This window comes from Carnobacteriaceae bacterium zg-84 (assembly GCA_013874835.1).
GTDB lineage: Bacteria > Bacillota > Bacilli > Lactobacillales > Aerococcaceae > WM01.
Genome location: CP059430.1, coordinates 1 through 57,671, shown reverse-complemented (window position 1 = coordinate 57,671; position 57,671 = coordinate 1). Strand labels below are relative to the sequence as shown.

Below are 57,671 nucleotides of genomic sequence, written 5' to 3'. Positions count from 1 at the left end.
ACTTTTAATTGCTTTTCCACTATATGTTACAACATACCCACCAGCTTCAGCAATAGACACGAAAAACCCTAAAAAAATACACATTTTATATTTTTCTACTCTTTATTTGTGAATATGTTCTGTAAAATAAATACATAACATATCCTGTAGATACCAATGTAACAAAATGATTTAATAAATAATCATCTCTTATAAATTCTATGTTTCCAAACAGTATATTTCTAATGAAAACAAAGTAAATAAATATTAAAAAAATGATTGTATTATAGTAACATTTCGTTTTTAATCTAATTTGTCTATAAAATACACTATCGTATAACAAAGATGTCACAATAAATGCAAACAAAAAGTAAAGCGGTAAAACAATCCCCGCATCCATTCGATATGTTTGCATTAGCCACATATATAGAGGACGAAATGTATAATACAGATAATTTGAAAAAAATGATACATATAACTCTTTCGCAACAAATAAAGAGATAATAAACACACCTAAACAAAATATAATTTTTTTAACATTCATTGTTTCTCCTCCCTTACTTCTTTTATTCAAAAATTGATATATGAAAATGATAGATATTCTTGATACATTTTAGATACACTGACATTACATTGCTATATGTTTTTACAAAAATTACCATATATTTATCCGGCTTTATTTTTGTTTTCATTTATCCTTAAATAATATATACAATATTTCCGATCCCTCCTTTTTTCACATTGCTTCATTTAAACAAATAGCAATTTATAACAATTATAGAATACAACAATAGTTATCTTTTGTGTAAAAATGTCGCAAAAGTGACATTGCTATAGCACTTTTGCGACATTTTGGATCTAGATATTTCATTTGAGGAACAACATCATTTAACACAAACAACAAATAGTTAAAAAATAATTTTCCGTCAAATTGTGTTGACGGAAAATCAAAATATCTCATATTTTCATGAATTGTCTTTTCAAACTCTATTTTCATCATATATAAAATAATATATCATCTCGACAATATATTTTTATATTACCGAAGTGCTTTGCTGCCAATATCTTGTCTATAAAAAGTTTGCGGAATTGGGTTTTCTGATAAATATGTATAAACCTCTTGCTGTGCTTCTTTGACAGTTTGAGCCGTTGCGGATACTAAGAAAATACGACCTCCACTTGATACATATTCTCCGTTTTTCTCGGTAACACCAGCAGCAAATAATTCCATTGATGTATGTTGAGGAACTGTTAGAGTTCCTAATGGTAAGTCTTTTACATAAGCACTTGGATAACCGTTTGCTGCCACAACAACACCTAGTGTTATACCTGATTGACGCCATTCAATAGTTGGCTCTTTATCTTCTAAAATATCGGTAATAATCTCTACAAAATCACTTTTTAAACGTTGCAAAACGACTTGTGTTTCAGGATCTCCAAAGCGTGCATTAAATTCGATAACTTTTATTCCGTTTTTTGTCATCATCAATCCTGCATATAAAACACCTGTATATGAAGCTCCCTCTAATACTAACCCATCAATAATAGGTTGTACGACATGCATCATCACATCATCAATAACCGTTTGGTCAAATTGTGGCACCGGAGAGTATGCCCCCATACCTCCTGTATTGGCACCTTTATCATTATCATAAGCACGTTTATGGTCTTGTGAGATACCCGCAAACCAAGCTTTTCGACCTTTGACAAAACTAAATACGGAAAATTCTTCTCCTTCTAAATACTCTTCAATGACAACTCTAGCAACATCATTGTCATTTGTATATGAGCCGTCGATGAGCATTAAGGATAGAGCATCTAGCGCTTCTTGCTCTGTCATCGCAACCACGACACCTTTTCCAGCTGCCAATCCGTCTGCTTTAATAACAATCGGCACTCCTTTTTCAAGGCAATAGGTTTTTGCTTTTTCAAAATCTGTAAAGGTTTGCGATTGTGCTGTTGGCACATTGTATTTTTTCATCAATTCTTTCGCAAAGTCTTTAGAATATTCAATCTTTGCAGCACGTTGACTTGGGGAAAAAACCAATAACCCCTCTTGTTCAAACGCATCACTGACACCATGAAACAGCGGTAATTCCGGCCCAATAAATGTCCATGAAATTTCATGCTCTTTTGCGAATTGAACCAGTGCTTGTTTATCTGTTTCTGAAATATCTACACAAACAATGCCGTCTTGTGCCATTCTTGGATTTCCTTTTGCACAATATACCGTTTTTACTTTTGGTGAACGAACAATCGCTTTTGCAATTGCGTGCTCTCTACCACCACTACCAATCACTAATATATTCATGAGTTTTCCCTCTACATCTTAATGTCTAAAATGTCTTATATCTGTTTTTAACATCGCTATATGATGCTCATTTGCCACATTCACAGAATCATCATCTTTAATACTACCACCCGGTTGTATAATGGCACAGATACCATACTCCGACGCCAACGTTACTGTATCAGACATAGGGAAAAAGGCATCACTCGCCATAACCGCTTTAGACAAATCCATACCACTTTGTTTGGCTTGCTCTAAAGCAATTTTTGCTGCACCAACACGGTTCATTTGCCCCGCACCAATACCTAATGTTTGTTTAGCATCTGAAATAACAATCGCATTTGATTTCACATGTTTCACAACTTTCCACGCCAATAACAACGCTTTTTCTTCCTCCAAGGTTGGTTTTCTTTTTGTCATGACGCTAAATGTTTCTGGCTCATCAAGATGATTGTCTTGTTCTTGAACCAATAAACCACCTAAAACAGACACGTACTCTAATTCATTCGTATGCATTTCCTCAAAAGGTAGTGCTAATAAACGAATATTTTTCTTTTGTGTTAAAATCTCAAGTGCTTCTTCATCATAAACAGGAGCAATAATAATTTCTAAAAAGATTGTATGTAATTGCTCAGCAACACGTTTTGTGACTGGTCGATTTAACACAACAATACCACCAAATATAGAAACCGGATCTGCTTGATAACAGCGTTCAAATGCTTCTTCAATCGTTTCTCCAACACCAACACCACAAGGATTCATATGTTTCAACGCAACAGCAACAGGTTCGTTAAACTCTCTAGCAATGCGAATAGCAGCATCTGCATCTTTAATATTATTATAAGACAATTCTTTTCCATGTAATTGTGTTGCATTTGCTATGGAAAAACGCTGTGGAAGAACTGTTTCATAAAACAAAGCTTTTTGTTGACTATTTTCACCATAGCGTAATGTTTGTTTTAAATCATACGTTATTGTTAATGTTTCAGGTGTATCTTGTCCAACTTGTTTTGTCATATAATCAGCGATTAACGCATCATAACTCGCCGTGTGTCTAAAAACTTTTGCCGCCAATGTTTGTCGTGTTTCAAAACGTGTATTCCCGTATTCTTTCCATTCGCTTAAAACAGTATCATAATCTGCTGGATCTACTAAAACTGTCACATCTACATGATTTTTTGCAGCTGAACGTAACATACTAGGTCCGCCTATATCAATATTTTCAATAGCATCCGCATAGTGTACATTAGGTTTTAAAATTGTTTGTTTAAATGGATATAGATTTACCACAACAATATCAATATACGAAATACGATGCTCTTCTAAAGCATTTGTATGCTCTTGACTATCACGTCGCGCCAATAATCCTCCATGAATGACTGGGTGTAATGTTTTAACACGTCCGTCTAACATTTCAGGAAAACCCGTAACCTCTTCAATCCCAATCGTCTTAATTCCTTCTTCTTCAAGAACTTTTTTTGTTCCTCCTGTTGAGATAATCTCAATACCTAATGATACAAGTGCTTTGGCAAACGGGACAACTCCTGTTTTATCTGATACACTAATCAATGCTCTTGTCATACGTTTCTCCTTTCATCATTTCTTTTATTTTGATAATACATTTGTATCGCTTTAGGATACAGACGATGCTCTACCGCGTGGATACGTTCCTCTAAACTTTCCAATGTATCCGTTTCAAAAACAGGGACACGTTCTTGTAAGATAATCTCTCCTGTATCAATTCCCTCATCGACAAGATGTACCGTCACACCAGTTTGTGAGACACCAGCACTAAACGCATCTAAAATACCTTGCTTCCCTTTAAATTCAGGCAAGTAAGCTGGATGAATATTCAAAATATGTTGTGAATATTCATCCAATAATGTTTGTCCAATGATTTTCATATACCCTGCTAAGATAATATAATCAATATGATATAATGCTAGTATGTCTAAAATAGCTTTTTCATAAGCTTCTTTGGAATCATACTCACTTAATGCAATATGATAATATGGAACAGAAACCTGTTTAGCACGTTCTAATACATACGCATCTTTTTTATCACAAATGACACAACTAATATGTGCTTTTAATATTCCTTCCTGTATAGCTTGGTACAAAGCAGAAAAATTAGAACCATTACCACTTGCAAAAACAGCTAAATTCATAAAATAACCTCTTGTGATGATAATGTTTGTGAATAGTTCTCTTTAGAAACAACATCGCCTATGACATACGCTGGTGTGTCAAAAGTTCCCAAAAGATGTAGAACATCTTGCACGCTTTCTTTAGGGACAGCAACAACCATACCGATACCTAAATTAAATGTATTTAGCATCGTTTCTTGAGTGTATTTCCCTAAACGTTGCATAAGAGTAAAAATCGGTAATGTTTGAAAAGAATTCATGTGAATACGTGCGGTCATTGCATCTGGGAGCATGCGTGGAATATTTTCAAGAAATCCTCCACCTGTAATATGTGCCACTCCGTGTACAAATCCTTTTTGATGCAAGGCAAGAATTTCTTTCACGTAAATGCGTGTAGGTTCCAATAAAACATCGCCCAATGTTTTCTCACCCAACTCATCAAAATGACTTTCATACGTATATTGATTATCTTTGAAAAAAAGTTTTCTAACAAGCGAATAGCCATTGGAATGAATACCACTAGAACCTAAGCCAATTAGTACATCACCTATTTGTACATTCTCTTTATGAATTAACTGCTCTTTTTCTGCGACACCCACCGTAAATCCTGCTAAATCAAAATCTTCTGGATCATACATATCTGGCATTTCTGCTGTTTCACCACCAATTAAAGCAGCCCCTGCTATTTGACAACCTGTGGCAACACCCGACACAATTTGTTCGATAATCTCTGGTTTATTTTTACCAACGGCAATATAGTCTAAGAAAAATAGTGGTTCTGCTCCTTGAGCAACAATATCATTTACACACATCGCCACACAGTCTATTCCGATTGTATCATATTTTTTTTGCTGAATCGCTAACAATAACTTTGTTCCTACGCCATCTGTTCCAGAAATGAGAACAGGATTTTTATACTGTAAACTTCCTAAATCAAATAGCCCTCCAAAACCACCTAAAGCACCCATAATACCACTGCGGTTTGTTTTTTGAACATGCTTTTTAATTCGTTCGACAACTTCGTATCCGGCATGCACATCGACACCGGCTTCTTTATATGCATTCGACATGATGTATTCCTCTACTTTCTTTTTTCCAAAAAGGCTTGCTGAATGGGTGTTAATTTGCGATAAAACTCTTCTTCATAATCATATAAACCTGCACAGTAATCACCATTAAAACAATCCATACATAAGCCTCCGTATAAATCATCTACCTTTAATCCAATGGATTCAATCAATCCCTCTTCACTTAAAAAGCCTAATGAATCTGCACCAATAAACACACGCATTTCTTCAAGTGTTTGATTGGCAGCAATTAATTCACTTGATGTTGAAATATCAATACCGTAATAACTCGGGAAAAGTAATGGTGGTGCAGCAATACGTACATGCACTTCTTTAGCACCTGCTTCTTTTAATAATCGTACAATACGTTGGCTAGTTGTTCCTCTAACAATCGAATCATCAACCATGACCACCGATTTCCCCCCTACGATACTTTTTACAGCAGATAATTTTAATCGTACACCTTGTTCTCTTAGTTCTTGTGTTGGTTGAATAAATGTACGCGCTATGTATTGGCTTTTAACTAATCCCATTTCGTATGGCAAACCACTTTCTTCTGCATATCCACTTGCCGCAGATAAAGAAGAATTTGGTACTCCAATCACAATATCCGCTTGTGGTGTTGGCCACTCGTGCGCAAGACGTCTACCTGTTCTTTTTCTAGCTGCATGTACATTGATACCTGCTATATTAGAATCGGGTCTTGAAAAATAGACATATTCCATTGCCGCAATAGCATGACGATTTTTTTCAATATATGATTCGACACGTAATCCGTCCTTTGTAATAATCACTATTTCTCCCGCATAAATATCTCGGACAAATTCTCCTCCCAAAATATCAATAGCACATGTTTCGCTTGCCAGGACATATGCCCCATTCTTTAACTTACCAACAACTAAAGGACGTAAACCATTTTCATCAACAGCTCCATACAAAGCGTCTTTTGTCAAAAGTAAATACGTGAATCCACCTTTAATACGACATAAACTTTCTTTTAACTGTGCTTCGAATGTTGCTTGCTTGCTACGGCGAATTAAATGAATTAACACTTCTGTATCAGACGTTGAATAAAAAACAGCCCCCTCTTGTTCTAGTTCTTTTCGCAATGTTTTACTGTTGATAAGATTACCATTGTGACATACACCAACTTCCATATCATAAAAGCGATGTAAAAACGGTTGAATATTACGTAAACTACTTCCTCCTGATGTAGCATAGCGTACATGCCCGATTGCTTTATCTCCATACATATCTAAATTTTGCTTATCTTTAAATACTTCAGCTAGTAGGCCTAATCCTCTATACCCAACCATTTTGTCATCATTCGATACAACAATACCTGCTCCTTCTTGCCCGCGATGCTGTAAACTGTGCAATCCAAAATAGGTCACTTCACTCGCTCGTGAATGTCCAAACACACCAAAAACACCACATTCTTCATTTAGATGACTACTCATGAGTTAATCTCCTTAACACTTCTTCGTACGCTTCCATAACACCACCTAAATCTCGGCGAAATCTGTCCTTATCAAACTTTTCTTGTGTTCCAACTTCCCATAATCGACATGTATCTGGAGAAATTTCATCTGCCAAAATAATTTGATTATTTTTTGTCTTTCCAAACTCAATTTTAAAATCAACCAATGTTAAATTAGCTTTTAAGAAAAATTCTTGCAAAAGCATATTGATACGTAAAGCTTGGAATTTGATAAAAGCTAATTCATCTTCTGTCACAATATGCAACGCCACGGCATGATCATCGTTTATAAGTGGATCTCCTAACGCATCATTTTTATAACTTAACTCAAATACGGGTTTTGCCAGTACTTGACCTTCAGGTAGACCGTATTTTTTCGCCATAGATCCTGCAACAATATTCCGAATAATGACTTCTAGAGGAATAATCGTCACATGTTGACAAATCTGATCCGTATCATTCACTTTTTCAATGAAATGTGTACGTACACCTGCATTCTCTAAATAATTAAAAATCAACGATGTAATCGTATTGTTTAAAACGCCTTTTTTCTCAAATTCTTCTTTTTTTATACCATTAAAAGCTGTTGCACTATTTTTATAATGAACATAAACTTTATCTGGTTCTTCACAAGAATACAGTTGTTTTGCTTTGCCCTCATACAATAAATTCATCATTTTTTCTCCTTTTTATATTTGAAGTATTGAACACCGTTTGTAAAAATATCTTGTCTACCTTTCAGTGTGTTTGTTTTATACAGTCCTTCACCATAACGTTCACTATGTCCCATTTTTCCTAAAACAAGGCCATTTTCACTCATCATTCCCTCTATCGCCAGTACTGAGCCATTTGGATTAAATTGTCCATGTTCACTTGCCAAACCATTAAAATCACAATATTGAAAAGCTACCAAATGTTTATACGCAGGAAGCATTGTACCAACTAATTTACCCTCTCCATGACTAAACATCACTTCGTGCATTTCATCTAATGTAAATCCTTGTGTCCATGGAGAATTCAGATTTGCAACACGCGTCCATGCAGATGTTGAAATATGATGATAACTATCATTACGATATAAGGTTAAATCGTCTTGAGTCACATCTCGAATTTCTCCATAAGGTATTAGCCCCGATTTAATTAAGGCTTGAAATCCATTACAAATACCTAAAATCAATCGTTTTTTTGCTAAATGTTGATGAATGGCTTCTTTTACTTTGGCATTTTTCAATACATTAACAATAAATTTTGCACTGCCGTCAGGTTCATCACCACTTGAAAATCCACCTGGAAACATAATAATATGCGATTCTTGAATGGCTTTAACAAAGGCATCAATAGATTGTTCAATATCATGCTCTTTCTTATTTCGTATCACAACTGTTTGTGTCATTGCACCCGCATCTTTGAATGCTTTTTCTGTGTCATACTCACAATTTGTCCCAGGAAAAACAGGAATCACCACTTTAACATCATCGACATACTCATCATAATAAATAGGCTCTTTTGGCAAAACAGAGATTTGTTCACAATGCCCTTTATCTTCATTTTGATAAAGTGGATAAATCGGATTTAATGTCTGTGTATAGGCTTTATATACTTCTTCAAACGAGAATGTTTCTCCATTGATAGAAATATCTTCACTAACATAGCCAAGTAAAGTAAATGGTAAATCTACGGTTGATTCCACCACCAATGACGCAGGCGTAAAATCTAAAATAGTATCGTGATTTACGGTAAATCCAACTCTATTGCCTAATGCCATTTTGATTAAAGAAGCTGCAACGCTGCCTTCTTCTTGTACGTACACAGATACGATGTGTTTATTTCGTATCGCTGTTTTGACATATTCATAATGCTCTATTGCTTTTTCTATATTTGGATAACCCCGTTCATCTTTTTCTACTGGTACATAATATAATTTATTTCCAATATTTTTTAACTCAGGTGTTATGATATGCTCTGTTTTGACTGGAGCACAAGCAAATGAAATTAGCGTTTCAACAACATTTAAATCATTAAACGTACCAGACATACTATCTTTCCCGCCAATACTTGCTCGTCCAATTTTATGTTGTGCTACAATACTACCTAATAAACTTTGTGTCACTTTGCCCCATTTTTCTGGAGAAGTTCCTAATTTTTCAAAATACTCTTGGAAAGAAAAATACAAACTTTCTTTATCTCCACCAACAGCATATATTTTTGCCACACTTTCTAAAACAGCATACATAGACGATAAAAACGGTGAATAGTGAGAAATTTTTGGAATAAGCCCATAGGTCAAAATTGTTCCTGTATCCCCAGTTGCATGTAGCACTGGTAAAGCTTGAACACTCGCTTGAACAGGAGTTAGTTGATGTTTCCCCGCAAAAGGCATCAAAACGGTTGTTGCTCCAATAGAAGCATCAAATCGTTGGGCTATCCCTTTTTGACAGGTCACATTTAAGTCACTTAATTCTTCTAAAACAGCTTCTTTAGAAAATGACTTATGGTTGAAAGGATTGTTCCCTTTATTATCAATCAACAGTGCATTTGCATGCTGTCTTACACCACTTGTTGCTAAAAAATCAGCACTCATATCCACGACTTTTTCAGCCCCATAATACATTTCCAAACGACGTTTATCAGTAATGGTTGCCACATGTGCATATTCAATATTCTCTTCTTCACATGCTTTCGTAAATACTTCATAATCACTTGGAGAGATAACGACCGCCATCCGCTCTTGAGATTCACTCGTTGCCAATTCTGTTGCATTTAATCCTTGATATTTAACAAGTACTTTATCTAATTGTATATGTATGCCCTCCGACAATTCTCCAATAGCAACACATACACCACCTGCACCAAAGTCATTGCATTTTTTAATCAATTTTGTCACATGAGGTTGTCTAAACAAACGCTGTAATTTACGTTCTTCAATAGCATTTCCTTTTTGCACTTGACTAGACGCTGTTTCTAAAGACTGGTTGGTATGCACCACACTTGATCCACTCGCACCTTGAATACCGTCACGTCCCGTTCTTCCCCCAATCAATAAAACCAAATCATCTTTCTTAGGTGTTTCTCGCTTAAAATCACCAACTTTAACAGCACCAACAACAGCACCAACTTCCATGTGTTTGGCAATATAAGAATCATCATACAACTCTCTTACAAATGTCGTTGCCAATCCAATTTGATTACCATAAGAAGAATTACCATGCGCTGTCCCTTTTGAAATATCAATTTGAGGTAATTTATGTGGTAAAGTTTCTTCTCGTTTTTGTAGAATATTGCCACTACCCGACACACGCATTGCTTGATACACATAACTTCTACCAGAAAGCGGATCACGAATAGCACCGCCAATACATGTACTAGCACCCCCAAAAGGTTCAATCTCACTCGGATGATTATGCGTTTCATTTTTAAACTGCACTAACCACTGCTCTGTGCGTCCATTGACTATATTCTCTGTGAAAAAAGAGCATGCATTGATTTCTTCACTTACTTCGATTTTTTTATCTTTTAACACCCGTACATGATACTTTCCGATAATGCTTGCCATATCCATTAGCGTTACTGGTTTACTGACCTGTAATGACTTTCTCATAGCCAAATAAGTATCGTACGCTTCTTGCATTTCTTTTTTAAACAGTGCCGATTGAATAGACACATCATCTAACACTGTTTCAAAGGTTGTGTGACGGCAATGGTCACTCCAATAGCAATCCAACACATAAATTTCTGTTTCTGTTGGATCTCTATGCTCCGTTCTAAAATAGGATTGGATAAACACTAAATCCTCAATCGACATCGCCAAAGACATCTCTCGTTTTATCTCTTCTAATTGTGCGGTATCAAATACATTAAATCCTGTCATATCCCTTAATGGTTTTGGCGTTGCATCAATCGAAAAAGACAGACAAGACATATCTTTGACACGGGCTTCAATCGGATTGACTAAAAATTGTTCAACTTTTAACAAATCATTCTCAGATAAACACTTATCAAACACAATAACCCTACCACTTCTAACAACAGCCTGTGATTGATTATCCAATAATGCAATACACTGCATCGCACTATCTGCTCTTTGATCGTATTGAGCAGGCAATGTTTCGTAAGCAAAATAATATCCCTCTTTTAATGTAAGTGTTTCGTACACATCATCAATCATCACTTCTGAAAAAACAGATTTCTTTGCCAATGAATATGTTGTTTCCTCAATATTGTATATATCATATACATGATATATTGTCGCTTGTGCCAATTCAAAACCATACATGTTATTCAGTTGTTGACATAACATAAATGATTCTTGATTATAACTTTCTTTTTTCTTTACAAAAATCCGTCTATCCATATACCCTCCCTAAAATACGAACTATTTATAAAACAACTTCTAATTATGTTCGTTTTTATCGTAACACATTATCGTTTTTTGTCAACTTTTCTAACAAAAACATTGATATAACAATAAAAACAGCGCATACTACTATTTTAGCTTTTAAACAAGGATATTTTATTTTTTTAACGAACATAAACTTTATAAAAAAAGACAATAAAAGAAAAATGAAGACTTTTTCCCTTAAAAAAAGATTGACTTTCGTTTTTATGACACACAAAAAAGCTAAAAGTATCCATACGAATACTTTTAGCTTTTTTCTTATTCCCGTATATAATCAACTATATAATACATACTACGATGTCTACCACCCGTATATATTTTTTTATTTACTTCTAAAATAACGGTTGCTACTTTCTTAGTTTTATCAAAACTACTCATCATTGGTATTGTTATTCTATCCCCTTCTGTGATCCACTTACTTAGGTCCGCTGGTACTGGGAATCCTGCGCCACCAACACCTCCGAGTTGAGTGTAGACAAATTTTTTATCTTGTTTTAAATACACCGCACCTTTAGATTCTCCTAACAGTGCAACTAACTCATCTTCAGTCTTTCCAATAGCAGAATCATCAATTTCACGAAAATCTTGTTTATCTCTGCTATAAATATCGCGAATATTTGCTAAAACATCTTCTTCTTGGAAAACAGCTACATTATATTCATTATAAATATCTACGATATTGGCTAAATCAGCCATATAATACGCATTTCCCTCTACATTTTTTATCAATTTCCCTCCAATAAAACCTGGCGGTATCGTATTTTGCTTTCCATTATTAAAACGATTTATCTGAATAGAAATCATATCACTGGCTAACCGTATCGCTTCTTCAACGGCGTCAGGACTCGTGTCATATTTTCTTCCACTTGAAACAGAAGTCCATTCTAAATTATCTAAAAAGATTTCTTTTTTTGCATTATACTTGTCAAAAAACTCTTTCTTAGAGATAACTTTTCCCTCTGTATCTTCTTTCTTCTCTGAAAAGAACACAGCAAAACGCTCTTCCATTAAAGAAGTCAAATCATTTGCTATTTTTATATCTGTCATACTCGACACATTTACCTGTTGATTATCTAAGAAATAATACTGATTATGCTTACTCAAAATCGTTCCATCATCATACAGTGAATAAGCCATTCTCTCAGGTCTACCCGCTTTAAATGCCTCACTGAATAAACGCACAACACTATTGTCTTTTATCGTGTATAAATCAGCCAACTCTCTAATTTGTCCTTTTATTAATAACTCTTTCACATTATCATGATTGATATCATAAAAAGCATAGTACATATCTTTCTTACCCGCTTCAACAGACAAATTGACATCCTCTGGAATATCCGTATTTTTTGCGTCTAGAGCTTCTTTATACTTTTCAATTATCGGACGATACAAACTTTCATAGTCCACCACAACTTTTTCCGTTACACTTACTTCGGCTTGCTTACTATTACTACTACAACCTACCAAACACCCCAAAACGATAGTTATCATCCATTTTTTTATTCCCATATTTCTAACTCCTTAATCTCTCTCAATGTTTCCTCAACATCCTCACTCAGCACCGTCACATGCCCCATTTTTCGATTGACTTTACTCTCCAACTTTCCATAATCATGGAAATGCCAATTCGGTTTTTCTTTTTTTAGTGCAAAAACAGCATCAACATGCTGACCTAACACATTGATCATGACAACTGAAGAGTACAATTTGATTACTGGCATAGGTAATTGTAAAACCGCTTGAATAGATACATCAAATTGGGACATATTGCACGCCTCAATCGAATAATGTCCCGAATTATGTGGACGTGGTGCCAATTCATTCACATAACATTGATTATCTGCTGTTACAAAAAACTCGATGCCTAGCGTTCCAACTAATTGCAAAGCATCTGCTATTCTCTCTGCAATTTCTTGTACACGCTCCAAGACATCATCGGGTAATCTTGCCGGAACAATTGTTGTATGTAAAATATTATGAATATGATGATTTTCACTGACTGGAAAAACAGACGTTTGACCTTTTAGATTCCGACTAATCATAATAGATACTTCTTTCTCAAAAGGCACAAATGCCTCTAATACACAAATCGTTTGACTTACTAGCGTTTCTGCTTTTTGTATATCTTCATCCGAGATGAGTACAACTTGTCCTTTTCCATCATATCCAAATCGTGTGGTCTTTAAAACACACGGATACCCTATGTTTGCTATCGCTTGTTGTAAATCTTCTTTAGACAAAACTGCTTCATACTGCCCAACCGGAAACCCATGTGTCTTTAAAAACTCTTTCTCTAATAATCTATCTTGTGAAATACGTAGCGTTTTAATCCCTTGAGGAAATTTATCCGCAGGAATAGTATCTATAATCGCTTGACAATCGACGTTCTCAAATTCATACGTAATGACATCACAACAATTTGATAACTCGCACAAAGCCTTTGTATCATTATAATGAGATACGATATGCCAATCACTCACTTGAGAAGCAGGACAATCTTCTTGAGGATCTAAAATAGCCACCCTATATCCTTGCCTTTTAGCAGACTGTGCCATCATTTTCCCTAACTGACCCCCGCCAATAATACCAATCGTTACATTTATGTTCGGATTACCTTTTATCATCGTCTACCCTCTCTTATTGATACAAGATATAATCACTTTCTAGTACTTGTTGTCGCATATTTTCTCTATACACTGCCATTTTTTCCGCCAATACGTCATCAAATGCACTTAATATTTGCACTGTATATAAGCCGGCATTGATAGCCCCCGCTTTCCCAATAGACATTGTACCGACAGGAACACCTCCTGGCATTTGTACAATAGATAATAATGAATCAATACCATTTAATGTACTTGACTTGATAGGAACGGCAACAACAGGTAATGTTGTTTTTGAGGCAATCATTCCCGGTAAATGTGCAGCGCCTCCAGCCCCTGCAACAATGACTTTAATACCTGTTTTTCGTGCATCCTGTGCAAATTGAAACATTAAATCTGGGGTGCGGTGTGCAGAAATGACTTGTTTATGATAGGATACTCCAAATTTATCTAATATCTCACAAACATGTTTCATCGTTTCCCAATCCGATTGACTTCCCATAACAACAGCGACTTGTACCATATTGATTTATCTCCTTTCATACTTTATTACACTATATCATATAAAATTTATTTTTACGAACAATTTTACAAAAAAACCATGTCCCATTCAGAAAACAATACATCGTGTTGATAGTTTCACCTACCCACACGATGTATTCATTCTTTTAAAATAACCTCATAAGTGTCATAATCAAACCTACAAGAACAGAAACAGCCAATACAGCAGCGGTTATGACAGATAGTTTTTCAAACGATGACTTCTTTTCTTCTTTTTTCTTTGGTACATAACGTGCCTTAGAAATTTTTTCATCAATACTATCTTTTAATATATCTTTCTCTTCTCTCATCATACTCACCTCTTAACGCAATAACTGATGATACGATTGCACCCCAACTTGATGTGCTGCATATTTTTGCTTTTCTAGTAATGTATCAAATAATTGTCGATTAGAAAAAACATCCGATAATTTTTGACTCATATTTTTCCATTGCTCACTTGGATAATTATTGTCCGGTGAAACAAAATGACTATGTTTTGTATTCGTAAAACTAAACAATAGTAACTGATAATCAAACGCTCTTCTTGTCGCATATAAAATTTCATTGGCATGATTTATATCTAAATAAACATCACAGTTTTGGAATAATTTATCTACTATACGCATTGTTACATTTTGATATAGGCGTACATTCGTATATTTTGATAAATTTGTTAGACGATTTGACATTTCTGTAAGAGCAGCAACATGAAATGTGATATGCGGTAGCTCTTGAATAAAATCTTCCAGATGCTCCACTTGATCAGAATTCGTTAAAACAAGAGCATTTGGTTGATAATGATTATCACGTTTATATGTATAAATATATCCACTTAAAGACACTTTTGTTTTTTGCGCATCTGTTAATAATGGTTGCATTTTTTCATAAACAGAACGATCTGGAACAGCAACTTTAAATTCTCGATTATCATTAAACATCGTTTGCATATTCCCCGGAATGCTATCGTGTATAGGCTCTTGCCAAAAAAGAACACCTTTTTTTAATGTTTGTAGCCCATAAAGCACAAGGAATGATAGTGCCAGTGTATTGTAAATCACACATTCACAATCAAAGCCTGCTTCGTTTAAATAAAATCGAATAAATTCAATTTTGGATTTAAACGTATAAATTTTTTCACGATAAGAAAGCAATATATTTCCTGTTTTATGATTTTCTACAATCACTTCTGTACCATTAACATGATAGTAAGTCGTCACAATAGGTTCTTGCTTTGTATTATAAGTTGTTCGAGCATACTGTCTACCGTATTGATTATAATAGTCTACACAACGTACGATATTAGCTTTATCTAACCATTCAACCGTTCTAACAAGACGTTTATGTGTTGGTTCTGCATAAAAAATATTCGCCCTTTTTTCATCATAACAATAAATTTCCCCCGATGTATTCGTTCCTTTTATTTCCCAAAATTTAGGCGTTTTTACTTGATTAAAATAAAGAGCTTTTGCTTGTTTATTTTCTTGACCTAAAAAATACATATATGGTGAATGTATCCCTTCAGGTAAGAAACCATTATCATCTATAACAACTGTCGGATGCGTATATCCGGCCAACGTCAAAGACTGATGTAAATCTTTGGTTAACTGATTATAATGATCAAACAGATTTATCATGTAGCACCTCCTCTAAGACACATTGCCATTTATACTCGATTTCTTTATCTAAAAACTGACTCGCTTTACGATAAGAAGCCTCTTGAAATGCTGTCAACTGACCTGTTGTGAATAACTCAATTATTTTTTTAGAAAATTGCTCAATAATATAGTCTTCATTATCTTCCTCGTGTCGTTTAATCAAATACCCATTCACACCATTGTCAACAAATGTTGGGTTGCCGTACGGTACATCAAATCCAATAATTGGTAATCCCGATCCGACCGCTTCCATAAGCGTTAACCCAAATCCCTCACTTGTTGAACCTGCGATATACGCTTGGTAATCTGCATAAACATCCGTTAAATGATGATGCCCCATTAACCGAATATACGCTTGTGCTCCACGCTCTTCGATCATTGATTTTAATTTTGATTCTTCTCCACCTTTACCATAAATATCAAAGGATAAATCGGGCAAATATTTTTTCGCATGGATAACTGCTTTAATTAACCAATCAATATGCTTTTCTCCCGCCAATCGAGAAGCTGTCATCAATGCATAGGGACGTCGTTCTCCCTTAGGATACATGAGTTGTTTTAAACTTCCCACTGGGATAGTCACCACTTTTGGAGAAAATGATGTGTATTTTTCAAATTGCTCTGTTAATGTTTTTGTTTGTGTATCCGTAGAAGTAATAAACAAATCAATACTACCCGCATTTGAAAATTGATATTCATAATAATTATTCCATAAAATATAAGACTCATCAATCATTGTGGGACTATAATGCTCTGCATGTACGACCGTTGCTACTTTTGCTTGCCCTTTATGTCGTAAGACACTTTGTGCAATTCCTGTTGCTCTATCAATAATCACTAAATCATCACTTGTTAAGTGCAATGACTGTATAAAATACGAAATCAATTCTTCTTTTGAAAAACAAATATAATCTGGAAATTTAAAAATACTCTTATGATTTTCTTCAATGATTTCATCAAAAGCAGTTGTACCGTCCTCGTTGAAAAATCGTCTTTGGTATAAATACGCTCTATTATCTTTAGGTGCATAATACTCTGAAAATACTCTTGTATAAGAATAATAATCTTTACGAATGAGATTCCCTTTTGATACAAATTCAGCACGATTAACCAGTTGTTTGTTGTGCTGTGTCACATACACCGTCACAAAAAAATCAAGTGCATCAAAAAAATACCGAACCGACAGCCCGTCTTCTTCGACACGAGATGGCTTTATCTCAAATTGTGCTAAAAAATCTTGAATGGTGTACGTTGTTGGTGCTATTTTTATATTTGTAAAATATTGATATAACCAAATCACTTCTGAATCTTCTATACCAATATTTTTTGTCAAATGTTCAATATTTTCAGACTGAATCATATCCGTAAATACGAATTTTGCAGGCTGTTTTATTTTTCTTAAAACAGTTGCACGATATGCCTGAGCGTATTCAACACCACTACTCGCCCAACCAATCCCTAAATTTATATTATATATCATAGTAACACTCCATTTTTCTTGTACTAAGGGAAATACACAATAACATCATCATCTTCTTGTCTAACATAACTTAACGCCAAATAGCGCATCATATTGTCTTTTATAGCTTCTTGCATCAATCGATACGTTAGTAACGCTTCATGATGATACTCGTAAATCGGATTTTTCTGTGCTGACCGACGCCCTGCAACAGCTGTTTTCAACAACTGCAAATTATCTATTTGATCAATCCAACATTCATCAACCGCTTTTAAAATAGCTATTTTTTGGAATATAAAAAATTTATGATCATCTTTTAAAACAGCTCTCTTTCTAGCGATTTCTGTTAAAAAAGATTTTATTAGAAAGTTTCCCAAATCATCTTTAGACGTCACTTTATCCAATACATCTGTATCCGTAAAGCGATAATTGATATTATCAAGAATAAATCTCATAATATCTTCCTTAGTATATGTTTCGTATTGCTGTAAAAACCGTTGTACCACTTCTTGTGCTATTTCTTTCAAATTCACAGCCAATTTATCATCTTTTAAAAGAAGTTCATCTCTTGCACGATACAAAATTTGACGCTGTATTTGAATACTTTCATCAAATTGTTGTGTTGTTTCTCGAGATGCTCTCCCTTTACTATCACTTGAGAGTTGAGCCTCATTCACTAAACGAATAAATTTAAATCCTTTTAATGCTTTAGGCATTTTAACAGGTAATTTTTGTTCGCCCTCTAGGTAATATTTTTCAACCCATTTCGGTCCATATTTTACAACCACATCATCTTCTAGTGATACAAAAAATTTCGTAACACCTGGATCCCCCTGTCTACCCGAACGACCTCTCAGCTGTAAATCCGTACGCTTGCTACTCATTCTCTCTGTACCAATAACGGCTAATCCACCAAGCTGTGCAACACCTTCTCCAAGTTTAATATCCGTTCCTCGACCTGCCATTGCCGTTGCAACAGTCACTGCACCTATTTGTCCAGCTTCTTTAATCATCAAGGCTTCTTTAGCGGCATTATACGCATTCAACACACTATGAGGAATCCCCTCTCTTAAAAGTAATTCAGAATACAATTCTGACATATCCACCGAACCAACAGCTACTAAGACGGGCTGACCAGTCGCATGAATTTTCTTTACATAATCTAATGACGCATATAATTTATCTGGTAAATTCCGATAAACAGAATCAGGTAAATCTTTCCGAATTGACTTACGATTTGTTGGAATAACAACAACAGACATACCATACGTTTCAATAAATTCTGATTCATCCACTTTTGCTGTCCCACTCATACCCGCTAATTTATCAAACATTTTAAATAAATTTTGGAATGTAATAGATGCCATCGTTTTTGTATCAGCACTCAATTCAACCCTCTCTTTTGCTTCAAGTGCTTGATGTTGTCCTGAACCTAATTTCATACCATGTAATAATCTTCCGGTTGTCTTATCTAATAATGTAACTTTGCCTTTCCAAACAGCATAATCTTCATCTCTTTCCAATAACGTATTGGCACGTAGTGCCAATACAATATTCCGAACAAGTTGGAAATTTTCTTTCGTATATATGTTTTTTAAACCAAAAAATTTTTCTGCTTCTTGTATTCCTTTTCTAGTTAACCAAACATTACTTCTATCTTCATCACATTTATAATCTTCATTTTCCACTAATGTTAAAATAAATTCATTAGTCATTGTATATAAATTTGACTGTACTTTCGGTGAACCAGAAATAACAAGTGGCGTTTGTGCACTATCAAGTAAAACAGCATCAATTTCATCAATAATCGCATAAGAAAGTGGACACATATATTTTTTATTCTTTGAATCCACTAAATTATCACCTAAATAATCAAAACCTAGTGACCCATTCGTTGTATAAATAATATCCGCTTTATAAAACGCTTGTTTTTCTGTTGCTTTAACCATTTCGTCATCATCTTTTGATACAGGTGTAGAAACACTCAAACCCATAAACTCATAAACAGGTCCCATTTCCTCTTTATCACGCAAAGCCAAATAACCGTTATTTGTCACAAGCATTACAGGTTTACCAGCCAACGCATTTAAATATAGCGGCATTGTTGCTGTTAATGTTTTCCCCTCTCCTGTTTTCATTTCAGCAATATTTCCTTGATGTAAGACAATGCCCCCCATCACTTGCACGTCATAAGGAAACATCCCTAAAATACGCTTATCCGCTTCACGAATGGCTGCAAAAGCCTCCGGCAAAAGATCATCTAATGTTTCTCCATTTACCAAACGCTCTTTAAACAAAACGGTTTGATGCTGTAATTGTTCGTTACTTAAAGACGCCATATAATCAGCAAATTGATTAACTTGCTTTAAAATACGTTTGATCCTATTTAGCCTCAGTCTGTTTAAACTAAAAAGTCCATTCGGATTTTTCATCTATACCACCTTTTCTTTTGTTTAAAAGTGAAGATATGCTAGTTGACTTTTATAATCAACAAATGGTTGTACAAATACATCCGATACCATACTTCCTTTTCCATATAAAGTCACATTACGTTTTTGTAAATGCGTATCTATCCAATCTTTTTCCAATACTTTTTGTATACCATACTCTCGATACTTTTTCATATAATCATCCACAGTATAAAAATCACGTGTGACAAAAGCTTGACTATCTAAAAAAATAGATGTCGCATAATATAAAGCTGCAAGATTACTTACAGGACCGTATCCTGCAAAATAAATCAACTGACTATTCAAATCCATCTTAGCACAATCAATTAAAAACGATACTTCTTTTATCACTTTATCGTCTAAATAAAAATGTCCTTGATCTTTGTCATTTTCAATACATAATACATTTTTTATACCTTTCAAATCATGACTTTGAATATGATGCAATCCATTTATTCTAGGCTCAGTAAATAGAACCATTAAATACGGTTCATTTTTATCAATATTTAATAACCTATCTTTATTTTGAGATACTTCACTAATCGTTAAATAATGAAATTCAAGACGGACGCAACCAGCACTCATCAATTCAACTGTATAATACTGTGTCCCTAATGGGCAAACAAACTCTAAACTTGTACTCAAATCTTTTAGCATGACAAAAGATAAGCACTCATCAAAGCGATCAAAAAAATTCAAACGTACGTACAATGTGTTAGAAGGCGTTGTATTTATATTCGCTTGTAATTTATACGTTTTAGAAGCTAATAAAATAGGTAATTGTAATGCTTGTCTATCTGCTTGATAATGTGTTTTTGACTTCCACGTTTGGATTCTTGTACCCGACGGCATCAGTTCATTTTCAAAAACAACATTATCAGGTGCTATATAATCAATACTAGAACCATATAAATATGTATTGGCAGTATAATTACTCCAATAAATATAGTGTGTTATACCTGTCATTTTCTACTCCTTTTAAAATCAAGTTTTAACACATCCTCATACTGATTTCGAAACCATTCTAGAATAGCATTTGTATTATCATTGTGTCGACCAGCAATACCTTTACTAATAATTCTTGCACGACTATCTTTCAAATGATTTAAAATATCATGATATGCATTCATATCGTAATCATCATTTTTCATATAAGACAAAACAAATGACGTCTTCTCAAAATCAGCCTCATCAAACACTTGCCAAAAACGTTGATTTAAAGCATCTATCGTCTGCTTACTATTTTTTCCTGTTATTTTTTGTAAAAGATCTAAAGAGGTTGGAAAGACACCTGGTCTATGCATTAACTCATTAAAAGCAACATCTCCCAAATTTACAAGAGGCTTTCCAACTAAAATGGTGTGAGGCAATAATTTTGCACCGTAGTACAAGGCACCAAAAGTTCCCATAGATAATCCTGATAATACAAGTTGATCGTTTGTAAAACCTAACCAATCTAAACTATCACGTATCACATTGACAATGCCTTTCTCAAATTCTTCGCTTCCTAAATAAAAGGCACCCCCTGTTAAACGAGAATCACTAATCAATAAAAAAGGTGCTCCTAACCGTTGCATCATTCTATACCCTTCAAATCCCTCAACGCCTTTAAAACCTGAAAAATACACATTTAAAGGTGGTGTTAAATCTCCCGGATGGAAATAGTAATGAAATTCCTCTCTCTTTGAATCTCTAAATGTTTGTCCTCCTACAAAAAAATCCCCCTCAAAAAAACGAGAATCTCTTTTGTGCAAAGCTCCGATATGAATAGTCCCACTTCCTCTCACTTGTAAAGAAAAACATAGATTAACAAATCCTTGTTCGTCTAAAGTGATAGGTGTTTCCATATCTTTTTGTGAATACACATAACGATTCATAATATCCGCCACAGAACCATATTTAATCGCGTGGATAACTAACTGTACCTCTAATTGCTTGTCTGCTTGATACTCCAACCAAAATGTAAAAGGCTTGTCCCCGTGTAAATAGTTGTATTTCCAAATCGCCACTTCTTGAAAATCATCAATATCTTTCACAGATAAAGATACATTATTATGTCCCGTATACCTTACTTTTCCTTTTACATTCGGACTAATCATTATCTGTTCTATGTGAAATTTATCCCCATAAGATTGACGTTCATAAAAGGCTTTAGAAATCAACTCGAGCTTTTCAGGCAAATGTCGTAATGAACATTTTTTAGCTAGTTTCCTCTTCATAAATAGCTTTTGTTCAACGGACAGTAAATACCCTTCTGACATATAAAACACTCGATACGGCTCAATAAAATCGTCTAAACAATCAATATTTTTCACATCTTTAATACACTCAATCACAATAGCTGAAAACCGTCTTACTGGTTTTTTCTCTAATTCAGCCTCTTGTTTAACATGAGTTATATATAAAAATACATTCTCTGGAGATATATGTATCCACTCAATATTTTCAGGTATATCCTGTATAGTTATCTTAGGATTCATTTGCCCAATAGACAGCACTCTTATTTGCTCACCCATTTTTTCTCCTTATCAATAATTTCCAATCCGATACAATTTTCCCACTCGTATAATTTGAAATACGCTGTACCGTATATACCAACGCTTCGTTCCACCGACGCAATCCGTCTAAATAATGATGAATCGCTTCGGATAAATCTTCAATAGTATTTAAAATAAACCCATTTTTTTCATGTTCGATATACATCGACCGATATAAATTGATTGTCGGTATCCCTGCACTAATACTTGCTATTTGTGTAAACACATCTGGATTATCGGATAAATCAATGACTAATCGCACTTTTTTTAAAAGTTTAATTAAATCATCTTCACGTTTTGATACATGTACCGATACTCTATCTTCTTTTTTTACATCAATCCCGATAAATGTATCCTGTTCTTCCACATCAAAAAAAGTCGGCTCAATATACTCTTCTATGATTTTTTTCGTTTTTTCTAATAATACTTGCTCAAGATGTGCATAATATGTACCAATAATGAGTACTACCTCTTTTTCTTCACGCATTATCTGCCCAATTCGAATAATTACTTGTTCAAAAATATCCGAAGAAACATCATCTGCTCGTAAATAAATATACGATAGATGCTCTCTTTGGCTTTCTCCTAATGACAATCTTGCATCAAAAGGTGGCAACACATAAATATGTTCATTCTGTATTTTTTCCTTTATTTGATGTTTTTGATTTTCTGTTGACACAACAATCATATCAGAACGATTTGCATCTAAAAGTAATTGTTCACTATTTAAATCATATCTATTTTCAAAAAAAGATAGCACAATAAACTGAGAAGATACTTGTTTTAAAATCAACTCATTATGTTGTATATCACTTGCAAGAACAATCGTTTCTTGTCGATTATGTAAATAGTCATGTATTTTCTCTGAAAGTAAATCAAACATAGACTCATACGCTGCTTTTTTAAACAAATGTGCATATGCTTCATTGACTTCAACATACCCTGTTTCCACATACTCACGTATTTGCCACTGCCCATACATATTAAGATATTCACGATATTCTTCAACATTATTTTTCATATAGACTATACAAGAAATAAATCCTCTATCATCCACAATATAACGTTTTTCTATTTGAGCATTATTGAAAAAATCAATCCATATAATATTCCCATCATAACCATATTCAATACGTGCTAAAGTTTGATTGTCCTGCCTTACAACGATTAAAAAAGGAGTATATACAAACTCTACGTGTTCAGGCCAAGGTAATTGTTTATAATCAAATACACTCAATTGTTCTTGTATAGTAATGCTTTGTATATCATCAAATACAGACCAATAAGGGACATGTAGCAACTCTTGTCTATATAAAAAATAACGTAAATGTGGCATATAATTTAGTAATATCAACTGCACATCTTCATTTGCATCAGAAAACATTCTCACTTGATTGATTGTATCGTCAAATTCAATTTTTTGTGGAACTAAATACCACGGCAATGTATTTAAAAACCAATCTTTCTTACTGTTATACCACGACGGAATAAAATAAAACATAGCGCTCCTTAAAATAATGAATGATAATTTTTCTTAATCGTTAATACGGATAATTGATCATAAATGGACAAAGTCAATCCAACTAATAACATGACAGAACCAGGTAAAGTCAAAATCTCACTAAAAGATTTATCAAATACCCCAATATACAATGGCACACCCGCAAATAAAGTAAGAGTAATAGCATTTACAAAACTCAATCTTAATATAATCTGATGCAAATACTCTTTAGTTTCTTTTCCTGGTCTAAGCCCAGAAATATAATCTCCTGAATTTCTTAATGTTTTGGCAATATCTTCTGGATCGATATTTAAAAACGAAAATCCAATCGTTAAAAAGAACAGCACAATACTATATATCGTGACGCCACTCACATTTGTTAAACGAAACATATCTATCAACTGTTGAAATAATATTTGTTCAGGAAATGTATAATTTAAAAGTTGGAATAAATATTGTGGTAACATCAAAATCGTGAACGTGTACATAATTGACATACCACCCGACGTATTCAATCGAATAGATAAATACGATTTATCTTGAAATGCATTATTGATCATTAAACGATTGACTTCAATCCGACGCTCTGCCCGATCAAGTGTAATTAAAATCAATATCACAAAAAATAAATAGATACATAGAAGAAGTTTATATATATCAAATGGTGTCCCATTAAAGAAATAGGTCACAAATCTTTTCGTTATGGTACGAACAATACCTACAATGATAATGATTGTAAAACCACCTATACCATACGCCGTATTCATACTAACAAGAAACATTAAAACAAAAACCCCTGTAACTAAAACACTACTCAATGTAATAATCTCTAAAAGAGAGTGCTCTTTTCCTCTCATATTCAAAAGAACAAACGTTAATGCTTGAATGACGGCTAATATAAAAATAAAACGCATTTGCCAACCATTTATTTTTTTTTGTGATTTCTTATCTAATTCTAAACGTTTAAATATACTCAATCCACGCCATAAAATCATCGTGGACATCCATGGAGCTAAACCTAGTGTAAAAATACTTAACTGCGTATAATCAGCACCAAGCATACTCCCAATAACAGACAACTCATTTAACTGCTTAATCACATAAACATCTTTACTCACTGTCAGATGTGTCCCTAATAAATAGATAAAAATAATACCTAGCGTAAACGATACTTTCCGTAAAATAACTCTGTTTTTTAAATATTTCATTATTGACATGATTAAACTCCTAACTCTAGTTATAAAACATTTTACCATACCCTCCCCCGTTTATAAAAACGTTATGTACAAAAAAACGTATTGATTCAACAAATCAATACGTTTTTTTCGTTATTTTTTTAAAATGGCAGCTTTTGCTGCTGCTAACTTAGCAATCAACACTCTATAAGGTGAACAAGACACATATTCTAACCCAATTTTTCCACATAAAATAACGGATTTCTCATCACCGCCATGTTCCCCACACACACCAATTTTAATATTCGGATTAACTTTTTTAGCTTTTTCTTTCGCCATTTTTATCAATGATAATACTCCACTTTCATCTAAATGAACAAATGGATCATGTGCCAAAATATGTTTTTGCTTATAAATATCAATAAATTTAGACGCGTCATCACGAGAATACCCATACGTCAACTGCGTTAAATCATTTGTTCCAAAACTAAAGAATGCTGCATGTTCAGCTAACTGATCCGCAATAAAACACGCTCTAGGAATTTCAATCATTGTCCCTATTTTGTATTGGAAACTTACACCAGATTCCTCTATTTGACTCTCTACTAGATGCTCAATCTGTGTTTTTAAGAATACCAGTTCCTCTACAACACTAACTAAAGGAATCATAATTTCAACATGAACATCAACCCCTTCTTTTTTCGCTTGAATAGCCGCAGAAGAAATCGCCTTAGCTTGCATCAAATACACCTCTGGATAAGTCACACCTAAACGACATCCTCTATGCCCCATCATCGGATTAAACTCTGATAAACTAGCTATTTTTGCCTCTAATTCTTCTCGAGAACATCCTAATTCTTTTGAAAGTGCCACAATTTGTTTTTCTTCATGTGGTAAAAATTCGTGCAATGGCGGATCAAGCAAACGGATATTGATTGATTTTCCATTTAACACATTGAACATTTGATAAAAATCATCCCGTTGAATAACTTCTAATTGATTTAAAAAGACTAAACGACTTTCTAAATCATTCGACAAAATCATTTTACGTACTAGACCAATACGATTTTCTTCAAAAAACATATGCTCTGTACGACATAAACCAACACCAGCTGCACCAAAGCTTAAACCAACTTGTGTATCATGAGCATTGTCTGCATTCACATATACCATTAATTCTCTAATCTCATCAACCCACGTCATCAATCTAGCAAAACTTTCTTGTTTTACAGCGCTGGCTTGTTTTATTTCCCCTAAATAAATACAACCTGTGCTTCCATCAACCGATAACATATCTCCCTCACGTAATATTGTGTCTTCTATACGAACTGTTTTTGCCTGTTCATCAATCACAAGATTTTGACAACCACATACACAACATTTTCCCATACCTCTTGCTACAACTGCCGCATGTGATGTCATACCACCCGTACTTGTAACAATCGCTTGAGAACTAACCATTCCTTCAATATCTTCAGGAGATGTTTCTTGTCTTAATAAAATGACATTTTTTTCTTTAGATGCTTTTACAGCTTCTTGAGCAGTAAAATAAATATGCCCTACCGCTGCTCCAGGAGAAGCAGCTAACCCTGTTGCTAAAAGTGTTGCTTCTTTTAAAGCCTTTTCATCAAATGTTGGATGTAATAACTTATTGATATCATCAGTTGTAATACGCAAAATAGCTTCTTCTTTTGTTAAAATCCCCTCATCCACTAACGTAACCGCAACCTCTACCGCTGCTTTTGCTGTTCGTTTTGCATTTCGAGTTTGTAACAAATACAAACGATTATTTTCCACTGTAAATTCAATATCTTGCATATCTTTATAGTGGTTTTCTAATTTTTCAACAACACGTACCAGTTCTTCATAAACCTGTGGCAACTCTTCTTTTAATGTTTCAATCGGTTGCGGCGTACGAATACCCGCCACAACATCCTCACCTTGTGCATCAATTAAATATTCACCAAATAAAACTTTTGTCCCATCTACAGGATTTCGACTAAAACAAACACCTGTTCCACTCGTATTCCCCATATTCCCAAATACCATTGCTTGCACATTAACCGCTGTTCCTAAAGAATCACTAATATTATTTAATTTACGATACACTTTTGCACGTTGATTATTCCATGACTTAAAAACAGCCTCTACTGTTAATAATAATTGTTCTTTAACATCTGTTGGAAAACGATTACCTGTTTCTTTAAAATAAATATCTTTAAAACGCTCAATAATACTTAACAATAAGTTAGCAGACAAATCACGATCATGAGCAATACAATTCTCTCTTTTTACTTCTGCTAATACTTGCTCAAAACGATATTTTTCAATTCCCATGACAACATCTGAAAACATTTGAATAAAACGTCTATAACTATCATATGCAAATTTTTTATCATTATTTTGTCTTGCAAGAGCTTCTGTTGTTTCATCATTTAATCCTAAATTCAACACCGTATCCATCATTCCTGGCATTGAAAAGACAGACCCACTTCTAACAGACACTAATAAAGGATTTTCTGTATCTCCTAAACGCTTACCAATCGTTTGTTCTAAGGTACTCAATGCTGTATCTATTTGATCTTTCACATCATCAGACAATGTTTTTTCTTGTACATAATAATCACGACATGCTTCTGTCGTAATTGTAAATCCGGGTGGTACATTAACACCTAAACTTGTCATTTCTGCTAAGTTAGCACCTTTACCTCCTAGTAAGGCATTCATCTCTTTATTTCCTTCTGAAAAATGATATACATATTTTTTCATAGTCTTCATCTCCTATATATTGATTGTTTTTAAACCATTTGTTCTAATCAAGTCAAGAATAATTTCTGCCGTTTCTTCAATAGCACGATTTTCAACGTTGATAATTGGACATTTTAATTTTTTCATAATCGTATGTGCATATTCGAGTTCTTCAAAAATACGTAATTCATCAGAATATTGATTATCGTACACAACACCTAATGTTTTTAACCGTTGTGTACGAATTGAATTGAGTTGTTCTATACTGGTTGTCAACCCTACAATCTTTCTACTATCTATTTCATACAATTCTTTCGGCAACGTAATTTCAGGAACAAGAGGTATATTCATAACTTTAATATTTTTATTGGCTAAATACATACTCAATGGCGTTTTAGACGTTCTCGACACACCGATCAATACTAAATCCGCTTCTTTTAATCCACTAACATCTTTCCCGTCATCATACTTCACTGTAAACTCGATCGCACGAATACGCTCAAAGTAATCTTCATTAGTTCGCCTAATAATCCCTGGTTTATTTTTAGCAGGACACTGAAATCTATTCTCTAAAACACTTAAAAATTCACTCAAAATATCTAACACATAAATATCATGTCGACTTGCATAATCTCTACTGAACTCTGCTAGTGCTTTATCTACTAATGTTTGCACCACAATATCTTTACCACTAGACATTTTATCGATGATTTGTATAATTTCCTCTTTTGTTGTCACAAATGGATTTCTCACCACTTCATACAGCACATCGTTTTCATCAAACTGCGATAAAGTAGCTTTAACAACATCTTTAGCCGTATTCCCTAAAGAATCAGAAATAATTTGAATCTTTAACATGATGACTCCTCCAATAAATCTAGCATTAAGCCAATGCTAATTGTTTTAGAAATTCTGCCGACTACAATATAATGTTCACCATCTTTTTGCACAACTGGTAAACAATCCACTTGATGTGTTATTAAACGTTTTAAACCATCCACAAAATATTCATCCTCTTGACAAAATACAACATTCGGTATACGTGTCATTGCTAAAGCAATAGGCACTGCTGATACATTATGATTTGAAATAGCCATTTTTAACATATCTTTTCTTGAAACAACACCAACTAAATGATTTTCCTCATTTACAATAAACACCGTACCAATATCATGAACATATAACTTTGTGACTACATCTGAAAAAGGCTCTGTATTCTTCGCCGTAATAGCTACTCCCATAACATCTTTCACTTTCACGTCATCAAATAGTTTCCTATTACTTACAGATGAAAAAGACTCATTACAATAATAACCAACATTAGGCTTTGCAGATAACACACCCACCATGACCAATACAGACAATTCATTTCTTAATGTTGATTTTCCAACAGCCAATCTCTGCGCTATCTCGTCACTAGTGATTGGCTCATACATTTTTACTAACTCTACAATTTTTTTTTGACGTGCATTTAACTGCATCTCTAACCACCTCTTTCAATTACAACAATATCCTAACATTTATTACACATTATTTCAAGTATTTTTTATAGTTATTACACATTATTTGAAAAAAGATATGTAAATTAGTCTATTTACACATCTTTTTTCAACTAAAATATTAAAAAAATATATATTAATAAAGTAAACTCTTCACTAAAATAATTTAACGAAAAACAAAAAGTGATGAACAAACAATTAAAATATCCGTTCATCACTTTATTATAAATTTTATTTTTTCAGAAAGAGTCAATGATTATGACATTTATAAATACTTATCAAAAACTCTCAAATAAAAAAACAAGAGTTTCCTCTTGCTAACACTCTTATAAAACCAAGTCGGGAAGACAGGATTCGAACCTGCGACCCCTTGGTCCCAAACCAAGTGCTCTACCAAGCTGAGCTACTTCCCGTTTCTCATGTCTAACATGAATGCACCCAACAGGAGTCGAACCTGTAACCGCTTGATTCGTAGTCAAGTACTCTATCCAATTGAGCTATGGGTGCTCACTTCTATGCCGAGGACCGGAATCGAACCGGTACGGTGATCACTCACCGCAGGATTTTAAGTCCTGTGCGTCTGCCAGTTCCGCCACCCCGGCATTTATTATGTACTCTCTCATACATAATAAGCGAAAGACGGGGTTCGAACCCGCGACCCCCACCTTGGCAAGGTGGTGTTCTACCACTGAACTACTTTCGCATCTCTTCTATGCCGGCTAAAGGACTTGAACCCTCGACCCTCTGATTACAAATCAGATGCTCTACCAACTGAGCTAAGCCGGCTTTTTCTCCCATGCGGATGAAGGGACTTGAACCCCCACGAATCTCTTCGCCAGAGCCTAAATCTGGTGCGTCTGCCAATTCCGCCACATCCGCTCTCTTTCTTCCCTTACTCTCTTGCAAGGTTAAGATGAGTGATACAGGGCTCGAACCTGTGACCCTCTGATTAAAAGTCAGATGCTCTACCAACTGAGCTAATCACTCTTATGGAGGTTAACGGGATCGAACCGCTGACCCCCTGCTTGTAAGGCAGGTGCTCTCCCAGCTGAGCTAAACCTCCATTTTCAAAAGCGTGGCAACGTCCTACTCTCACAGGGGCAATGCCCCAACTACCCTCGGCGCTAAGAAGCTTAACTTCTGTGTTCGACATGGTGACAGGTGTGTCCTTCTTGCCATCATTACCACACTTTCTCGCTTTTAGAAAAGTTCTTTCAAACCTCTCACAACTGAATACATATTCACTTACCCTTCCTCTTACCACATCTGCTCTTTTGGTTAAGTCCTCGACCGATTAGTACTAGTCCGCTCCATGCCTCACAGCACTTCCACTCCTAGCCTATCTACCTGTTCGTCTCTCAGGGGTCTTACTCTTCTCAGATGGGAAATCTCATCTCGAGGGGGGCTTCACGCTTAGATGCTTTCAGCGTTTATCCCGTCCACACATAGCTACCCAGCGATGCCCTTGGCAGAACAACTGGTACACCAGCGGTGTGTCCATCCCGGTCCTCTCGTACTAAGGACAGCTCCTCTCAAATTTCCTACGCCCGCGACGGATAGGGACCGAACTGTCTCACGACGTTCTGAACCCAGCTCGCGTGCCGCTTTAATGGGCGAACAGCCCAACCCTTGGGACCGACTTCAGCCCCAGGATGCGACGAGCCGACATCGAGGTGCCAAACCTCCCCGTCGATGTGAACTCTTGGGGGAGATAAGCCTGTTATCCCCAGGGTAGCTTTTATCCGTTGAGCGATGGCCCTTCCATACGGTACCACCGGATCACTAAGCCCGACTTTCGTCCCTGCTCGACCTGTCCGTCTCGCAGTCAAGCTCCCTTCTGCCTTTACACTCTTCGAATGATTTCCAACCATTCTGAGGGAACCTTTGGGCGCCTCCGTTACTCTTTAGGAGGCGACCGCCCCAGTCAAACTGCCCATCTGACACTGTCTCCAGTCACGTCTTCATGACTCGGGTTAGAGGGTTCATGTCACAAGGGTAGTATCCCACCAGCGCCTCCTTGGAAACTGACGTCCCCACCTCTTAGGCTCCTACCTATCCTGTACATGTCACACAAACACTCAATATCAAACTGCAGTAAAGCTCCATGGGGTCTTTCCGTCCTGTCGCGGGTAACCTGCATCTTCACAGGTACTATAATTTCACCGAGCCTCTCGTTGAGACAGTGCCCAAATCGTTACGCCTTTCGTGCGGGTCGGAACTTACCCGACAAGGAATTTCGCTACCTTAGGACCGTTATAGTTACGGCCGCCGTTTACTGGGGCTTCAATTCATACCTTCGCTTGCGCTAAGCACTCCTCTTAACCTTCCAGCACCGGGCAGGCGTCAGCCCCTATACGTCATCTTTCGATTTTGCAGAGACCTGTGTTTTTGATAAACAGTCGCTTGGGCCTATTCACTGCGGCTGATGCTTCCATCAGCACCCCTTCTCCCGAAGTTACGGGGTCATTTTGCCGAGTTCCTTAACGAGAGTTCGCTCGCTCACCTTAGGATTCTCTCCTCAACTACCTGTGTCGGTTTGCGGTACGGGTTGTCACAGCCTCGCTAGAAGCTTTTCTTGGCAGTGTGATTGATAAGATAGACTCTACTCGTTTCCTTTCAAGCCCCCATCACAACTCATTCTTATAAAGACAAGCATTTTACTCATCTTCAAACTCGTTGCTTAGATCTCACTATTCCATCAGTGGACTCTTTCAACCTCCTGCGTCCCTCCATCACTCAATCAGTTGTGACAAGTACAGGAATATCAACCTGTTATCCATCGACTACGCCTATCGGCCTCGCCTTAGGTCCCGACTAACCCTGGGAGGACGAGCCTTCCCCAGGAAACCTTAGTTATTCGGTGGACGGGATTCTCACCCGTCTTTCGCTACTCATACCGGCATTCTCACTTCTAAACGCTCCACCACTCCTTACGGTATGGCTTCTTCGCCCTTAGAACGCTCTCCTACCACTGACGCTCTTCACGTCAATCCACAGCTTCGGTGGTCTGTTTAGCCCCGGTACATTTTCGGCGCAGGATCACTCGACTAGTGAGCTATTACGCACTCTTTAAATGGTGGCTGCTTCTAAGCCAACATCCTAGTTGTTTAAGCAATCCCACATCCTTTTCCACTTAACAGACACTTTGGGACCTTAGCTGGTGGTCTGGGCTGTTTCCCTTTCGACTACGGATCTTATCACTCGCAGTCTGACTCCCGTTTATAAATCTCTGGCATTCGGAGTTTATCTGAATTCGGTAACCCGAGATGGGCCCCTAGTCCAAACAGTGCTCTACCTCCAGGATTCTCACAACGAGGCTAGCCCTAAAGCTATTTCGGAGAGAACCAGCTATCTCCAAGTTCGATTGGAATTTCTCCGCTACCCACACCTCATCCAAGCACTTTTCAACGTGCCCTGGTTCGGTCCTCCAGTGTGTCTTACCACACCTTCAACCTGGACATGGGTAGGTCACTTGGTTTCGGGTCTACGACAACGTACTATCTCGCCCTATTCAGACTCGCTTTCGCTTCGGCTCCGTCTCTTCAACTTAACCTCGCACGCTATCGTAACTCGCCGGTCCATTCTACAAAAGGTACGCTATCACCCATAAACGGGCTCTAACTACTTGTAAGCACACGGTTTCAGGTTCTCTTTCACTCCCCTCCCGGGGTGCTTTTCACCTTTCCCTCACGGTACTTGTTCACTATCGGTCACTAGGGAGTATTTAGCCTTGCCAGATGGTCCTGGCGGATTCCAACGGGATTCCTCGTGTCCCGCCGTACTCAGGATGCTACTAGAGGCTCATTCCATTTCGACTACGAGGCTTTCACTCTCTTTGGCTGACGTTCCCACGCCATTCGTCTATAAAACTCACTCTCACATCGTAGTCCTACAACCCCAATCAGCATGCTGACTGGTTTGGGCTCCTTCCGTTTCGCTCGCCGCTACTCAGGAAATCGATTTTTCTTTCTCTTCCTGCAGGTAATGAGATGTTTCAGTTCCCTGCGTCTACCTTCTCATTAGCTATGTATTCACTAATGGATACTATCCCATCACGGATAGTGGGTTCCCCCATTCGGATATCTCTGGATCATTGCTTACTTACAGCTCCCCAAAGCATTTCGGTGTTCGTCCCGTCCTTCTTCGGCTCCTAGTGCCAAGGCATTCACCGTGCGCCCTTATTTACTTAACCTACCATACATTTCCTGTATGTTGCGATTCTCTTTTAAAAAACTCTTCTCGGTAAAATTTTCTTGGTTTGTTTTCTATGTATTCAGTTGTCAAAGGTCTTCTTCGAGTACTACCGTACTCTATGGAGAATAGCGGGATCGAACCGCTGACCTCCTGCGTGCAAAGCAGGCGCTCTCCCAGCTGAGCTAATCCCCCAACCTCTTGATTAGGTCTTTCAACCCTCTCAAAACTAAACAAGACGCCCCTGTTGTGCTTTCCTTCTTTTCCTTAGAAAGGAGGTGATCCAGCCGCACCTTCCGATACGGCTACCTTGTTACGACTTCACCCCAATCATCTATCCCACCTTAGACGGCTAGCTCCTTACGGTTACCCCACCGGCTTCGGGTGTTACAAACTCTCGTGGTGTGACGGGCGGTGTGTACAAGACCCGGGAACGTATTCACCGCAACGTGCTGATTTGCGATTACTAGCGATTCCGGCTTCATGTAGGCGAGTTGCAGCCTACAATCCGAACTGAGAACGGCTTTAAGAGATTCGCTTACCCTCGCGAGTTCGCTGCTCGTTGTACCGTCCATTGTAGCACGTGTGTAGCCCAAGTCATAAGGGGCATGATGATTTGACGTCATCCCCACCTTCCTCCGGTTTGTCACCGGCAGTCTGATTAGAGTGCCCAACTGAATGCTGGCAACTAATCATAAGGGTTGCGCTCGTTGCGGGACTTAACCCAACATCTCACGACACGAGCTGACGACAACCATGCACCACCTGTCACTTTGTCCCCAAAGGGAATTCTCTATCTCTAGAGTGGTCAAAGGATGTCAAGACTTGGTAAGGTTCTTCGCGTTGCTTCGAATTAAACCACATGCTCCACCGCTTGTGCGGGTCCCCGTCAATTCCTTTGAGTTTCAACCTTGCGGTCGTACTCCCCAGGCGGAGTGCTTAATGCGTTAACTACAGCACTGAAAGGTGGAAACCTCCCAACACTTAGCACTCATCGTTTACGGCGTGGACTACCAGGGTATCTAATCCTGTTTGCTCCCCACGCTTTCGAGACTCAGCGTCAGTTACAGACCAGAGAGTCGCCTTCGCCACTGGTGTTCCTCCATATATCTACGCATTCCACCGCTACACATGGAATTCCACTCTCCTCTTCTGCACTCAAGTCCCCCAGTTTCCAATGACCCTCCACGGTTGAGCCGTGGGCTTTCACATCAGACTTAAGGAACCGCCTGCTCTCGCTTTACGCCCAATAAATCCGGACAACGCTTGCCACCTACGTATTACCGCGGCTGCTGGCACGTAGTTAGCCGTGGCTTTCTGGTTAGATACCGTCAATCTCTTAGCAGTTACTCTAAAAGGTGTTCTTTTCTAACAACAGAGTTTTACGATCCGAAAACCTTCTTCACTCACGCGGCGTTGCTCGGTCAGACTTTCGTCCATTGCCGAAGATTCCCTACTGCTGCCTCCCGTAGGAGTTTGGGCCGTGTCTCAGTCCCAATGTGGCCGATCACCCTCTCAGGTCGGCTACGTATCATGGCCTTGGTGAGCCGTTACCTCACCAACTAGCTAATACGCCGCGGGTCCATCCATCAGCGACAGCTTACACCGTCTTTCCCTTGTGTATCATGCGATACACAAGCCTATTGGGTATTAGCAGTCGTTTCCGACTGTTATCCCTATCTGATGGGCAGGTTACCCACGTGTTACTCACCCGTCCGCCGCTAAACTTAGAAAATGCAAGCATCTTCTAAGCTCCGCTCGACTTGCATGTATTAGGCACGCCGCCAGCGTTTGTCCTGAGCCAGGATCAAACTCTCATTAAATATAAAAGTTTTTAAGCTCTTTTTTGCTGACTTATCTTTGGATGTTTCCATCCAGATTTATTGTTTTTGTTTTGACACATCCATTGGATGTTGTCCCTACACATTTGGTTTGTCTTTGTTTAGTTTTCAAAGGGCTGTGTCGACTGTTTCCAGTCGTTTTGTCGTCCCTTGCGACGACTTATACATCATACCAACACACCTTTTTTTTGTCAACACCTTTTTCAAACTTTTTTTCTTTTTTTTCAAACTTTTTTATTTCCCCCGTCAGATCAACGTTTTTGGCGAGTCGCTATTTCATTGATACTATTTTATTTTTATTTCGCTTTTATAAAAGAAGTTACAAAACCGAACTTTTATAATTGCGAAAAGTTAAATATACATAAATTATATTTTTTAAATCGTTATATTTGATCTTTATTCGGCTTTATTTGGCATATTTCTTTTATCATTCTTTCAGTTACATCACTATTCCCAATAATTTTAGACAATAACAACAATAAAAGATACGGATTGTCTTTTGCTATGTTCATTCTATTTTCTTTTTGATATTTTGTTACAACATTTTCAGAAGCGGAAAAATTCAAGAACGTTTCTATATTTGAATCATATCCATATACATCTATCATGAGATATTTTAGCCCTTCTTGTTGTAGTTGGTATAAAATATTAGCTCGTTCTAGCTGTTTTTGAAATGAATCTTTTGTTAATTCTGCCTTAATATGAATATGCTGTTTAAAAGTCAGTAAAACATCTCCGTATTCAGAGTCTTTTGTATATTTTAGAATATGGTGCAAAGCATACCACGTACATGATTGTTTCGTTGGCCCAGATGCAGGTAAATACATTTTTCCACCATAAATATAAGGTAATCTATACAAAGGCGTATTAAACATCATTTTAATAATATCACAATACTGATGATACCCTATCCCTAATTTAATAAACAGTCTACTCATAATACCATTAGTCGATTCTTTGCTAATCAATGGAATTGTACTAAATGAAAGTAGCATTGATTTATATGGTGCATATTCATCTCCCAAATGAATAATTGCGTAAACATCGTCATCCACATCCATTGATTTTACTTTTTTTGCTTGAAAAAATAGATGTTGAATAGTCGTTTGATCAATAATTCTATGTTCTCTATTATGATTTTCTAAATCATCTAAAATATAATTTCTAGGAAACTCTGATGTCTGTTCACTGCCCTCTAATTTTTCTAATATCATTAACAATTTTTCAAGTAATTGTTTCATAAAATCCACCCCTAATTATAAAAGTATAATCTTTCAAATAATTTGTATATATTTTTACCCAATTTTTTAGAAATTACATACAAAAATAGAAATAGTGGATAAAATTTTCTTATTTTGGTTAATATTCTATAATACAAGTTCCTTAAATCGAATTGATTTGTATTTGCAACGTCTATATTTAAAAGTTTTTTTAATATTTAATATTTTTTTAATAAATAATCAACATACTGATATATAGTATATTTATATATTGTTTTATTTATCTTTCTATTTCTTATTTTAAGATATCACTATGTATAGGGGTACTTGATTTCGTCGAATTTTTAAAAAAGATTTTTATAAAAGTAATGAGATACCTATTAGGTTTTTACCGCAGCCTATTCAAAACATTTTACAAAGTTATTAACAATAAAAAAAGTATCAAATCAATACTTGTGGATATTTAATTTGTTTATCTAGTGTTTTCTAGTGTATTAACAGATTTGAGTATATATAAAATCAGAAAATCTATTTGCTATAAACATTGATTTTTTAACTTTTACTATTTAAGAAATTCTTATTTCAGTTATACTATATATTCTGTTTACACAATTTATTATAGTACTACATAATTCGCATGCTCCACACAGATGGTGTGTGGAGCATTACGGTTTATTTCACTCCATTGTTCAAGAGATAGCTAAACTCCACAATAAAAAGAGCATTGCGAAAGCAATGCTCTTTGTAGTTGATTATTAAGCTTGGATAGATGAAACTACACCAGCACCAACTGTACGTCCACCTTCACGGATTGAGAATTTTGTACCTTCTTCAATCGCGATTGGGTGAATCAATTCAACTGTAACAGTTACGTTATCACCAGGCATTACCATTTCAGTACCTGCAGGTAATTCAACAACACCTGTAACGTCTGTTGTACGGAAGTAGAATTGAGGACGGTAGTTTGAGAAGAATGGAGTATGACGTCCACCTTCTTCTTTAGTTAAAACGTAAACCTCAGCAGTGAATTTTGTATGAGGTGTGATTGAACCTGGTTTAGATAAAACTTGTCCACGTTCAATGTTGTCACGTGTAACACCACGTAATAATGTACCAATGTTATCTCCAGCTTCTGCGTAGTCTAACAATTTACGGAACATTTCAACACCTGTAACAGTTGTTTTAGAAGTTTCTTCTGCAATACCTACGATTTCAACTTCGTCACCAACGCGAACTTGTCCACGTTCAACACGACCTGTTGCAACAGTACCACGACCAGTGATTGAGAATACGTCCTCAACTGGCATCATGAATGGTTTGTCTGTATCACGTTCTGGAGTTGGGATGTAAGCATCAACAGCATCCATTAAGTCATAGATTTTTTGTTCGTATTCAGCATCGCCTTCTAAAGCACGTAAAGCTGAACCAGCAACGATAGGAGTATCGTCACCTGGGAAGTCGTATTCTGATAATAAGTCACGAACTTCCATTTCTACTAATTCAATTAATTCTGGGTCGTCAACCATGTCCATTTTGTTTAAGAAAACAACGATGTATGGAACACCTACTTGACGAGATAATAAGATGTGCTCACGAGTTTGTGGCATTGGACCATCAGCAGCAGATACTACTAAGATAGCTCCGTCCATTTGAGCAGCACCAGTGATCATGTTTTTAACGTAGTCAGCGTGTCCTGGGCAGTCAACGTGTGCATAGTGACGACTGTCTGTTTGGTATTCAACGTGAGCTGTGTTGATTGTGATACCACGTTCGCGTTCTTCTGGAGCTTTATCGATTGAAGCATAGTCAGAAGCTTCTGCGTAACCTTTCTTAGCTAATACAGTTGTAATAGCTGCTGTTAAAGTTGTTTTACCGTGGTCAACGTGTCCAATTGTACCAATATTTACGTGTGGTTTTGAACGGTCAAATTTTTCTTTTGCCATTTTAATTTAATTCCTCCTAAAATACATTTGTTTTAGTTATATTAGAGAAAAATCTCTACATACCCTATCAAATTATAACTATTTTTATCAAGAAAATCAACTATTACACAAGAAGATTTTCAAAACAAAATACTAGTCTTCTTTATTTCCACCATTTTTCTTGATGATTTCTTCTGCAATAGATTTAGGAACATCTTCATAGTGATCGAATGTCATTGAGAATGTACCACGACCTTGTGTTGCAGAACGTAATGTTGTTGCGTATCCGAACATTTCTGATAAAGGAATCATACCTTTAACAACTTGTGCATTACCACGAATTTCAGATCCTTCAACACGTCCACGACGTGAGTTAACGTGACCCATTACATCTCCGAAGTATTCTTCTGGAACTGTAATTTCTACTGCCATCATTGGCTCTAAAATTGTAGGTTGAGCTTTTTTAGCTGCTGCACGTAATGCAAGAGAAGCTGCAACTTTAAACGCTGTTTCAGATGAGTCAACATCATGGTATGAACCATCATATAATTTAGCTTTAATGTCTACTAATGGATAACCAGCTAATACACCATTTTCCATAGCATCTTTCAAACCAGCCTCAACAGCAGGAACATATTCACGAGGAACAACCCCACCGACGATAGCATTTTCAAATTCGAAACCTGCTCCTTCTTCATTTGGTGTAAATTCAATCCATACGTGACCGTATTGACCTTTACCACCTGATTGACGAACAAATTTACCTTCAGCTTGAGTTGAAGCACGGAATGTTTCACGATATGAAACTTGCGGAGCACCAACAGTTGCCTCTACTTTAAACTCACGACGCATACGATCAACGATAATGTCTAAGTGTAACTCACCCATACCAGCGATAATTGTTTCACCAGTTTCTGGGTTTGTTGAAGCACGGAATGTTGGGTCTTCTTCAGATAATTTTTGTAACGCAATACCCATTTTATCTTGGTCGCCTTTTGATTTTGGTTCAATCGCAACTTCAATAACTGGCTCTGGGAATTCCATAGATTCTAAGATAACTTCATTTTTCTCATCACATAAAGTATCTCCTGTTGTTGTGTCTTTTAAACCAACCGCAGCGGCAATATCACCTGAGAATACTTCTGGAATTTCTTGACGTGAGTTAGCGTGCATTTGTAAGATACGTCCTACACGTTCACGTTTACCTTTTGTAGCATTTTGTACATAAGAACCTGATTGTAATGTACCAGAATATACACGGAAGAATGTTAAACGACCTACGAATGGGTCAGTCATTACTTTAAATGCCAAAGCAGCAAATGGTGCTTCGTCACTTGCAGGACGTTCTGTTTCTTCGTCTGTATTTGGGTCAATACCTTTGATTGCAGGAACATCTAATGGAGATGGTAAGTATTCTACAACAGCATCTAGCATCATTTGTACACCTTTGTTTTTGAACGCAGATCCACATAATACTGGATAAAATTCAACATTAACTGTTGCTCTACGGATACCAGCTTTTAATTCTTCTACAGTGATTTCTTCACCTTCTAAGTATTTTTCCATCAATGTTTCATCAGTTTCAGCAACTGCTTCAATCAATTTAGTACGCCATTCTTCAGCTAATTCTTGATAATCAGCAGGAATTTCTGTTTCTTGAATTTCTGTACCTAAATCATTTGTGTAGATTTCAGCTTTCATTGTTACTAAGTCAATGATACCAGTAAATGTATCTTCCGCACCGATTGGTAATTGGATTGGATGAGCATTTGCTTGTAAACGATTGTGTAATGTATCAACTGAGTACAAGAAGTTTGCACCAGTTTTATCCATTTTGTTTACAAATACGATACGAGGAACACCGTATGTAGTTGCTTGACGCCATACTGTTTCTGTTTGAGGCTCAACACCTGATTGAGCATCAAGCAAAGCAACCGCACCGTCTAAAACACGTAGTGAACGTTCAACCTCAACAGTGAAGTCCACGTGTCCTGGTGTGTCAATGATGTTGATACGTGTATTATTCCATTGTGCTGTTGTTGCAGCAGAAGTGATTGTAATTCCACGTTCTTGTTCTTGTTCCATCCAGTCCATTTGTGAAGCACCTTCGTGTGTTTCACCAATTTTATGGATACGGCCTGTGTAGTATAGGACACGCTCAGTTGTTGTTGTTTTACCAGCATCAATATGAGCCATGATACCAATATTACGTGTGTTTTCTAATGAAAACTCTCTTTTTGCCATTGGTTTTTTCTCACCTTTCTTTTTACTAACTTTAAATACAAACTAGTGAAATACCGAAGCTATATAACTTCGGCAAATCTATATGTCAATATAACACGGACTAGTTTTTCTATCTTACCAACGATAGTGAGCAAATGCTTTGTTTGCTTCAGCCATTTTATGTGTATCTTCACGTTTTTTAACAGAAGCACCAGAATTATTCGCTGCATCCATGATTTCACGAGCTAAGCGTAATTCCATTGTGTTTTCTCCACGTAAACGTGCGTAGTTTACTAACCAACGTAATCCTAATGTTGTACGACGTTCAGCACGAACTTCAACTGGTACTTGGTAGTTAGAACCACCTACACGACGAGCTTTAACTTCAAGAACTGGCATAATGTTTTCCATTGCTTGTTCGAAAACTTCCATTGGATCATTTCCAGTTTGTTCTTTAACGATATCAAATGCTTTATATAAAATAGTTGCTGCTTTACCACGTTTTCCATCAACCATTAAACGGTTAATCAAACGAGTTACTAATTTTGAATTGTATAACGGATCTGGTAATACATCACGTTTTGCAACTGGACCTTTACGAGGCATTTAATTTCCTCCTTTCAAATTCTCTTATAAACAAGTTTTATTATTTTTTAGCTTTTGGTCTTTTTGTACCATATTTTGAACGACCTTGCATACGGTTGTTTACACCGGCTGTATCCAAAGCACCACGAATGATATGGTAACGAACCCCTGGTAAGTCTTTAACACGTCCACCACGAATTAAAACAACACTGTGTTCTTGTAAGTTGTGTCCGATACCTGGGATATATGCAGTTACTTCGATTAAGTTAGACAAACGCACACGAGCGTATTTACGTAACGCTGAGTTAGGTTTTTTAGGTGTCATTGTCCCAACACGAGTACATACTCCACGTTTTTGTGGAGAACTTGTATTTGTTTGAGTTTTTTTGAAACTATTATAACCTTTGTTTAAAGCTGGAGAATTTGATTTTTCAACCGCTGATTTACGTGGTTTGCGAACTAATTGGTTAATAGTAGGCATTAGTTTTCCTCCTTCCCTGATGGGTTATTCTCAAAAATTCTAGTCCACACATCCAGGTGTTTCATTTTTTCTTCAAAAAAATAATCAACACTTTTCATGTGACTAAACTTGGCTTTCATATCAGTCAGCACGACTGATTTTTCAGGAATCTGTTATAAAAGCACCTTTTAAAGAATAGCATTTTTTTATGATAAAGTCAACATTTTTTTAAAGAAAATAATACAAAAATTGCTACCTATTATATATTTATTTTTTAGCATAAAAAAGAATAAGAAGCACATGAAGTACTCCCTATTCTTGCACATATGTAACGGATGAAAATTTATTAAATTCTTTTTTAAATAAGAGTTTAACCGTTCCTCTAGCACCACTTCTATTTTTTTCAATAATAACTTCCACAATATTATTTTCGATTGTTTCTTCTTCACTATTATCTGTATCACGTTGATAATAGTCATCACGATATAAAAACGCAACAATATCAGCGTCTTGTTCAATAGAACCCGATTCTCTTATGTCACTTAGCACAGGACGTTTGTCTTGTCTTTGTTCTACACCACGGGATAATTGAGAAAGTGCAATGACAGGTACTTTTAACTCTTTTGCTATTTTTTTGAGTTGTCGTGAAATTTCAGATACTTCTTGCTGTCTGTTTTCTCGACCAGTTCCTTCGATAAGTTGTAAATAATCAATCACAATTAGATCTAACTCTTTTTTCTCTTGGACAAGACGACGACATTTTGCACGAATTTCAGATACTTTTATTCCTGGTGTATCATCAATATAAATATTAGCACGACTTAAACTTCCCATTGCAATAAAGAGATTATCCCACTCTTCATCCGTTAAGTTACCTGTTCTCATATGTCCTGCATCAATATTTCCCTCTGCACATAACATACGATTAACTAAAGATTCTGCTCCCATTTCTAAACTGAATATAGCAACCGTTCCATTTGATTTTGTTGCAACATTTTGTGCAATATTTAAAACAAATGCTGTTTTACCTACGGCTGGTCGTGCAGCTAAAATAACTAATTCTTCAGGGTGTAATCCTGTTGTCATTTTATCTAAATCAATGTAACCTGTTGATATACCTGTTACAAAACCTTTTTGTTTTGCTAAAACTTCAAGTTGATTGACTGTATCACCAAGAATATCTGATATTTTAATAAATCCATTCCTATTTTGATTATTTTCTGAAATATTTAAAATCATACGTTCAGATTGGTCAATCACAGTTTCCAAACTATCTTTATCATCATAACTCATTTTGATAATATCAGTTGCTGTGTGGATAAGTTTTCTTAACACCGATTTTTCTAAGACAATATTAGCATAATATTCAACATTGGCTGCAGTAGGTACTGTTTGTGTTAGTTGAATTAAATATTCAATACCACCTATATTTTCTAAATAATTTTGTTTTTCCAGTTCATTTTGGACTGTTACAAAATCTATATTTTTATCTTCATTATTTAATTTTTGCATCACGCTAAAAATCAATCTGTTTTTTATACTATAAAAATCTGTATAGTCTAGTATACTCACTACATTGATAATAGCTGTTTCATCAAAAAATATTGAGCCTAATACAGCTTGTTCAGCCTCAATATTTTGAGGTAATTGTCTATCGAGATGTAGTTCTTCCATATTTTTCTCCTACGGCAACTAATCTAGTTTTTTGACTAATACTGTCACGACAGAATTAACTTGTTTGTGTAATTTCACTGGAATTCTAACATAACCTAGTGCTTTAATAGATGCAGGCATATCAATCTTACGTTTATCAATATCTATATTAAACTCTTTTGATAAAATTTCTGCAATTTGTTTATTGGTAATTGTACCAAATAGTTTATTATCTTCACCAGCTTTTGCATAGATTTCAACAACTGTTTCTTCTTTTTCAATTAATTCTTTTAGTTTTAATGCTTCTTCTAATTTATGTGCTTCTTCTTTTTCTTTTGCTTTTGTTTGACCTTGTAATTCACTTAGATTACTATGTGTTGCAGGTTTTGCATGCCCGTTTTTAATTAAAAAGTTTTTAGCGTATCCGTCTGCAACTTCTTTTACTTCGCCTTTTTTTCCAGACCCTTTAACATCTTTTAAAAATATAACTTTCATATAATCACCTTTCCTTATAGATATTATATCATAAATACTAGTCTTTTTTATAAAATGTTTCACGTGAAACATTTTATAAAAAAGACTATCTGGCAAAAACCAAATAGTCATCAAAATTAATCAGCTGTTGTAAATGGTAATAATCCCATCACACGTGCACGTTTAATTGCTACTGTTAAAGCGCGTTGATGTTTCGCACATGTACCTGTTACACGGCGAGGTAAAATTTTACCTTTTTCTGAAATGAAACGTTTCAATAATTCAACATCTTTAAAATCTGGGTGGTCAATATGGTTCGCACAGAAATAACAAACTTTTTTACGTCTACGCATACCGCCACGATTTCCACGTTGTTGTACAGACATCTTTATTCCTCCTTAAATAATTCGTTCATTAAAATGGTAAGTCATCATCAGAAATATCAAATGTTTCAAAATCTGGTTGACTATTATTCAATGAAAAGTCGTTTTGACTAGGAGCTGTAAAATTATTTTGTTGAGCAGGTCTTTGTTCACTAGATGCCTTTGTTTCTAAGAAATCAAAATTTTCTACCACAACATCTGTTGTATAGACTTTTTGTCCTTGCTGATTGTCATAACTGCCTGTTTGGATACGTCCTTGAATACCTATTTGGGACCCTTTATGCGTATAGTTCGCTAAATTTTCAGCGGCTTTATTCCAAATAACACAGTTTATAAAATCAGCTTCTCTAACACCTTGTTGGTTTGGTACACGTCTATTTACAGCGAGTGTAAAACGTCCGTACGCTGTTCCACTTGGCGTATAGCGTAATTCAACATCTCTTGTTAATCTACCTACTAATGATACAACATTCATTTTGTTAACTCCTTTCTAATATCTTAAGCTTCTTCTTTTACGATGATATGGCGTAAAATATCACCATTGATTTTAGCTAAACGATCAAACTCATTAATCGCAACAGCATCTGTTGCTGATAATTTAACGATATGATAGATACCTTCACGGAAATCTTTAATTTCGTAAGCTAAACGACGTTTTGCCCATAATTTTGATTCAATAACAGTAGCACCGTTATCTTTCAAAATTCCATCAAAACGTGCAATCAATTCTTCTTTTGCAGCTTCTTCGATATTTGGACGAATAATGTACAAAATTTCATAATTAGTTGCTTGACTCATTTTCCTACCTCCTTATGGACTTTGGCTCTAAAAGAGCAAGGAGAGTTGTCTTTTTATAGACACTCACACTTCTATATTATACTGAATAAATAGTTGTTTTGTCAAATATTATTGGCTGTTTACAGTAAAAATCCACCTAGTAAATTTACTAAGTGGATTTTGTTTTATCTTGTTTTAACGTAGCCTAATTTATCTTTGTTTTTTGCTAAGAAATCTGGCAATTCTTTATCAGGAATTTGTCTAACATATAAATTAGAACGAATGGTTTCATCTTCTTCACGACATGTTGATAAGACCAAGTATTTATCCGTTTTTTCTAATTTAATGTCTTTGTTAAAGACTTTTGCTTGTGACTTTACTTCTGTGAGTTGTTGTAAAAATTCATCATCATCTTTAAATTCTGTTTTATAGAATGCTGTATCTTCTGGAACAATAATCATAAATGCTACTTCGTAATAAAATTTACGTGTTGGTGTTTCAATGACAACATATTTATGTTGATCAAAATATTCTTGCTTATCGTAGTAATTTACGTCATTAAACATACGATTATCTGATACTTTACTACCTCGAGCATGTCCGAATAACCATGTTAAGCGGTCATTAAAATCTTTTTTGTTGTCCATATCCATAAAGACGGTACCTAAGTAAGGTATATTTTCACCTTCAAATGTTTTATCTAGGTAAGTGAAATTATCTGATGTTTGAACAACGGGTTCATCTAATTTAGTACCTGGTGCATATACGTAGGCGATGGCATCTTGATTGATTTTTGTTAATTCATCAAAACGTTTTTTTAGATACTCTTTTTCTTCTTGACTAACAGTATATGCTTGTGTTGTTTTAGACTGCGTTTCTTGTTTTGCATCTTTTTGATTAGATGAATTAGTTAGCATTGGGAACAGAAATGCTAATGTTGCTAAAATAAGAATTAAAATTGGTGCTACTATTTTCCAATTTATCTTTTTAGTATTTTTTTCTTCAGTATTTTCTTCATTAGATTGATTTTCTAATGCATTTTCTTCATACTGTTCAAAATTTTCCGTCATGTTACCTATCCTTATCTTCTTATTAAAAAGCGGAATTTACCTAGCTAGGCTAGATAAATTCCGTCTAATGTTTGTATAAACAACTAATTATTTAGCTGCGCTTGTTTTTGGTAATACTTTTTTACCTTGTTGTGCTTGAGCACCTGCTTTTTCAGCTGGAGCTGGTTTTTTACCTTCTACAGCATCTTTTTCAGGTGCAGATAATTCACTTGGTGCCACAATAGCTTCTGAAACTGTTGGGAAACCATTTTCAACTAACCAATGATTTAATTCTTTAATTGCTTCAACATGAGCAACATAAGCAGCTCTTTCTACTGAAATCGCATTGAATGAATTTGTTTCTGCAGCTTTTAATGCTGTTTCTGCTTTAGTTAATGCATCTTTTGTATCATTATCTAATTTCACCATTTCTTTTCTTACTTTGTTAATTTCAACAGTAATAAGAGTTGGTTTAACTACATATGAATCTTCAAGATAACTTTCTAATTTTGCTTTAGTTGCTTCATCAAAGGCAATACTATCTTTTAATTTTTTAATAGCTGTTTTAGTTGTTTCTACTTGATATTCCAATTCATGTTTTGCTTTTTCTGCTTTATTTTTTAATTCTGAAGTTCCATCAAGTGCTGAATAAGATTTAATTTCTAATTCTTTTGCAGCCAAATCAGCATTTAAAGAATCTAATGCTTTTTCTTGAGTAGCTAAAGTAGCTTTATTAGTAGTTAAACTTGTATTTAAAGCAGGTAATTCTGCTTTAGCTTTAGCAATGTTTGTATTGTATTCACTTTCTTGACTTAATAAATCTGCTTCTTTCACTTCAAGTTCAGCATATTTTTCAGGAAAAACAACATTACGTTCATAACTTGCTTCACTATATGCCATTTGAGCTTTAGCAAGCATTTCTCCTTTTTCATTACGTGCTTTAGTAGCTTCATCATAAGCAACTTGAGTTTCTAAAGCTTTTTTATTTAAAGGTCCTAACTCTCTTTCTTGTTTTGGTGTCAAACGTTCTTGTATACGTTCTACTACGTTTGAAGTAATATTTTCAGCGTTAACAACTGAATTTGCTAATGGAGCTACTGCTAATAAAGCTACTGCAGAAGCTAAAACTAATTTTTTCTTCATAATTTTTTATCTCCTTTTTTTTGTGTAAAATAGTTACAAGCATAATTATAGTACATTCATCTATAATGTCAACACTTTTTTCTATTCTTTTTCAAAAATAGAAAACTCAACTTTACACAAATATATTATTTTTTATTTCTTATATTATATCATGTTTTGTAAGTATTTCAAAGGCTTTTTGTGAATATTTTTCTATTCTTTTTCATTTGCCGAGTTGTAAAATAAAGTGCAAAAGCAAAATAGTGTTATAAAAACAAAAAAAGACAGATAATTAACTTACTAAGATTCACCACAAAATTAGAAAGGTCATTATCATGTCTAAAACAAATTATAACACAAAAAAACAATATAAACAGCTATCATTGGTTGAACGTACAAAAATTGAAACGTTATTAAACGAAAAAAAGCCAATACGATATATCGCTGAACGACTCGGAAGAAATGTATCCACAATTTATAGAGAAATTAAACGAGGAAGCGTTAATCAAATTGTTAATCGAAATGGTATCCAACGTGACGAATTAAAATATTACGCTGAAACAAGCCATTACATCTATAAAGCTAAGCAACAAAATAAATATCATCATGATTTAACTGAAAAATTTAGTCAACAATTTTTCAAAGACTTACAACAGGTAGTTACTGAAAAATATAGAACCCATAGTATTGATACCTTTGTACATTGGTATCGGCAAAATCATCCTAATGAAAAAGTCCCTTGTACGAAAACGGTTTATACGTTTGTTCATCAAGGTATTATCCCTATCAAACCAATTGATTTACCCAAAATGGTAAGCATTAGAAAACGACCGAAAAAAGAGAACACCAAAACATACAAGAAAAATATGGGTACATCTATCGAAAATCGACCAGACGTAGCGAATAATCGTACAGAATTTGGACATTGGGAAATTGATTTAGTCTTATTTAAGAAGACAAAAAATGAAGCACTATTATTAACGTTAGTAGAACGACAAACACGTTATACAATTATACGTAAAATGAATGATAAAACAGCACAATGTGTCTTACGGACATTAAAGAATATTTTTAAACAATATAGGAAATCAACCTTCAAGAGTATTACATCTGATAATGGGTCAGAATTCGCCTCGTTATCTGAATTAGAATCGACATATTTAAGCATTTACTATGCACACCCTTATTCATCTTATGAGCGTGGTACTAACGAAAATCATAACGGACAGATACGGGAGTTTTTACCTAAGGGTAAATCTATCAATACCGTTAAAAAGTCAACTATTCGTAAAATAGAATCCTGCTTAAATCAGAAAATACGGCGTAAATTAGGTTATCGTACACCTGCAGAGTTATTTTTATTGCGGGTAGATTAATAGTTTAATAAAAACAGGTTTCCCGTCAAGGCACACTTTGTTTTTCGCCTTGACTAGAAAACCTTTGTTTTTATTGTTTGGTTATTAACCCCGCAAAAGAGAAAGTAATTATCTGTTTTTTTGCACTTTACTTTACAATTGGAGATTCTTTTTCATTTTCTACTATATTTTCTGCTGTATTTTCTTCTATATGTTCATCATTATCTTCTCGTTCTACTTTGACCATAGACGATACGACAGCGTCATCATCTAATTTCATGAGGCGAACACCTTGTGTGGCACGTCCTGTTTCAGAAATATCATCTGAACTAAAGCGGATAATGACACCTTTATCGGTCATAACCATAATGTCTTCTTCGCCTTTGGTTGTTGTTAAGCCAACTAAATTACCATTTTTTTCAGTAATATTGGCTGTTTTAATGCCTTTTGTGCCACGGTTTTTGATGATATATTCACTTTCATCAGTACGTTTGCCATATCCTTTTTCGGTAATAACTAATACTTTGGCTCCTTTTTCAAGAATGTCCATTCCTACTATATAATCGTTTTCTCTTAGTTTGGCTCCTCTTACACCGGAGGCTGCACGTCCCATAGAACGTACGTCATTTTCATCAAAACTTACTGAATAGCCGTAGTGTGTGCCTAAAATAATGTTTTGTTTACCGTTTGTTAATAAGACATCAATCAATTCATCGTCTTCTTGCATGTTAATTGCTTTTAATCCACTTGTTCTAATATTGCTAAATTCGGATAATTTAACACGTTTGACGACACCTTTTTTTGTTCCAAAGAATAAATAATTCGTGTTTTCCAATTCACTTTGTAAATTGATAATGGTTTGGATTTTTTCGTCTGCTTCAATAGTCAGCAAGTTTACAATCGGTAAGCCTTTTGCTGTTCTGCTATATTCTGGGACTTCATATCCTTTCATCTTGTAGACTTTTCCTTTGTTGCTGAAAAATAGTAAAGTATCGTGCGTTGAACAAGATACTAGTGTACTAATGTAATCTCCGTCATGCATGGTCATGCCTTGTACGCCACGTCCTCCACGTTTTTGTGTTTTAAATTCTGTGTTGGCTAGACGTTTAATATAGCCATTATTTGTTAATGTTACGACAATATTTTCTTCATCAATCAAATCTTCGTCTTCAAGACTTAACACTTCACCGACAAGTAATTCTGTACGTCTTTGATCTCCAAAGCGTTCTTGAATGTCTTTTAATTCTGTTTTGATAATGTCTAAAATACGTTCACGTCTTGCTAGAATATCGGTTAAGTCGGCAATAAGTGCAATCAATTCTTTGTATTCTGCGTCAATTTTTTCACGTTCTAGTCCTGTTAGTCGAACCATGCGCATATCTAAAATAGCTTGTGATTGTTTGTCTGAAAGACCGAATTTTTCCATGAAAATATTTTTGGCTTCATCTCCTGTTTTAGAAGAACGTAAAATAGAAACTATTTCATCAATGTGATCTAAGGCAATTTGTAATCCCTCTAAAATATGTGCTCTAGCTTCTGCACGTTTTTTATCAAAGATTGTACGACGTCTAATCACTTCTTCTTGGTGTTCAACATAATTTTCGAGTATGCATTTTAAACTTAGAACTTTTGGGACACCTTTTTCAATGGCAAGCATATTGAAACCAAAAGATGATTGGAGTGGTGTTAATTTGTAAAGATTGTTTACAACCACACTGGCACTGACGTCACGTCTAACTTCAATAACCACGTGCATACCCTCTCGTCCTGATTCATCTGCAACGTATGTAATACCGTCAATGCGTTTATCCCTTGCTAATTCTGCTATTTTTTCAACAAGTTTTGCTTTATTGACCATATATGGTAATTCGCTAATAATAATGCGTTCTTTACCATTTTTCATTTGTTCAATATCAACACGTCCTCGAACAATAATGCTACCTTTTCCTGTTTCATAGGCTTTTCGAATACCGGATTTTCCCATGACAATGCCGCCGGTTGGAAAATCTGGTCCAGGTAATACTTCCATTAGTTCAGATACTGTAACATGTTCGTTTTCCATGAGTAATTGTATGGCTGAAATTACTTCGTTTAAGTTATGTGGCGGAATATTGGTTGCCATACCTACGGCAATGCCTGTTGCACCATTTACTAATAAATTAGGAAATCGAGCTGGTAATACGTCTGGTTCACGTTCTGAACCGTCATAGTTATCGTGATAGTCTATTGTATCTTTATTGATATCTCTTAACATTTCAAGAGCCAATTTTGACATACGAGCTTCTGTGTAACGCATTGCAGCTGCACCATCTCCGTCTATTGAACCAAAGTTTCCATGTCCGTCTACTAACATATAGCGATAACTAAAATCTTGTGCCATACGTACCATGGATTCATAAATAGCACTATCTCCGTGTGGGTGATATTTCCCCATAACATCTCCGACAATACGTGCTGATTTTTTATAAGCTTTATCTGGTGTAACACCTAATTCGTGCATGCCGTATAAAATACGGCGGTGTACTGGTTTTAATCCATCTCTTACGTCGGGTAATGCACGTGATACGATAACACTCATGGCATAGTCTAAAAATGATGTTCTCATTTCTTCACTTAAATTTGCTTTTGAAAATGTTTCATCACGAATAATTTGTTCCTCTGACATATCTTACCTCCTTGTGTGTGGTATCTTTTATATGAATTAATATTGATGAATAGATAATCTATTTTTTGTTTAGTTACGTTTTTTTTTGATATTTTTTAATATGTTGGATTTGTTTTCTTGAATAAACGCTCGAGTTCACATCCTGTTTATATATCCAAGTTTTTAACATATTTGGCATTTTCTTCGATAAATTGTCTGCGTGGTTCAACACGATCTCCCATAAGCATATCCAATACTTTGTCAGCTTCTGCTGCGTCATCTACGGTTACTTGCAACATACGTCTGTTTTCAGGGTTCATGGTTGTTTCCCATAGTTGTTCTTTATCCATTTCTCCAAGACCTTTATAGCGTTGGATATTTGGTTTTGGTGTTGCTGGTAATGTTTCTAAATAGTCTTTTAGTTCTTCATCACTTGCTAGGTATTGTACAGTTTTACCTTGTTTGACTTGATACAATGGTGGCTGTGCAATGTAAATGTAACCTGCTTCTACCAATGGACGCATGTAACGATAAAATAGTGTTAATAGCAATGTGCGAATGTGAGAACCGTCGACGTCGGCATCGGTCATGATGACTAATTTATGGTAACGTGCTTTTTCAACATCAAATTCTGAGCCAAATCCAGTTCCCATTGCTGTGAATAGCGAGCGAATTTCTTCATTGGCTAAAATTTTATCCAGTGTTGCTTTTTCAACGTTTAAAATTTTACCTCGAATTGGTAAGATTGCTTGATACATACGGGAACGACCTTGTTTAGCTGTTCCTCCGGCGGAATCTCCCTCAACAATAAATAATTCGCAAAGTTCAGGTTCTTTACTTGAACAGTCGGCTAATTTTCCTGGTAAATTACTAATTTCTAATCCTGATTTTTTACGTGTCACTTCTCTAGCACGTTTTGCTGCCAGTCGTGCTTTAGAGGCTAGAATACCTTTTTCAATAATTTTTTTGGCTACTTGAGGATTTTCAAGTAAGAATTTTTCAAAATAGGTACCGAATAGGCGTTCTGTAATTTTTCTTGCGTCAGAATTTCCTAATTTTGTTTTTGTTTGCCCTTCAAATTGTGGGTTTGGGTGTTTAATAGAAACGATACATGTTAATCCCTCACGGACATCTTCGCCTGTTAAGTTTTCTTCGTTTTCTTTTATCATTTTATTTTTCTTTGCATAATCGTTAATCACACGTGTTAAAGATGTTCGTACCCCTTGTTCGTGTGTTCCTCCCTCATGCGTATGAATATTATTTGTAAAACTTAACATGTTGCTATAATAGGTGTCATTATATTGTAAGGATACTTCAACTTGAATATCGTCTTGTTCTCCCTCAATGTAGATAGGGTCATCAAATAATACTTTTTTATTATGATTGAGGTATTCTACATAGCTACTAATACCACCCTCATAATAAAATTCATCTTTTCTTTCTTGGTTTTCACGAGTATCTTCAATACTCAAGCGTAATCCTTTATTTAAGAATGCAAGTTCTCGTACACGTGTCATGAGTTTTTCGTATTCAAAAATCGTTGTTTCTTGGAAAATTGTTGAATCGGGTAAAAAATACACTTCTGTTCCGTGTTTTGTTGTATCGCCTACTACTTTTAAGTCGTATAAGACATTTCCACGTTCATATTCTTGTTGATAAATTTTTCCTTCTTTATAGACTTTAACACATAGATTTTCAGATAAGGCATTTACAACAGATGCCCCTACACCGTGCAATCCACCGGATACTTTATATCCTCCTCCACCGAATTTTCCACCTGCATGTAGGACAGTAAAAACTGTTTCAACGGCTGGTCGTCCTGTTTTTTCTTGAATATCAACTGGGATTCCACGTCCGTCATCTATTACTGTGATACTATTATTTTTATTGATTGTAATAGAAATATGTGTTGCAAATCCTGCCAATGCTTCATCAATCGAATTATCCACAATTTCCCATACTAAATGATGTAAGCCTGCACCACTCGTTGATCCGATATACATACCAGGACGTTTTCTAACTGCTTCTAATCCTTCTAATACTTGAATTTGACTTGCATCATATTGTTGCGCCAGTTGTTCTAAATTTTCAGTCATGTGATACAACACTTCCTTTCAAAATTTCAAAGATTTTAGGTTCACTAATCATATTTTTTTTAATACCGTCTATATTGGTTGTTGTGATAAATGTTTGGACTTTATGTTCAATAGATTTTAATAAAAATGTTTGTCTATCGTCATCAAGTTCTGATAAAACATCATCTAATAATAAAATGGGATAATCTCCCGTCATTTCTTTCATTAAATCAATTTCTGCTAGTTTAATACTTAATGCTACTGTTCTTTGTTGCCCTTGTGAGCCGTATACTTGAACATTGACGCCATTTACCATAAAAACCAAATCATCTCGATGAGGACCAAATAATGTCATACATTGGTCTATTTCTCTTTTTTTTCCTTTTTTGAATAAAGTCATATATTTTTCATATAATGTATTTTCATCATCTTCTGCTGTATAATCAATTTGTGATTCATACACTAAGGATAAACAATCTTGTTCTTGAGAAATGAGATGATTTATTTTCATTGCCCATATTTCTAATTTTTTGATGAATTGAATACGTGCATGTAGCATAGATGCTGCTTGTAAGCATAATTGTTCCGTTAATACGTCTAAATATGTATCGTCAATTTGTCTTTCTTTTAAATATAAATTGCGTTGTTTTAATATTTTTTGATATTGAGATAGATGATACAAATATAGAGCATTCATTTGACCTAATTCGACATCAATAAATCGTCTACGAATGCTTGGAGAGCCTTTTATAATGTTTAAATCTTCAGGAGAAAAAAGCACGACATTGAGTATGCCAATATATTGGCTTAATTTTTTCTTTTCAATATTGCCAACAACAGCTTTTTTTCCTTTTTTATGAATAATCAATTTTAAAGGAATGGATTCTTCATTTTTTTTGATAAGTGCTTCAATACGTGTAAAATCATGTTCCCATTCGATCAATTCTTTTTCTTGGGATGTACGGTGACTTTTTGTTAATGCTAAAACGTGGATAGATTCCATTAAATTTGTTTTTCCTTGTGCATTTTTACCTAAAAAGATATTCACATTAGGGGAAAATGAAATCATTTGTTTTGTATAGTTTCGATATTGAACGAGTGATAAATTTTCAATTTTCATTTTAAATTTGTCTAATTACAAATGATGTTCCGTCTTCAAATTCTACAACAGACCCGTGATAAATTTTTTTACCACGTCTTTGTTCCACTTCTCCGTCTAAATATACTGTATGATTCTCCAGATACCATTTAGCCATACCACCGCTACTAATCATATCAGTATATTTTAATAATTGTCCAAGTGTGATGTAATCTTCTGTTATATCAACTGTTTTTTTCATTATTTTCCCTACTTTCTGCACAAGACCTCAAGGTAAATTATAATACAAAACCTTATAAAAAGCAAAAAAACGACATTTTAAGCCGTTTTTTGTTCTTTTGGATATTTTTGTCATTTTTTAATTTCTTGTTCTTATAGGTGTAATCAATTGAACAAAGTAGTCATTTTCTTCATCTAATTTCAATGTGAAAGGTTTTCCTTCTTCAATTAAGTTAATTTCAATTTTTTGATTTTGGAATGCTTTTAAAGCGTCTTTCATATAGTTTGGATTAAATGAAATTTTCATTGGTTTTCCTTCAAATGATAACATATCTAATTCTTCTTCTACATACCCAATTTCTGCAGATTCACTAGAAATAAAGCTGTTTTTATTTAGCGTTAAAGTAACAATATCATTTTTTCCTTCTGTGGATAAAATAGATGCTCTTTCAACAGATTGTAAAAAGATAGACGATTCTACTTTAAAGGTTGTTTCGTATTGATTTTTTAATAGGCGAGAAACATCTGGATAAATTCCTTCTACTAATCGACTATAAAAATATAAATTTTCTGTTGTGAATAAGACTTTATTATCCGATACTGTCATTTTAACATCTTCTTCATCACTTAAAATACGTGATAATTCCACTAAACTTTTGGCTGGAATCGTACATTGATAAGAAATATCTTTTGAAATAGATGGTAATAAAATAATACGTCTACTCATTCTATGGCTGTCTGTTGCTGTTGTAATGAGTTGTCCATTTTCAACAACTAAATGGATACCTGTTAAAATAGGACGATTTTCGCTTGTTGATGCTGCGAAAATAGTTTGTGATAATACATTTTTAAATAAAAATGATGCGATAGAAATTGTTTGATTTTCTTCTATGTCAATATTTGAAATGATTGGATATAATTCTGCATCAATTCCATTGATTGTAAAGACAGATTTATCGGATACAATTTCAACTTTATTGTTTTCTAGTAGTGTAATTTGAACATCTTTACCCGATAATTTACGAATAATTTCTCCAAAAAAGCGAGCAGGTAATACGATACTTCCTGTTTGGATAATATCTAATTCATTTTCTTCTATATCAGAAGAGATTATTTTTTCTATTGAAATACTTGCATCACTTCCTGTTAACACTAATTCATTTGTTGTGAGTGCTAATTTCACACCTGTCAAAACTGGAATTGTTGTTTTTGATGTAATGGCACGTTGTACATCTGATAAATGTTTTAAAAATACGTGACGGTTAATAGTGAATTTCATGGTTACTCCTTTTATTATTTTATTTTTATATAAAGGTAATAGTATTAGTAGGGGTTGTGGATAATGTGTAAAGGGCTAAAAAAGTATTTATTTATCATCATTCACATGTGGAAAACTTTTGTAAAAATCTGTGTAAAAAAGAATGAGTTATCCACAATTATTTTTCAAGTTTTTTACGAATTTGTTCAATTTGTTTGATTAACGCCATGTCGCTATTCGTATCTATGGTTTGCTGTATTTTATCACATGCATGCATAACTGTGGTGTGGTCTTTTCCACCAAATTCTTGTCCAATTTTTGGAAGAGAATTTCCTGTGATTTCTCTTGATAAATACATCGCAATTTGTCTTGGAATAACGATGTCTTTGTTTCGTTTTTTACCTTTTAGTTGTTCAATGGTGACACTAAAGATTTTTCCAACTTCGATTTGTACGTCATAAATAGATATTGTTCGTTTGGCATTTACAGATACAATATCTTTTAGTGCTTCGGCAGCTAAGTTTGTATCAATATCACGATGATTGGTTAAAGAATAAAAATTAACACGTGTTAAAGCAGCTTCTAGGTCACGAACGTTTGAGTTGACTTGTCCTGCAATATAATTAAGTGTATCATCTGGAATATTGATATGATTACTAATGGCTTTTTTTCTTAAAATAGCTGTTCTCGTTTCTAAATCTGGTGGTGTAATATCAGATGATAAACCAGAACCAAAACGAGAAACAAGGCGATCGGGTAATTCTGGAATTTCAGAGGCAAGTCGATCACTTGTTAAAACGATTTGTTTACCAGATTCGTGTAAAGCATTAAATGTATGGAAAAATTCTTCTAATGTACTTTCTTTGTTTGCTAAAAATTGAATATCGTCTACCATCAATAAGTCAACATTTCGGTAATGATTTCTAAATTCTTCTTGTGATTTTGTTTGAATCGAATTGATAAAATCATTTGTAAATGTTTCACTTGTGACATAGTGGATATTTGCAGAGGGATTATTTCTTAAAATAGTATTTCCAATAGCATGCATTAAATGTGTTTTTCCTAGTCCGGATCCACCATAAATGAATAAAGGATTATAGGCTGTTCCGGGACTTTGTGAAACAACTAGTGCAGCAGCATGAGCCATTGTATTACCAGAACCAACGACAAAACTATCAAATGTATAATTAGGGTTTAAGTTGATACGACGTTGATTTTTAATTTTTGATACAGGTTGTTTTGGTAATTGTTCTTCTAAAATAAGTGAAATATCTGCCTGTTCAAATTTTGTACGTAAAATGTAAGTTGCTGAATTTAAAATTAAATTTTCCCATGTTTGTTTATGAATCATTTCAGGCAATAATAATGTTAAACAATTTTGTTCAAATTTTATTGGTTTAGCTGATTCAATATAAATTTCGTACATGCCTTTAGTGAATAATTTTTTTAATTCAACAAGTAAATAATGCCAAATATCGTCTAAATGATTCATCTTTAGTGTCCTTTCTATGTTGTTCATTAGAGTATTTTAACACATTTAAAAAAAGTTATCCACAGTTTTTAAAAAGAGATATAAGATTGATAGAAATTAT

General features: G+C 35.1%; 41 protein-coding genes, 9 tRNA genes and 3 rRNA genes (1 of these 53 running past the window's edge). 1 reads left to right on the top strand and 52 read right to left on the bottom strand.

Features of this window, described 5'->3' with window-relative positions:
- The 46 genes from H1220_00265 to H1220_00040 all read right to left on the bottom strand — a co-directional run.
- Nucleotides 1–84 carry the 5' portion of a hypothetical protein gene (locus H1220_00265; protein ID QMI85859.1) on the bottom strand. 378 nt of this gene lie to the left of the window's left edge, so 84 of the gene's 462 nt are visible here — the first part of the coding sequence; the start codon lies at nt 82–84; its stop codon lies beyond the left edge, outside the window.
- Nucleotides 85–1,018: 934 nt separating this feature from the next.
- Nucleotides 1,019–2,290: a phosphoribosylamine--glycine ligase gene (gene purD / locus H1220_00260; GenBank protein ID QMI85858.1), complete on the bottom strand. Its 1,272-nt coding sequence runs from the start codon at nt 2,288–2,290 to the stop codon at nt 1,019–1,021.
- Between the two features lie 18 nt (nt 2,291–2,308).
- Entirely contained in the window at nt 2,309–3,850 is a 1,542-nt protein-coding gene (purH, locus tag H1220_00255; GenBank protein ID QMI85857.1) for a bifunctional phosphoribosylaminoimidazolecarboxamide formyltransferase/IMP cyclohydrolase, read from the bottom strand.
- Nucleotides 3,847–4,437, bottom strand: coding sequence for a phosphoribosylglycinamide formyltransferase (gene purN / locus H1220_00250; GenBank protein QMI85856.1), 591 nt, complete (start codon nt 4,435–4,437; stop codon nt 3,847–3,849). Before purN ends, purH begins: the two co-directional genes overlap by 4 nt.
- Nucleotides 4,434–5,486 (bottom strand): phosphoribosylformylglycinamidine cyclo-ligase, encoded by a 1,053-nt coding sequence (locus H1220_00245; protein QMI85855.1) that lies wholly within the window; start codon nt 5,484–5,486, stop codon nt 4,434–4,436. Before H1220_00245 ends, purN begins: the two co-directional genes overlap by 4 nt.
- An 11-nt stretch (nt 5,487–5,497) precedes the next feature.
- Nucleotides 5,498–6,943, bottom strand: a complete 1,446-nt coding sequence (locus tag H1220_00240; protein QMI85854.1) for an amidophosphoribosyltransferase — start codon at nt 6,941–6,943, stop codon at nt 5,498–5,500.
- Nucleotides 6,936–7,637, bottom strand: coding sequence for a phosphoribosylaminoimidazolesuccinocarboxamide synthase (locus tag H1220_00235; protein ID QMI85853.1), 702 nt, complete (start codon nt 7,635–7,637; stop codon nt 6,936–6,938). The genes H1220_00240 and H1220_00235 overlap by 8 nt, the downstream gene beginning before the upstream one ends.
- The gene (locus H1220_00230; GenBank protein QMI85852.1) at nt 7,637–11,314 is read right to left on the bottom strand and encodes a phosphoribosylformylglycinamidine synthase; all 3,678 of its coding nucleotides are present in this window, start codon (nt 11,312–11,314) and stop codon (nt 7,637–7,639) included. The genes H1220_00235 and H1220_00230 overlap by 1 nt, the downstream gene beginning before the upstream one ends.
- A 303-nt stretch (nt 11,315–11,617) precedes the next feature.
- Nucleotides 11,618–12,868, bottom strand: coding sequence for a hypothetical protein (locus tag H1220_00225; GenBank protein ID QMI85851.1), 1,251 nt, complete (start codon nt 12,866–12,868; stop codon nt 11,618–11,620).
- A complete protein-coding gene (gene purK / locus H1220_00220) occupies nt 12,859–13,983 on the bottom strand; it encodes a 5-(carboxyamino)imidazole ribonucleotide synthase (protein ID QMI85850.1) in 1,125 nt (374 codons plus the stop codon). Before purK ends, H1220_00225 begins: the two co-directional genes overlap by 10 nt.
- A 13-nt stretch (nt 13,984–13,996) precedes the next feature.
- Nucleotides 13,997–14,485 carry a 5-(carboxyamino)imidazole ribonucleotide mutase gene (gene purE / locus H1220_00215; protein QMI85849.1) on the bottom strand — a complete coding sequence of 163 codons (489 nt, stop codon included), beginning with the start codon at nt 14,483–14,485 and terminating at the stop codon, nt 13,997–13,999.
- A 145-nt stretch (nt 14,486–14,630) separates the two neighbouring features.
- Entirely contained in the window at nt 14,631–14,816 is a 186-nt protein-coding gene (locus H1220_00210) for a hypothetical protein (GenBank protein QMI85848.1), read from the bottom strand.
- Nucleotides 14,817–14,825: 9 nt separating this feature from the next.
- Entirely contained in the window at nt 14,826–16,139 is a 1,314-nt protein-coding gene (gene gtfB, locus H1220_00205; GenBank protein ID QMI85847.1) for an accessory Sec system glycosylation chaperone GtfB, read from the bottom strand.
- Complete coding sequence (gene gtfA / locus H1220_00200) at nt 16,123–17,640, bottom strand: accessory Sec system glycosyltransferase GtfA (protein ID QMI85846.1); 1,518 nt, start codon at nt 17,638–17,640, stop codon at nt 16,123–16,125. Before gtfA ends, gtfB begins: the two co-directional genes overlap by 17 nt.
- Nucleotides 17,641–17,663: 23 nt before the next feature.
- Entirely contained in the window at nt 17,664–20,051 is a 2,388-nt protein-coding gene (secA2, locus tag H1220_00195; GenBank protein ID QMI85845.1) for an accessory Sec system translocase SecA2, read from the bottom strand.
- A gap of 21 nt (nt 20,052–20,072) precedes the next feature.
- Nucleotides 20,073–21,035, bottom strand: a complete 963-nt coding sequence (asp3, locus tag H1220_00190; protein QMI85844.1) for an accessory Sec system protein Asp3 — start codon at nt 21,033–21,035, stop codon at nt 20,073–20,075.
- Nucleotides 21,032–22,585, bottom strand: coding sequence for an accessory Sec system protein Asp2 (gene asp2, locus H1220_00185; GenBank protein ID QMI85843.1), 1,554 nt, complete (start codon nt 22,583–22,585; stop codon nt 21,032–21,034). Before asp2 ends, asp3 begins: the two co-directional genes overlap by 4 nt.
- Nucleotides 22,578–24,107 (bottom strand): accessory Sec system protein Asp1, encoded by a 1,530-nt coding sequence (gene asp1, locus H1220_00180; GenBank protein ID QMI85842.1) that lies wholly within the window; start codon nt 24,105–24,107, stop codon nt 22,578–22,580. Before asp1 ends, asp2 begins: the two co-directional genes overlap by 8 nt.
- Nucleotides 24,108–24,115: 8 nt before the next feature.
- Nucleotides 24,116–25,324 (bottom strand): accessory Sec system protein translocase subunit SecY2, encoded by a 1,209-nt coding sequence (secY2, locus tag H1220_00175; GenBank protein QMI85841.1) that lies wholly within the window; start codon nt 25,322–25,324, stop codon nt 24,116–24,118.
- A gap of 111 nt (nt 25,325–25,435) precedes the next feature.
- Nucleotides 25,436–28,060, bottom strand: a complete 2,625-nt coding sequence (locus tag H1220_00170; GenBank protein ID QMI85840.1) for a pyruvate, phosphate dikinase — start codon at nt 28,058–28,060, stop codon at nt 25,436–25,438.
- Between the two features lie 3 nt (nt 28,061–28,063).
- The gene (locus tag H1220_00165) at nt 28,064–28,888 is read right to left on the bottom strand and encodes a kinase/pyrophosphorylase (GenBank protein QMI85839.1); all 825 of its coding nucleotides are present in this window, start codon (nt 28,886–28,888) and stop codon (nt 28,064–28,066) included.
- The gene (locus tag H1220_00160) at nt 28,882–29,511 is read right to left on the bottom strand and encodes a CBS domain-containing protein (GenBank protein QMI85838.1); all 630 of its coding nucleotides are present in this window, start codon (nt 29,509–29,511) and stop codon (nt 28,882–28,884) included. The genes H1220_00165 and H1220_00160 overlap by 7 nt, the downstream gene beginning before the upstream one ends.
- A gap of 357 nt (nt 29,512–29,868) precedes the next feature.
- Nucleotides 29,869–29,942 (bottom strand) — tRNA-Pro (locus tag H1220_00155).
- A gap of 20 nt (nt 29,943–29,962) precedes the next feature.
- Nucleotides 29,963–30,036, bottom strand: a tRNA-Arg gene (locus H1220_00150).
- A gap of 9 nt (nt 30,037–30,045) precedes the next feature.
- Nucleotides 30,046–30,131 (bottom strand) — tRNA-Leu (locus H1220_00145).
- 29 nt (nt 30,132–30,160) lie between these two features.
- Nucleotides 30,161–30,232: transfer RNA gene (locus H1220_00140), tRNA-Gly, on the bottom strand.
- Nucleotides 30,233–30,242: 10 nt separating this feature from the next.
- Nucleotides 30,243–30,315 (bottom strand) — tRNA-Thr (locus H1220_00135).
- Nucleotides 30,316–30,326: 11 nt separating this feature from the next.
- Nucleotides 30,327–30,408: transfer RNA gene (locus H1220_00130), tRNA-Leu, on the bottom strand.
- A gap of 35 nt (nt 30,409–30,443) precedes the next feature.
- A tRNA-Lys gene (locus H1220_00125) sits at nt 30,444–30,516 on the bottom strand.
- Between the two features lie 3 nt (nt 30,517–30,519).
- A tRNA-Val gene (locus H1220_00120) sits at nt 30,520–30,592 on the bottom strand.
- Between the two features lie 10 nt (nt 30,593–30,602).
- Nucleotides 30,603–30,718, bottom strand: a 5S ribosomal RNA gene (gene rrf / locus H1220_00115).
- 83 nt (nt 30,719–30,801) lie between these two features.
- Nucleotides 30,802–33,722: ribosomal RNA gene (locus H1220_00110) — 23S ribosomal RNA — on the bottom strand.
- 120 nt (nt 33,723–33,842) lie between these two features.
- Nucleotides 33,843–33,915: transfer RNA gene (locus H1220_00105), tRNA-Ala, on the bottom strand.
- A gap of 68 nt (nt 33,916–33,983) precedes the next feature.
- Nucleotides 33,984–35,543: ribosomal RNA gene (locus H1220_00100) — 16S ribosomal RNA — on the bottom strand.
- The 16S, 23S and 5S rRNA genes sit together here with 9 tRNA genes alongside, the layout of an rRNA operon.
- Nucleotides 35,544–35,944: 401 nt before the next feature.
- Complete coding sequence (locus H1220_00095) at nt 35,945–36,802, bottom strand: competence protein ComK (GenBank protein QMI85837.1); 858 nt, start codon at nt 36,800–36,802, stop codon at nt 35,945–35,947.
- 734 nt (nt 36,803–37,536) lie between these two features.
- Nucleotides 37,537–38,724: an elongation factor Tu gene (gene tuf, locus H1220_00090; GenBank protein QMI85836.1), complete on the bottom strand. Its 1,188-nt coding sequence runs from the start codon at nt 38,722–38,724 to the stop codon at nt 37,537–37,539.
- 132 nt (nt 38,725–38,856) lie between these two features.
- Nucleotides 38,857–40,947 (bottom strand): elongation factor G, encoded by a 2,091-nt coding sequence (gene fusA / locus H1220_00085; GenBank protein ID QMI85835.1) that lies wholly within the window; start codon nt 40,945–40,947, stop codon nt 38,857–38,859.
- A 114-nt stretch (nt 40,948–41,061) separates the two neighbouring features.
- The gene (gene rpsG / locus H1220_00080) at nt 41,062–41,532 is read right to left on the bottom strand and encodes a 30S ribosomal protein S7 (protein ID QMI85834.1); all 471 of its coding nucleotides are present in this window, start codon (nt 41,530–41,532) and stop codon (nt 41,062–41,064) included.
- Between the two features lie 40 nt (nt 41,533–41,572).
- A complete protein-coding gene (rpsL, locus tag H1220_00075) occupies nt 41,573–41,992 on the bottom strand; it encodes a 30S ribosomal protein S12 (GenBank protein ID QMI85833.1) in 420 nt (139 codons plus the stop codon).
- Between the two features lie 291 nt (nt 41,993–42,283).
- On the bottom strand, nt 42,284–43,645 hold the full coding sequence (dnaB, locus tag H1220_00070) for a replicative DNA helicase (protein ID QMI85832.1): 1,362 nt from the start codon (nt 43,643–43,645) through the stop codon (nt 42,284–42,286).
- Nucleotides 43,646–43,663: 18 nt separating this feature from the next.
- Nucleotides 43,664–44,119: a 50S ribosomal protein L9 gene (gene rplI / locus H1220_00065; GenBank protein QMI85831.1), complete on the bottom strand. Its 456-nt coding sequence runs from the start codon at nt 44,117–44,119 to the stop codon at nt 43,664–43,666.
- Between the two features lie 116 nt (nt 44,120–44,235).
- Nucleotides 44,236–44,484 (bottom strand): 30S ribosomal protein S18, encoded by a 249-nt coding sequence (locus H1220_00060; GenBank protein QMI85830.1) that lies wholly within the window; start codon nt 44,482–44,484, stop codon nt 44,236–44,238.
- Nucleotides 44,485–44,512: 28 nt separating this feature from the next.
- A complete protein-coding gene (gene ssb, locus H1220_00055) occupies nt 44,513–44,956 on the bottom strand; it encodes a single-stranded DNA-binding protein (protein QMI85829.1) in 444 nt (147 codons plus the stop codon).
- A 23-nt stretch (nt 44,957–44,979) separates the two neighbouring features.
- Nucleotides 44,980–45,279, bottom strand: a complete 300-nt coding sequence (locus H1220_00050) for a 30S ribosomal protein S6 (protein QMI85828.1) — start codon at nt 45,277–45,279, stop codon at nt 44,980–44,982.
- Nucleotides 45,280–45,443: 164 nt separating this feature from the next.
- The gene (gene srtB / locus H1220_00045; GenBank protein ID QMI85827.1) at nt 45,444–46,328 is read right to left on the bottom strand and encodes a class B sortase; all 885 of its coding nucleotides are present in this window, start codon (nt 46,326–46,328) and stop codon (nt 45,444–45,446) included.
- 87 nt (nt 46,329–46,415) lie between these two features.
- Nucleotides 46,416–47,450, bottom strand: a complete 1,035-nt coding sequence (locus tag H1220_00040) for a hypothetical protein (GenBank protein ID QMI85826.1) — start codon at nt 47,448–47,450, stop codon at nt 46,416–46,418.
- 314 nt (nt 47,451–47,764) lie between these two features.
- Between H1220_00040 and H1220_00035 the strand changes: the two genes are divergently transcribed.
- Nucleotides 47,765–48,805: an IS30 family transposase gene (locus H1220_00035; protein ID QMI85825.1), complete on the top strand. Its 1,041-nt coding sequence runs from the start codon at nt 47,765–47,767 to the stop codon at nt 48,803–48,805.
- A 127-nt stretch (nt 48,806–48,932) separates the two neighbouring features.
- Here the strand turns inward: H1220_00035 and gyrA are convergent, their stop codons facing one another.
- The 6 genes from gyrA to dnaA all read right to left on the bottom strand — a co-directional run bounded on the left by gyrA (nt 48,933) and on the right by dnaA (nt 57,571).
- Nucleotides 48,933–51,449, bottom strand: coding sequence for a DNA gyrase subunit A (gene gyrA, locus H1220_00030; GenBank protein ID QMI85824.1), 2,517 nt, complete (start codon nt 51,447–51,449; stop codon nt 48,933–48,935).
- Between the two features lie 146 nt (nt 51,450–51,595).
- Nucleotides 51,596–53,524: a DNA topoisomerase (ATP-hydrolyzing) subunit B gene (gene gyrB / locus H1220_00025; protein ID QMI85823.1), complete on the bottom strand. Its 1,929-nt coding sequence runs from the start codon at nt 53,522–53,524 to the stop codon at nt 51,596–51,598.
- Nucleotides 53,517–54,623: a DNA replication/repair protein RecF gene (gene recF / locus H1220_00020; protein ID QMI85822.1), complete on the bottom strand. Its 1,107-nt coding sequence runs from the start codon at nt 54,621–54,623 to the stop codon at nt 53,517–53,519. Before recF ends, gyrB begins: the two co-directional genes overlap by 8 nt.
- A gap of 1 nt (nt 54,624) precedes the next feature.
- Nucleotides 54,625–54,843, bottom strand: a complete 219-nt coding sequence (gene yaaA, locus H1220_00015) for a S4 domain-containing protein YaaA (protein ID QMI85821.1) — start codon at nt 54,841–54,843, stop codon at nt 54,625–54,627.
- A gap of 117 nt (nt 54,844–54,960) precedes the next feature.
- On the bottom strand, nt 54,961–56,100 hold the full coding sequence (gene dnaN / locus H1220_00010) for a DNA polymerase III subunit beta (GenBank protein ID QMI85820.1): 1,140 nt from the start codon (nt 56,098–56,100) through the stop codon (nt 54,961–54,963).
- A 157-nt stretch (nt 56,101–56,257) separates the two neighbouring features.
- Nucleotides 56,258–57,571 carry a chromosomal replication initiator protein DnaA gene (dnaA, locus tag H1220_00005; GenBank protein QMI85819.1) on the bottom strand — a complete coding sequence of 438 codons (1,314 nt, stop codon included), beginning with the start codon at nt 57,569–57,571 and terminating at the stop codon, nt 56,258–56,260.
- Between the last annotated feature and the right edge of the window lie 100 nt (nt 57,572–57,671).

What these genes read in the sequence shown, in the direction of transcription:
- H1220_00060 (QMI85830.1), bottom strand. Translation starts at nt 44,484, where the DNA reads ATGTCTGTACAACAACGTGGAAATCGTGGCGGTATGCGTAGACGTAAA.
- H1220_00095 (QMI85837.1), bottom strand. Translation starts at nt 36,802, where the DNA reads ATGAAACAATTACTTGAAAAATTGTTAATGATATTAGAAAAATTAGAG.
- H1220_00230 (QMI85852.1), bottom strand. Translation starts at nt 11,314, where the DNA reads ATGGATAGACGGATTTTTGTAAAGAAAAAAGAAAGTTATAATCAAGAA.
- srtB (QMI85827.1), bottom strand. Translation starts at nt 46,328, where the DNA reads ATGACGGAAAATTTTGAACAGTATGAAGAAAATGCATTAGAAAATCAA.
- asp1 (QMI85842.1), bottom strand. Translation starts at nt 24,107, where the DNA reads ATGTTTTATTTTATTCCGTCGTGGTATAACAGTAAGAAAGATTGGTTT.
- H1220_00210 (QMI85848.1), bottom strand. Translation starts at nt 14,816, where the DNA reads ATGATGAGAGAAGAGAAAGATATATTAAAAGATAGTATTGATGAAAAA.
- purK (QMI85850.1), bottom strand. Translation starts at nt 13,983, where the DNA reads ATGATAAAAGGTAATCCGAACATAAATGTAACGATTGGTATTATTGGC.
- H1220_00170 (QMI85840.1), bottom strand. Translation starts at nt 28,060, where the DNA reads ATGAAGACTATGAAAAAATATGTATATCATTTTTCAGAAGGAAATAAA.
- secY2 (QMI85841.1), bottom strand. Translation starts at nt 25,324, where the DNA reads ATGTCAATAATGAAATATTTAAAAAACAGAGTTATTTTACGGAAAGTA.
- H1220_00040 (QMI85826.1), bottom strand. Translation starts at nt 47,450, where the DNA reads ATGAAGAAAAAATTAGTTTTAGCTTCTGCAGTAGCTTTATTAGCAGTA.
- purD (QMI85858.1), bottom strand. Translation starts at nt 2,290, where the DNA reads ATGAATATATTAGTGATTGGTAGTGGTGGTAGAGAGCACGCAATTGCA.
- ssb (QMI85829.1), bottom strand. Translation starts at nt 44,956, where the DNA reads ATGAATGTTGTATCATTAGTAGGTAGATTAACAAGAGATGTTGAATTA.
- H1220_00050 (QMI85828.1), bottom strand. Translation starts at nt 45,279, where the DNA reads ATGAGTCAAGCAACTAATTATGAAATTTTGTACATTATTCGTCCAAAT.
- gtfB (QMI85847.1), bottom strand. Translation starts at nt 16,139, where the DNA reads ATGATAAATCTGTTTGATCATTATAATCAGTTAACCAAAGATTTACAT.
- fusA (QMI85835.1), bottom strand. Translation starts at nt 40,947, where the DNA reads ATGGCAAAAAGAGAGTTTTCATTAGAAAACACACGTAATATTGGTATC.
- H1220_00160 (QMI85838.1), bottom strand. Translation starts at nt 29,511, where the DNA reads ATGCAGTTAAATGCACGTCAAAAAAAAATTGTAGAGTTAGTAAAAATG.
- dnaB (QMI85832.1), bottom strand. Translation starts at nt 43,645, where the DNA reads ATGGAAGAACTACATCTCGATAGACAATTACCTCAAAATATTGAGGCT.
- gyrB (QMI85823.1), bottom strand. Translation starts at nt 53,524, where the DNA reads ATGACTGAAAATTTAGAACAACTGGCGCAACAATATGATGCAAGTCAA.
- purN (QMI85856.1), bottom strand. Translation starts at nt 4,437, where the DNA reads ATGAATTTAGCTGTTTTTGCAAGTGGTAATGGTTCTAATTTTTCTGCT.
- tuf (QMI85836.1), bottom strand. Translation starts at nt 38,724, where the DNA reads ATGGCAAAAGAAAAATTTGACCGTTCAAAACCACACGTAAATATTGGT.
- gyrA (QMI85824.1), bottom strand. Translation starts at nt 51,449, where the DNA reads ATGTCAGAGGAACAAATTATTCGTGATGAAACATTTTCAAAAGCAAAT.
- H1220_00165 (QMI85839.1), bottom strand. Translation starts at nt 28,888, where the DNA reads ATGTTAAAGATTCAAATTATTTCTGATTCTTTAGGGAATACGGCTAAA.
- yaaA (QMI85821.1), bottom strand. Translation starts at nt 54,843, where the DNA reads ATGAAAAAAACAGTTGATATAACAGAAGATTACATCACACTTGGACAA.
- secA2 (QMI85845.1), bottom strand. Translation starts at nt 20,051, where the DNA reads ATGAAAAATCCGAATGGACTTTTTAGTTTAAACAGACTGAGGCTAAAT.
- rplI (QMI85831.1), bottom strand. Translation starts at nt 44,119, where the DNA reads ATGAAAGTTATATTTTTAAAAGATGTTAAAGGGTCTGGAAAAAAAGGC.
- purE (QMI85849.1), bottom strand. Translation starts at nt 14,485, where the DNA reads ATGGTACAAGTCGCTGTTGTTATGGGAAGTCAATCGGATTGGGAAACG.
- asp2 (QMI85843.1), bottom strand. Translation starts at nt 22,585, where the DNA reads ATGGGTGAGCAAATAAGAGTGCTGTCTATTGGGCAAATGAATCCTAAG.
- rpsG (QMI85834.1), bottom strand. Translation starts at nt 41,532, where the DNA reads ATGCCTCGTAAAGGTCCAGTTGCAAAACGTGATGTATTACCAGATCCG.
- H1220_00225 (QMI85851.1), bottom strand. Translation starts at nt 12,868, where the DNA reads ATGGGAATAAAAAAATGGATGATAACTATCGTTTTGGGGTGTTTGGTA.
- gtfA (QMI85846.1), bottom strand. Translation starts at nt 17,640, where the DNA reads ATGATATATAATATAAATTTAGGGATTGGTTGGGCGAGTAGTGGTGTT.
- H1220_00235 (QMI85853.1), bottom strand. Translation starts at nt 7,637, where the DNA reads ATGAATTTATTGTATGAGGGCAAAGCAAAACAACTGTATTCTTGTGAA.
- purH (QMI85857.1), bottom strand. Translation starts at nt 3,850, where the DNA reads ATGACAAGAGCATTGATTAGTGTATCAGATAAAACAGGAGTTGTCCCG.
- recF (QMI85822.1), bottom strand. Translation starts at nt 54,623, where the DNA reads ATGAAAATTGAAAATTTATCACTCGTTCAATATCGAAACTATACAAAA.
- dnaN (QMI85820.1), bottom strand. Translation starts at nt 56,100, where the DNA reads ATGAAATTCACTATTAACCGTCACGTATTTTTAAAACATTTATCAGAT.
- H1220_00035 (QMI85825.1), top strand. Translation starts at nt 47,765, where the DNA reads ATGTCTAAAACAAATTATAACACAAAAAAACAATATAAACAGCTATCA.
- H1220_00240 (QMI85854.1), bottom strand. Translation starts at nt 6,943, where the DNA reads ATGAGTAGTCATCTAAATGAAGAATGTGGTGTTTTTGGTGTGTTTGGA.
- asp3 (QMI85844.1), bottom strand. Translation starts at nt 21,035, where the DNA reads ATGACAGGTATAACACACTATATTTATTGGAGTAATTATACTGCCAAT.
- H1220_00245 (QMI85855.1), bottom strand. Translation starts at nt 5,486, where the DNA reads ATGTCGAATGCATATAAAGAAGCCGGTGTCGATGTGCATGCCGGATAC.
- dnaA (QMI85819.1), bottom strand. Translation starts at nt 57,571, where the DNA reads ATGAATCATTTAGACGATATTTGGCATTATTTACTTGTTGAATTAAAA.
- rpsL (QMI85833.1), bottom strand. Translation starts at nt 41,992, where the DNA reads ATGCCTACTATTAACCAATTAGTTCGCAAACCACGTAAATCAGCGGTT.